This is a genomic window from Bradyrhizobium forestalis (genome assembly GCF_002795245.1).
Lineage (GTDB): Bacteria > Pseudomonadota > Alphaproteobacteria > Rhizobiales > Xanthobacteraceae > Bradyrhizobium > Bradyrhizobium forestalis.
In genome coordinates, this window is the sequence record NZ_PGVG01000035.1 from 1 (window position 1) to 54499 (window position 54499).

Genomic DNA, 54499 nt, shown 5'->3' on the forward strand with positions numbered 1-54499 from the left:
TGTGGTTCGCCGTCGCTCACAACATGATGCGCTTCCTCGCCTTGCACGCCAAGGCACAGGTCGCCGCATGACGAGGAGCCCACGCCAAGCGGCGCCGACAAGCCGCAGCACCGGCCGGAATCGGGAGGTCTAGTCAGATCGCGCTCATTCGGCGCCGACTCACCCGAAAAGCCTCAGGGGCGCCGACTCCAACCCATCGGCTGCAAAATCTCCCGGCAAAAGAATCATTCTCACCCTCTGAGGAGGCGCGTAAGCGCCGTCTCGAAGGACGAGGCGCGCGCAGGCTGCCGCCGCGAGTCATATGCGATCGCCCCCACTCACCAGGCCCGCACGCCTCTTCGCCGCTTGCGCCGCTGGCATTCTCGCCGGAGGATGCTAATCTCGCACGGCATTGTAGGGGACAACGCGAGGACAACATGGAAGCCGGCATGGTCACAGCCGCGCCGGCGCTGGTGCGCTTTTCCAGCATTCAGAAGACCTACGATGGCGAGCACCTCGTGGTGAAGAACCTCGATCTCGACATCAGGAAGGGCGAGTTCGTCACCCTGCTCGGCCCGTCGGGCTCGGGCAAGACCACCACGCTGATGATGCTGGCCGGCTTCGAGGTTCCGACCCATGGCGAGATCTACCTCGCGGACCGGCCGATCAAGAATGTGCCGCCGCACCGGCGCGACATCGGCATGGTGTTCCAGAACTACGCCCTGTTTCCGCACCTGACGATCGCGGAGAACATCGCCTTCCCGCTATCCGTTCGCAAGACGAACAAGGCGGACGTGCAGGAGCGCGTCAGCGCGGCGCTGCGCATGATCAAGATGGAAACTTTGGCGCATCGGCGGCCCGGGCAGCTGTCCGGCGGTCAGCAGCAACGCGTGGCGCTGGCCCGCGCGCTGGTCTTCAATCCGCAACTCGTGCTGATGGACGAGCCCCTGGGCGCCCTGGACAAGCGCCTGCGGGAGCAGATGCAGCTGGAGATCAAGCAGTTGCACCAGACCATGGGCATAACGATCGTCTACGTCACCCACGATCAGAGCGAAGCGCTCACCATGTCCGACCGCATCGCCGTGTTCAACGACGGCATCGTGCAGCAGATCGACCGGCCCGACGCGCTGTATGAGCATCCGGTGAACAGCTTCGTCGCCCACTTCATCGGCGAGAACAATGTGCTCGCCGGTACCGTGGAAACCGTCGAAAGGGAATACTGCCGCGTCGCGCTGGCCGGTGGCGGCACCGTGACCGCACGGGCGGTCAATGTATCGGGCGCGGGCGCATCGACCTCCCTCTCGGTGCGGCCGGAGCGGGTCGCCATTGTCCCGGATGGCACCGTCAGCGAAGGACCTAACCGGCTGCCGGCCAGGGTACAGAACACCATCTATCTCGGCGACCACGCGCTGGCCGTGCTCGACGTCGCCGGCAACGGGGAGTTCATGGTCAAGCTTCAGCCCGGTGCGCATCACAGCCTGGGACATGGCGAAAGCGTGCACATCACCTTCCGCCCCGAGGACTGCCTCGCCCTCGATCCCGTCTGATCCGGACCTGAAACGATCGACTTCAACGTAAGACACATGAAGAAGGAACAAGGACCATGCTGAAGCGCAAGATTGGCAAGATCGCTCTGGGTTTCGCCGCGGCACTGAGCGCCAGCGCCGCGCTGGTTACGGTCGCAGCGGCGCGTGACCTCACCGTCGTGTCGTGGGGCGGCGCGTATCAGGATGCCCAGAAGAAGGTCTATTTCGAGCCGTTCAAGAAAGCGTCCGGCGCTGCGATGAACGACGAGTCCTGGGACGGCGGCGTCGGCGTGTTGCGCGCCAAGGTGCAGGGAGGCGCCGCCACCTGGGACGTCGTCCAGGTCGAGAGCGACGAGCTCGCGGTCGGCTGCGAGGAAGGCCTGTTCGAGAAGCTGGACTATTCGAAGATCGGCGGCGAGGCCGCCTATATCCCGCCGTCGGTCAATCCTTGCGGCGTCGGCGCCATCCTCTACGATTTCGTGCTCGGCTACGACAAGGACAAGCTGAAGCAGGCCCCGAGCGGCTGGGCCGACTTTTTCGATACCAAGAAGATTCCAGGCAAGCGCGCCCTGCGTCAGGGCCCGAAGACCACGCTGGAGATCGCCCTCATGGCCGACGGCGTCGCGCCGAAGGACGTCTACAAGGTGCTGGCGACCGACGAGGGAGTCGATCGCGCGTTCAAGAAGCTCGACACCATCAAGGGCGACATCGTCTGGTGGAAGGCCGGCGCCCAGCCGCCGCAACTGCTCGCCTCCGGCGAGGTCGCGATGACCTCGGTCTATAATGGCCGCATCGACACCGCGAACAAGAACGAGAAGAAGAACTTTGGCATGGTGTGGGACGGCGCGCTGTTCACGCTCGACAGCTGGGTCATCCTGAAGGGCAGCCCGAACAAGGACGCGGCCTACAAGTTCCTGGACTTCGTCGGCAAGGCGGAGAACCAGTCGAAACTGTCGGAGAACATCGCCTATGGCACTTCGAACAAGGACGCAGCCGGCAAGCTCGCGCCCGCCGTTCTGAAGGACCTGCCGACAGCGCCTGACAACATCAAGAACGCGGTCGAGATCAACGTCGGCTTCTGGCTCGAGAACATCGACCGCCTCACCGAGCGCTTCAACAAATGGGCCGCGAAATAGGGGCGTGACCGAAATGGCGGGCGGCGCAAGTAGAGGGAAAAGCGTGGCGGGTAGCTTGCCCGCGGCGCATCCTTCGAGACGCCCGCCTACGGCGGGCCCTCAGGATGAGGTCTGAGTCTGTGGCGACGACTTCACAGACACCGATGTTGATGAGCCTCATCCTGAGGAGACCGCGAAGCGGTCGTCTCGAAGGACGAGGCGCGCGCTCAGACCGCTCCAAAAGGCCACATGCGATTGACCTACCCGCATTGGCGAAGGATATCCGGTCAAGGGGGCTCATGCCATGACAGCAGCGTCCCTGACCGAGGTGCCGCTCAAGCGCCGATTGAGGCGTGCTGAGCGGACACGCCAGGTCAAGGCATTGGCGCTGGTGCTGCCGCTTCTCGTCTTCCTGCTCTTCACTTTCGCCGGGCCCATCGCGGGCATGCTGTGGCGCGCGGTCGATGACAGGGAGGTGCGCCAGGTTCTGCCGCAAACCATCGCCGCTCTCGCCAATTGGGACGGCAAGGACCTGCCGGACGAAAAGGCCTATGCGGCGCTGGCGGGTGACATCCAGGCGGCGCGCGCTGCCGGCACCATTGCGCTTGCGGCCAAGCGGCTCAACTACGCCCTGAACGGCTTTCGCACCATCCTCACCAGCACCGCACGCAATCTGAAGGCTGTGCCGGAAGCAGGCACGGCGAAGGAGACGCTAATCAAGATCAACTCGGCCTGGCGCGAGCGCACCACCTGGACGACGATCAAGGATGCCGGTGGCCCTATCACCGGCTTCTACCTTCTCGCCGCGCTCGACCTGACGCGGAACGCGGACGGCGCGATCGTCGCAGCACCTCCGGATCAGGCCATCTACCGCGACATTTTCGCCCGCACCTTCCTCATCAGCCTCGGTGTCACGGCACTCTGCCTGATCCTCGGCTTTCCGGTCGCCTACCTCTTGGCGACGCTGCCGCCCGGCCGGTCGAACCTCTTGATGATCTTCGTCCTGCTGCCGTTCTGGACCTCGCTGCTGGTCCGCACCTGTGCCTGGATCGTCCTGTTGCAGAGCAAGGGCGTCGTGAACGACAGCCTGCTCTGGCTCGGCATCATCGACGAGCCGCTGCGCCTGATCTACAACCGCTTCGGCGTCTGCGTGGCCATGACCCACGTTCTGCTGCCGTTCATGATCCTGCCGCTGTATAGCAGCATGAAGGCGATCTCGCCCGCTTATATGCGCGCCGCCGCCTCGCTCGGTGCGCCACCCCTCACCGCTTTCCTGCGGATCTACCTGCCGCAGACCCTGCCCGGCATCGGCGCCGGAAGCCTGCTCGTCTTCATCCTGGCGCTCGGCTACTACATCACACCGGCACTGGTCGGCGGGGCCGCCGACCAGATGATCAGCTACTTCATCGCGCTCTACACCACCGAGACCGCCAATTGGGGCCTCGCTTCGGCGTTGGGTGCGGTGCTGCTGCTGGCCACGCTTCTGCTGGCCATCGTCTACGGCAAGCTGGTGCAGGGCCAGCCGGTCACGGGAGGCATGAAGAATTGAGCGACAATTCCTCCCTCCGCACGCCCAGCCAGCGCATCGCGTGGACCGCGACCATCGCCATCTCGACGCTGGTATTCATCTTCCTGATCGCGCCCATCCTTGCGATCATGCCGCTGTCCTTCAGCTCGGGCTCGTACCTGACCTATCCGCTGCCGGGCCTCTCCTTGCGCTGGTACGACGACTTCATCAATTCGCCGCGCTGGATGAATTCGCTGAAGAACAGCATGATCATCGGCGTCGCCTCGACCCTTTTGTCGATGGTGCTTGGCACGCTGGCCGCGTTGGGGCTGGCGCAATGGAAGAGCCGGTTCAAACCGCTCGTGCTGGCCTTCGTGCTGTCGCCGGTCGTCGTGCCCGGGGTCATCACCGCGGTGGGTCTGTATTTCTTCTTTGCGCCGATCGGACTGACCGGCAGCTATCTCGGCCTCATCCTGGCCCACACCGCGCTGGCGACGCCGTTCGTGGTGATCACGGTCGGCGCGACGCTGCAGAGCTTCGACACCAATCTGGCGCGCGCGGCCGCCTCGCTCGGCGCCTCGCCGCTGCAAGCATTCCGCCGTGTGATCCTGCCGCTGATCCTGCCTGGCCTCGCGTCAGGCGCGCTGTTCGCCTTCGCGACCAGCTTCGACGAGGTGGTGATCGTGCTGTTCATGGCAGGTCCCGAGCAGCGCACCCTGCCGCGCGAGATGTTCAGCGGCATCCGCGAGAACATCAGCCCGACCATCACGGCAGCGGCGGTGATTTTGACGACGGTGTCGGTCATCCTCCTCGCCACCCTGGAAGCCTTGCGCCGGCGCAACGAACGGCTCAAGGGCGGCGGCGCCTGAGCGGTGCGCGGAGCAATCTTCAAGAATTGCCTGGACGCCCTGCTTGCGGAGAGAGGTAAGGGAGGCACGACAGCGCGCCCGGGGAAAACCAGGCGCGCTTCGTTTAGGCGTTCAGAGCCTCATTACTCCGAGTACTTGAACTCGGGCATGTTCTTCAGCTCGTCCTTGCTGGCGCTGAACACGGCGTGATCGGGATACCACTTCGACGCGGACGACGTCGTCGCTGTCTTGTCGGTTCCGGTCGCTGCGCCAGTCGTCGTGGTCGAGGCCGGCCGACCGGGCGGGCTGGTGGCCGCTGTGCCGCTGTAGGCGACGGGCTCGTTGACGAACTTCAACTTCTCAAAGGGTACGGCGACCAGGTGCTCGCCCATGCCCAGGAAGCCGCCGACGCCGATCACGGCGATCTTGATGTTACCGCTCTTGTCCATCAAGAGGTCGTTGACCGAGCCGATGTTCTCGTTGGCTTCGTTGTAGATCTTCAGGCCCGACATTTTCGACGCACGCCACTGGTCGGACGCGCTCGTGGTCGTCGTGGCGGTGGCCGCAGGTGCCGCCTTGTCGGTGGCGGCGGGCGGCGCTTGCGCGAACGCTGCGGTCGCAAGCAGTGCTGTGCCGGCAAGGCCGGCAACGATCGATTTCATCATGTTGTCCTCTCCTTCAACGAAAACCTTGTGTGGAGAAAACAGCGCTGATCACGCGCAGTTCCGTGCGCGCCGCAATTTCGTCGCGCAATGCGCGAGCGGAGCATTCGCAAGGCTTGTTCCTGCGTCACTCAGGAACATTTTGCGATGCACGGTTCCCCGCCGACGATCCTGCGCCCTGGGTGAAGCATGACCGCGGCGGGGCCCGCGCCGACCTGACGTCGCCCAGGTCAGCTCTTGGGTCAGCTCTTATAGTCGATCAGAAGCGCGGAGAAGCTCGAATTGCCGGTTGAGCTGCCATTGGCGGCATAGGACGATGCCGACGATTGCGATTGCTGGAGCGCCTGGAGGAATTGCTGGAGGATCTCCGCGGTCGTCGCGTCGGCCGACGTGCTGCCGGTCGAGTCGGTCGTCGACGAATCCGACGAATTGTCGTCCGGCGGCGGACCGGGCGGCGGGCCGCCCGCTCCACCGGCTCCGCCCGCGCCGCCGGGACCGCTCGCGAAGGTGGACTGAAACACGCTTTTCAGCTCCTCGGCCTGGTCGGAGGTCAGCGTCCCGTTCGAGACCTCGTTCGAGATGAGGTCGTCGATCTTCGACTGCATCTCCTCCTTGGAGGGACGCGTGCCGCTCGACTGACCGCCTGCCCGGCTCTGCTGGAGCGCGGTGTCGATGTCGGTCAACGCCGTCGCGAGCGCGGACTGGTCCGACGACGAGATCGTGCCGGCGGAGACTTGCGATTGCAATTCCTGCTGCAGCCGCTGCAGCGGCGACTGGTGGCTGCCGGCGGAGGCCGCCGAAATCGAGGTCATGATGGCTCCGTGGGTCTTGTGGGGTTTCGTGGCGAACGGCGCCACGGTATGGTTAGCGGCCTTAATGAGATCTTGCCGCTCCGCTGCCCGTCATGTCCCGGCGTTGCGACGGGGCTTCCGGAAACACTCTGAAACAAAAATCTTCGCCATTTGGCCTGAATCTCGGACAAACAAAGCGCATGGCCATTCCCAATCCCAACATCCTGGTCGTCGAGGACGACCGCGAAACCCGGACGTTGATTGCGAAGTACCTGCGCAACAACGCCTGCAACGTCACCGCCGTGAGCGACGGCCGCGAGATGTCGCGTGCCATGGCCGACCATCGTGTCGACCTGATCATTCTCGACGTCATGCTGCCGGGCGAGGACGGCCTCAGCCTGTGCCGCAAGGTGCGGGCCGAATCGCAGACGCCGATCATCATGCTGACCGCGCGCGGCGAGGACGTCGATCGCATCGTCGGCCTCGAGATGGGCGCGGACGACTATCTGCCGAAGCCGTTCAATCCGCGCGAGCTGCTCGCCCGCATCAACGCGGTGCTGCGCCGCCAGGCCGTGGCGCAGGCGGCGAGCACGATCGCGGGCGCCTCCACGCTCGCCTTCGAAGGCTGGCGCATCGACCTGCGCCTGCGCGAACTGCGCAATCCCGAAGGCGCGCGCGTCGCGGTGACCAGCGCCGAGTTCGATCTCCTGCGCACGTTCTGCGAACGGCCCGGCCGCGTGCTGTCGCGCGACAGCCTGCTCGACCTCACGCAAGGGCGCAACACCGGCTCGTTCGAGCGCTCCATCGACGTGCTGGTGAGCCGCATCCGCCGCAAGATCGAGCCGAATCCGGCCGACCCCATCCTCATCAAGACGGTGCGCTCCGGCGGCTATCTGTTCACGCCGAGAACGGAAGTTGCGAAAACTGAAGCAGCAAGCACTGAAGCGGTTGCGGTGTCCCTGAGCAGCTGAAGGGGATGCCGACGATGAAGCCGTTCGGGTTCTTCCATCTCAAGGGGATCAGTGGGCAGATCGCCGCGCTGGTGCTGGCGTCGACCGTCGCGCTCCATCTCGTCGTCACCACCGCTTTCCTGATCAGCCGGCCGGACCGCCCGGATGCGCCGCCGGACGGCGCCCGTCAATTGACCGATGCCGCGCTGCTGCTCGGCGCGGCCGAGCCCGGCGAGCGGCCGCGCCTCGTCGCTGATCTTGCGCGCGCCTTCCCCAGCCTCGGCATCGAGATGCTGGCGCCCGGCACCGCGATCGTCGAGAAGGGCGACGGTCCGCACCTGCACGGGATGCGCCGTCATCTCGGCCGGGGCTTCAAGGCGGTGCAGCTTGCCTCGGACGGGAATACGCGGCGCGTCGGCGTGCAATTGCCCGACGGGACCGTGATCGCCGGTCATGTCGATGGTGGCCCGCGGCCGTGGTTCTGGGGCGGGCCCTGGCTGACCGCGTTGATGAGCGCCTTCATCTGCGTCACCGTGCTTGGCCTGTGGGCGGCGCGCGCGCTGACGAGGCCGCTGTCGTCCTTCGCCGAGGCCGCCGAGAACTTCAGCCTCGACGGCACCGCCGAGCCGTTGCCCGAGCGCGGCCCGGAAGAGATCCGCTCGGTGGCGCGTGCGCTCAACCGCATGCACGAGCGGATCGCGCGGCTGATGTCGGACCGCACACGGATGCTGGCCGCGATCAGCCACGATCTGCGCACGCCGATCACGCGGCTGCGCCTGCGTGCCGAGTTCATCGAGGACGAGGGCAACCGCAAGCGCATGCTGATCGATCTCGACCAGATGCGCGCGATGCTGGAATCGGTGCTGTCGCTCCTGCGCGACGACCGCAAGATCGAGGCGATGACGCTGGTCGACATCGCCAGCACGCTCCAGCTGGTCGCCGACCAGTTCGGCGACATGGGCCATGTCGTGCGTTATGACGGGCCGGCGTCCGCGACCGCCGCCGCGCGGCCCGACGATCTGCATCGCGGCGTCACCAACCTGGTCGAGAACGCGGTGCGGTTCGGCGCCGAGGTGACGATCCGCCTCGAGGTCTCGGACACCACGCTCGTCATCGACGTCGAGGACGACGGCCCCGGCATTTCGGATGCACGCAAGCAGGAGATGCTGGAGCCGTTCGTGCGCGGCGACGACGCGCGCACCATGGACGAGTCCATCGGGTTCGGGCTCGGCCTCTCGATCGCGCGCGCGATCGCGCTCGCCCATGGCGGGGAGCTGTCGCTGCACGACCGCAAGCCGCACGGCTTGATCGTACGGATGCAATTGCCGGTCTCGCAGGCGCCGCGGCTCGCCGCGTGAGCGCCCGTTATGCCGCGAGCGGCGGGTGCTCGATGGCGCGCTTATCGAAGATCGCCACCGCTTCGAAGCGATAGCCGCAGGCCTGGCAGGTCCAGAGATAGGAAACGCGTCCCTCACCCGGCTCGATGTAGTCCGGGAACGGGATCGGTGTCCCACATTGTGCACACGGGTTCTGCGTGGGGATGTCGCCGATGTCTGCTCGGGTCATGGACGTCCTCCCGAATGCTGGTTTTGAGTCGTGGTTTTTGGGCGAATGCACGAAGACCTGCTGCCCCGTAAGGCACTCCGCCGGGTCCAAACTTAACCCATGTTTGAGTCGTAAAAACGACGGCCCCGCGAAAATCGCCGATGGCGGCGTTTCGCCACATCATCGCCGTGTTCCCACGGCCTAACGCGCAGCGGCGCAGGTCCGTTCTGCCGAGGAATGTTTCGATGAAAATTTTACGCGTTGTCGCGCTGCTCGCGGCCGGATTGACGCTGCCGCAGGCCGCATTCGCCGGTGAAGCCGAATACGCCGAGATGGTTGCAGCCCATGCCCGCGCCAACGGCGTGCCGGAGGCGCTGGTGCATCGCGTCATCATGCGCGAAAGCCGCTATCAGCCGCACCTTGTCGGCCGTGGCGGCACCATCGGGCTGATGCAGATCAAGCTCGCGACCGCCCGCGGGGTCGGCTACACCGGCGACGCCGCCGGCCTGCGCGATCCCAACACCAACCTCACTTATGCGGTCAAGTACCTCGCCGGCGCCTATCGCGCCGCCAATGGCGACCACGCCCGAGCTGTGCGTTATTTCGCGGGCGGCTATTACTACGCTGCAAAGCGCCAGCGCCAGGAGGCGGTGCAGATCGCCAATGCGGGCGAGAGCATGGGCCAACCGTGGCTGGAGCCGAACGGCAATCCGCAGCCGATGTTCGGAACAGCGCCGCACCGCAAGCTCGCCCAGCGCGTTCGCAACGCGCGGGCGCAGGCCTTGAAGTAACTCGCGTGTCCCGGGCAAGCGGAGGCGCAAAACGCCGCAGCACTGAACCGGGACCCAGCGCTCCCAACAAGATGGGCCCCGGCTCTGCGACGCATCACGCCGTAAGGCGCGGCGCGCTGCATCGCGTCCGGGCCACGTGCGGTTCCCGGCGACACGCGTTGACCACCCGGCCTCACTGGCATACATTACGCCCGTTCCGAGGGGTGCTCCGAGGAGGAGCTGAGATACCGCTAAATGGGCAATTCGGCCCAGGACCGCGGTGACCCTTTGAACCTGATCCGGGTCATGCCGGCGAAGGGACAGGGATGTACCAGACCACCAAGCGACCGGATTCACCGGTTTCCATCATCGGCGCGGGCATCGCAGGGGCTTGGCAGGCCCTGCTGTTCGCGCAGGCCGGCCACGCCGTCACCTTGCACGAGCGCGGTGACGAGGCGATGACGGATGCCACCAGCCATTGGGCCGGCGGCATGCTCGCGCCCTATTGCGAGGCCGAGGTCGCCGAACCCATCATCAGCCGCCTGGGGCTGCGCTCGCTTGATATCTGGCGGCGCGAGCTGCCCGACACGCCTTTCAACGGCTCGCTGGTCGTCGCCCATCCGCGCGAGCGCAACGATTTCGAGCGCTTCGCGCGCATGACCGAGGATCACCGCCGGCTCGATGCCGCCGGCCTCGCCGAGCTCGAGCCGTCGCTGGAGGGCCGCTTCCGCGACGCGCTGTTCTTCCCGGCCGAGGGCCATGTCGAGCCGCGCCGCGTGCTGCCGAAGCTGCACGAGCGCATCCGCGCCGCCGGCGGCACCATCAAGTTCTGCAGCGACGTCACCGCAAACGATCTCGCAAACCTGGATCCTAAAGGCATCGTGATCGACTGCCGGGGCCTCGGTGCCCGCGACGAGCAGCCCGAGCTTCGCGGCGTCAAGGGCGAGATGATCCTGATCGAGAGCCACGAGGTGCAGCTGGCGCGCCCGGTACGGCTGATCCATCCGCGCTGGCCGCTCTACGTGATCCCGCGCGAGAACGGCCTGTTCATGCTGGGCGCGACCTCGATCGAGGCGGAGGACACCGGCGTCAGCGTGCGCTCGGCGCTGGAGCTCCTGGGTGCCGCCTATACGGTGCATCCGGCCTTCGGCGAGGCGCGCATCGTCGAATTCGGCTCGGGGCTTCGTCCCGCCTATCCCGACAACCTGCCGCGCATCGGCATTCGCGGCGGCAAGATCAGCGTCAACGGGCTCTACCGTCACGGCTTTCTGATCGCGCCTGTTCTCGCCGAGCTGACGCTTGCCTATGTCCAGCGCGGCCAGATCGACAACGAGGTGATGCAGTGCTTGTGATCGTCAACGGCGAGCAGCGCGAGGTGGCCTCAGTCAGCGTCGACGCGCTGCTCTCAGAGCTCGACTATGAGGGCACCCATTTCGCCATCGCGCTCAACTACGACGTCGTGCCGAAAAGCCGCTGGGCCGAAACCGCGCTGAAGGCGGGCGACGAGATCGAGATCATCACGCCGCGGCAGGGAGGGTGAGGTGATGCTCTCACCAAACACTCCACTGTCATCGCCCGGCTTGACCGGGCGATCCAGTACGCCGCGGCTCCTCCGTATCGCGGCACGGCCTCTGGAATACTGGATCCCCGCTTTCGCGGGGATGACACTGTCATTCAAGGAGACACCTTCCACATGGTGACCTTCTACGGCAAATCCTTCGCCTCCCGCCTCCTGATCGGCAGCGCGCTCTATCCCTCGCCTGCGATCATGCAAGGCGCGATCCGCGCCTCCGGCGCCAACATCGTCACGGTGTCGCTGCGGCGCGAATCCGCCGGCGGCAAGACCGGCGATGCGTTTTGGAACCTGATCCGCGAGCTCGATGTCACCGTGCTGCCGAACACCGCCGGCTGCCGCACCGTGCGCGAGGCAGTCACCACCGCCAAGCTCGCCCGCGAGCTGTTCGGCACCTCCTGGATCAAGCTGGAAGTCATCGCCGACAACGACACGCTGCAGCCCGATGTCGTCGGCCTCGTCGAGGCCGCGACCATCCTGATCAAGGACGGCTTTGAGGTGTTCCCCTATTGCACCGAGGATCTCTCGGTCGCCAACCGCCTGGTCGACGCCGGCTGCAAGGTGGTGATGCCGTGGGCCGCGCCGATCGGCAGCGCGAAAGGCATCACCAACCGCGACGCGCTCAAGCTTTTGCGCGAGCGGCTGCCCGACATCACGCTGGTGGTCGACGCCGGTCTCGGCGCGCCGAGCCACGCGGCGCAGGCGCTGGAGCTCGGCTACGACGCCGTGCTGCTCAACACCGCCATCGCCAAAGCCGCCGACCCCGTCGCCATGGCGAACGCCTTCCGTCTGGGCTGTGATGCCGGCCGCACCGCCTTTGAAGCCGGGCTGATGAATGCCCGCGACTTCGCTTCCCCGTCCACCCCTGTCGTTGGGACCCCGTTCTGGCATGCCGTATCCTGATCGCAACGCGTATCCTGATCGCTTCTATCCCGTCGTCGACAGCCTCAAATGGGTCGAACGCCTGACCAAGCTCGGCGTCGGCACCATCCAGCTGCGCGCGAAAGAGCTGAACGACGCCGACGCGCTGCAGATCGTCAGCGACGCGCTGGCGATCACGAACGGCACGCAGGCCAAGCTGGTCGTGAACGACTATTGGCGCGCAGCGGTCGTTGCCGGTGCAAAGTATCTGCATCTCGGCCAGGAGGATCTCACTGAGGCCGACCTCAAGGCAATCCGCGAGGCCGGCCTCCTCCTCGGCATCTCCACCCATGACGACGACGAGCTGGCGACCGCGCTCGCGGCAAAGCCCGACTACGTCGCACTCGGCCCGATCTTCTTCACCACCTTGAAGTCGATGCGCTTCGAACCGCAAGGCATTCCAAAGATCACGGAATGGAAAAAGCGCATCGGCAACATCCCGCTGGTCGCCATCGGCGGCATCAAGTTCGAGCACGCCGCGGAGATCTTTGCCGCCGGCGCGGATTCGATCGCCGTGGTCAGCGACGTCACCCAGAACGCCGACCCCGATGCCCGCGTGCGGCAATGGCTCGGCCTGAAGGAGGCTGCGTGATGCATGTCCCGCTCCCACCCCACACTCCGCCGTCATCGCCCGGCTTGACCGGGCGATCCAGTACGCCGCGGCTTCTCCGTATCCCACGAGGGTCTCTGGAATACTGGATCCCCGCTTTCGCGGGGATGACAGCTGTAATCGACGCTCGCGCAGCGAAACTAACGAATTAAGGAGGATCCCATGAACATCCGCTCCAACCCCGAAAAGACCGTCCCCGCCGTCACCACCGGTCCGCTCCCCTCCTCGCGCAAAATCTTCGCGACGCCGGACGCCGCGCCCGATCTGCGCGTGCCGCTGCGCGAGATCATCCTGTCCGAAGGCGCCGGCGAGCCGAACCTGCCGGTCTACGACACCTCGGGCCCCTACACCGACCCGCACCAAACCATCGACGTCAACGCCGGCCTTCCCCGCAACCGCAAGCAATGGGTGCTGGAGCGCGGCGGCGTCGAGGAATATGAGGGCCGCCAGATCAAGCCGGAGGACAATGGTAGCGTCTCCACCGACAAGGCCGCGCGTGCGTTCTCGGCCTATCACAAGCCGCTGCGCGGCCTCGACGGCCACAAGGTGACCCAGCTCGAATTCGCCCGCGCCGGCATCATCACCAAGGAGATGATCTACGTCGCCGCGCGCGAAAATCTTGGCCGAAAGGCACAGCTCGAGCGCGCGGAAGCGGCGCTTGCCGACGGCGAAAGTTTTGGCGCCTCGGTCCCCGCCTTCATCACGCCGGAGTTCGTGCGCGACGAGATCGCGCGCGGCCGCGCCATCATCCCCTCCAACATCAACCACGCCGAGCTCGAGCCGATGATCATCGGCCGCAACTTCCTGACCAAGATCAATGCCAACATCGGCAACTCGGCGGTGACATCGTCGGTCGAGGAAGAGGTCGAGAAGATGGTATGGGCGATCCGCTGGGGCGCCGACACCGTGATGGACCTCTCGACGGGCCGCAACATCCACACCACGCGCGAATGGATCTTGCGCAACTCGCCGGTGCCGATCGGCACCGTGCCGATCTACCAGGCGCTGGAGAAGTGCAACGGCGATCCGGTGCAGCTGACCTGGGAGCTCTACAAGGACACCCTGATCGAGCAGTGCGAGCAGGGCGTCGACTATTTCACCATCCATGCCGGCGTGCGCCTGCAATACATCCACCTCACCGCCAACCGCGTCACCGGCATCGTCTCTCGCGGCGGCTCGATCATGGCGAAGTGGTGCCTGGCGCATCACAAGGAGAGCTTCCTCTATACGCACTTCGACGAGATCTGCGATCTCATGCGCAAGTATGACGTCTCGTTCTCGCTCGGCGACGGCCTGCGCCCCGGCTCGATCGCGGACGCCAACGACCGCGCGCAGTTTGCGGAGCTCGAGACGCTCGGCGAGCTCACCAAGATCGCGTGGGACAAGGGCTGCCAGGTCATGATCGAAGGCCCCGGCCACGTGCCGATGCACAAGATCAAGATCAACATGGACAAGCAGCTCAAGGAATGCGGCGAGGCACCGTTCTACACGCTTGGACCGCTGACCACCGACATCGCGCCGGGCTATGACCACATCACCTCAGGCATCGGTGCGGCCATGATCGGCTGGTTCGGCTGCGCCATGCTCTGCTACGTCACGCCGAAGGAGCATCTTGGGCTACCCGATCGCAACGACGTCAAGACCGGCGTCATCACCTACAAGATCGCCGCCCACGCGAGCGATCTCGCCAAGGGCCACCCCGCCGCGCAGCTGCGCGACGACGCCCTCTCCCGCGCGAGGTTCGACTTCCGCTGGACCGACCAGTTCAACCTCGGCCTCGATCCGGATACCGCAAAGAGCTTCCACGACGAGACCCTGCCGAAGGAAGCCCACAAGGTCGCGCACTTCTGCTCGATGTGCGGACCGAAATTCTGCTCGATGAAGATCACGCAGGACGTGCGGGATTACGCGGCGACGCTGAACGATCCGGCGGCTGTGGGCATGTCGATGGCCGGCACCGTCGAGGACGGCATGGCCAAGATGAGCGCGAAGTTCAAGGAGATGGGGAGCAGCGTTTATCTGGATGCGGAGAAGGTGAAGGAGAGTAATCGGGTGTTGTGAGGGGGGCAGCGCCCCACTCCGAAGCACCTGAGGCAAACCATTACAAGCCATGAGTCGGGCCGTGCAGCGCGACTCGCGCCGTTGACGATTCTTGCGGCATCGATTTGATAACCAAAGAACGCGATTTACTCCAACATGATGCGTGCCCGGAAAGCCTCCATCTCCAAACAGAGTCGCATCGAAGAGCCCAGCTCTTGGGACATTTTCTTGAGCTACAGTTCTGCCGACAGAGCCAAAGCAGAAATGCTTCTGGCGGATTCGCCAGTTTGTTCTCTTCTTCTTAGACCATACGAAGATATCTTTTTCACGCGGTTTTACGGAACCGCAATTTGAAGAATTCTTCAACGGAATAGACCTTTTTCTAATGATGCTCGATGCGCAGAACAAGATTCAAGAGGAGGAAGGTGGCACGATTCTCATGGGCATTAGGGCCGATCGGGAGATCCAATATAGGATAAGCTACCATCCTCGTTGGCTTAGGGGGATCAGGGTTGCCGCGGCCACCGCCTCAAAGAAAGCGACCAAGAAGCCGCGCAAAACGAGAGCTTCAACCTCTTCGCGAAGCACACAGGATGAATAGCCGGTCCGTATTTCGCTGATACTCGCGCGAGCGACGACGTTGAAGAATGGCTATCTTGCCCGGCTCCATCCCCCATCGCCTCCCCGACCAGCTCCGCCCCAACCTCCGCCTCGTTTTCGTCGGCACTGCCGCTTCGACGCGCTCGGCAGAACTCGGGCACTACGATGCCCATCCCAGCAACCGCTTCTGGCGCGCAATCCATGAGGCCGGGATCACGCCGCGGTGCTATCAGCCGGGCGAGTTCGCTTCGCTGATCGAACCTGGGACCGGCTTCACCGATCTCTCCAACTCGAGCGCCTCGACAAAATCCTCCTCCGCGCCTATCCTGATGCCATGAACATCATTCGTCGCACGCTGGAGATCGACGCCGAGACCGACGCGCGTTTGCGCGAGATGGCCGACGAGCGCGGGCAGGATGTCGCAGCCGTGCTCGCGGAGGCCGTGGCGCTGCTCGATTCCGTGGTCGATATCGCCGGCCCCGACATCGCCGAGGATCGCCGGCGGCTGGATGATTTCCGAAAGAGCGGCACCGCCGTGCCGCTCAACGAGGTGAAGGACTGGGTCGCGAGCTGGGGGTCGGCGAAGGAGCTGCCGCGACCGGTGGCGCGCAGGATCGGATGATCCTGCTTTCGCCCGACGCTGTCGAGGACGTCGAGCGATTACGCCTTTTTCTCGATCAACACAGCCCGTCCGCCGCGCAACGCGCGCTCGCGTCGATCTGGCGGGCGATCGAACGGCTGGAGGAGTTTCCCAATCTGGGCATGCAGACCGACGATGCCGAGCTGCGTCAGATCGTGGTGCGCTTTGGCGCGTCCGGCTATATCGTCCGTTATGCCGTCTTGGCGGAAACGCAAGACATCCTGATCACGCGAATATGGCACGGCCGCGAAACCCGCAAGACGGAAGAGTGAGCGTGCCACCGACGATTCACTTGGACGAAACGCACCGCCTCCCCGACCAGCTCCGCGAAAACCTCCGCCTCGTCTTCGTCGGCACCGCCGCCTCGACGCGCTCCGCCGAGCTCGGGCACTACTACGCCCATCCCGGCAACCGCTTCTGGCGCGCGATCCATGAGGCCGGGATCACGCCGCGGCGCTATCAGCCGGGCGAGTTCGCTGCGCTGATCGGGCTCGGGATCGGGTTCACCGATCTCTGCAAGACGGGCGCCGGGATGGATCACCAGATCGCGACGGAGACGATCGACGTGCCGGGGTTCAGGGCCAAGATCGAAAAGTATCGGCCGCGGACGATTGCGTTCACGAGCAAGAAGGCGGCGAGCTTGTTCTACGGTCGGCCGTCGCGCGGGATTGCGCTGGGGCGTCAGCAGCGCGATGGAAGCTGGCCGGAGATATTCGTGCTACCCTCGCCGTCCGGCGCCGCGTCCGGGCATTGGACGCTGGAGCCGTGGCTGGAGCTTGCGGAGTGGATCGCCGCGTTGGACGTTCAACACCCACCGGCCTCATCCTGAGGAGACCGCGAAGCGGTCGTCTCGAAGGATGGCCGCGGGCGAGATGCGGGCCTTTCATGGTTCGAGACGGCGCTTCGCGCCTCCTCACCATGAGGAGTTAACGCCAGCAGCGCGTCGCCCCCTCACCCCGCATACGCCCGATCCAAATCCGCAATCACGATCTTCCGCATCTGCAACATGGCCTGCATGACGCGGTTCGCCTTGGTGCGGTCGGGATCGCCGAGGTAGCGGGGCAGCGCTGACGGGATCACCTGCCAGGACAGGCCGAACTTGTCCTTGAGCCAGCCGCAGCGGGATTCCTCGCCGCCGTCGGCGGTGAGCGCTTCCCAGAAATAGTCGACCTCGCCTTGTGTCTCGACGCTGATGAAGAACGACACCGCCTCGTTGAAGCGGTATTGCGGTCCGCCATTGAGCGCGTTGAAGCGCTGCCCTTCCAGTTCGAACACCGCCATGAAGTCGCTGAGGGTCTCGACTTTCGCGTTGGGAAACACCGATTTGTAGAACGCGACGGCTTCCGGGACGTTGTTGTCGAACCAGAGAAACGGGGTAATGGAGGTCATGCACGGATATCCTTTCGCCGCGGACCGGACGTGCGGCGCACGCCGGGGCCTTCCAAGGACGAGGCTGGGAACGGCATTCCGACATGGGAGGCGGGATTTTTCTGTTGCGTAGCCCGGATGAGCGGAAGCGATATCCGGGACCGGCGGTTGCCCCGCATGTCGCTTTCGCTCATGCGGTCTACGGGCCGGAAAACCGGGATACCCTGTCGGAATCCGCACCCGTCGCTCGTCCTCTGGCTGCAACGCGTGATCACCCCGGAGACCCCTGATGCATCCCACGATCACAGCCTTTGAAAGATCGCCCGACCGCGGCAGGGGCCAGGCCCGCGACATGCGCGTTCGCTGGGCGCTGGAAGAGGTCGGCCAGCCCTACGATGTGCGTCTTGTTTCATTCGAAGCGATGAAGCAGCCCGCGCACCGTGCGCTGCATCCGTTCGGGCAGATCCCGACTTATGAGGACGGGGATCTCGCTTTGTTCGAATCCGGGGCGATCGTGCTGCATCTCGCCGAGCGCCACGATGGTTTGCTGCCGAAGGATTCCAATGGCCGCGCCCGCGCCATCGCGTGGATGTTCGCCGCGCTCAGCACGATGGAGCCGCCGATCGTCGAGCTCACGATGGCCATGCTGGTCGAGCGCGACAAGAGCTGGTACGCGGAGCGGCTGCCCCTGCTGCAGGACCGCGTCCGCATCAGGCTCGGCGAATTGTCCCGCCGCCTCGGCAAAGCCGACTGGCTCGCCGGCGCCTTCAGCGCCGGCGACCTCATGATGGTGACGGTGCTGCGGCGGTTGAACACGTCCGGCCTGCTGGACGAATATCCTGACATCGCCGCCTATGTCGCCCGCGGCGAAGCGCGACCGGCGTTCCGGCGCGCTTTCGACGCGCAGTTGGCGGTGTTCACCGGGGCGGCGCGTTCGTCGCAGTCGTAGCCCGGATGAGCGCCAGCGACATCCGGGGCCGCTGTTCCCGCATGTCGCTTCGCTCATGCGGGCTACGGACCAGGCGAAAGCCGCCCCTACCGCATCGTGATTGCAAGTCCGCTGAGATCCGCATTCGCCATCAGGCCGACCTGGGTGCCGGTCAGCTCCAGCACCGCGCCCTTCTGGTTGGTCAGCACGATGGCGCGGGCGCCCGCGCCGACGGCAAGGCCGGCACCGGCGGCGCCGTAGACGCCGGCGACGTCAGAGGGGCGGTTGATGTTGGAGACGCGGCCGCGCAGCACGGTTTTCGAGCCGCCGAACACGAGGCCGTAGTCGAGACCGCCGGTGGAGAGCCCATAGGTGCGGCCGCGGAAGTTGAGCACGCCCGAGCCGCCCGAGCCGCCGATGATCCAGCCCGCCTTGTAGATCGTCAGCGTCACGAAGCCGCTGTCGGCCTGCGCCGCGGTCGAGAGGCCGGCCAGGGCGGCAATGGCGACAAGCGCGGCGCGGAAGGCGGATGCGAGCTTCATGGGGATCTCCGGGTCTATTTCTCAAGGGTGGAATCGAAGCAGACGCGGTGAATCTATCCGATCGATCGCGGCGGCAACATGATGGGGCAGCGGTGAGGCGCGGAGTGCGGCAGCGCATTCAACTGTCATCGCCCGGTTTAACCGGGCGATCCAGTATTCCAGAAGCGGTTATGATTGACCGCGGGGCCGCGGCGTACTGGATGCCCCGGTCGAGCCGGGGCATGACGACGAAGCTTGGGGCTAGCACCGACCAACTTTCATGATGCCATTTTGCCCCTGTTTTGCCCGACGGAGCAAGCGAATCTTTCGCTCTTCCCGAATTCTAAAAAACCTAATGATCTCTGCATGATCGCTACTGTGCATGGGGTTGTTTTCGCATTTTTTGTTTGGAGCGCGCCTGTCCTGCCGCTACGCTGCTGGGCCTCAGCCCTTCACCTGAGGTGAACCCATGCCGATCCAGCATTTCGCGCCTCCGCCGCACGTCAAGGCGCCGCCGCTGTCCTTTGCCACCCGCGTCGGTGACCTCCTGTTCGTCTCCGGCATTCCCGGCTTCGATGCCAATGGCGCGCTGGCCGACGGCTTCGAGGCGCAGTTCGCCAACGTCGTCATCAACATCAAGCGTGTGCTGGGCGAAGCCGGCGCCGGCATGCACGATCTCGTCAAGGTCAACGTGCTCCTGCCCCGCGCCTCTGACGTCGCCGCCATGAACGCGCTCTATGCCGGCGCCTTCGGCCCGCCGCCCTACCCGGCGCGCACGACTTGCGTGGTGCACGCGCTGCCGGATCCGAAGATGCTGCTCGAGATCGAGGCGATCGCGTCACTCGCGAGGTGAGCGTGTGGCTTGTCGGACACGCGGCCAAACCAAATGCTTGGGGAACAGCTGACATGTCCGTGACCGGCGGCTCCCCGGCTTGCAAAGGACCGGCTTTTACCGCACGAATTTTCAGATCCCACTTCCCCACAAGGAGATACTTCATGCGTCGCGTTCTCGCGCTCTGTGCCGTTGCCGGCATCGCTAGTTCCGTGTTCGCCGTGCCCGCATTCGCGAAGGTCGGCTATTACGTGATCCGCTGGGACAACACCGGCATCTGCCAGGTCTGGAACGAGGACCTGCAGTACAAGCCGTTCCAGATTGGGGTGTCGACCTACAAGGTCGTCAGCAAGCCGCTGCCGACCTTCCAGGCCGCGTCCGATCTCCAGATCAAGATGCGCGCGGAGCGCCACTGCACGCTCTGAGCTCTCGGCGAGAGATCGCATTTGAAGGGCGGGTCGCGCGAGCGATCCGCCCTCGTCTTTTCCCGCCTTGTTTGAACCTGATCAGCACAAGCAGCTACTCACATCTTGTCCGGGGCGCGTCCCCCCAAAGCGTCCCGCACCACCCCCTCCCGTCATTGTCGGGAGGCGCATCACATCATTCATTTTGAGGAGCTGATCATGCGTCGTCTTTCCGTGCTGTGCGCTGCCGCCGGTCTTGCCGTCACCGCGTTCGTCGCCGCGAGCCCTGCCGAAGCCAGCTATCACCTGATCCGCTGGCAGGACACCGGCTTCTGCCAGATCTGGGACGAGAGCATCCCGACCGCGCCGTGGCCGGCCGGCTATCACCGCGCCAGCGCGACCGTGCCGACCTTCCTCGACGCGCTCGTGGTGAAGGATGCCGCGCTGAAGAACGGCCACTGCAGCTGGTAACAATTCGATCGGCGGACGAAGAGCCGGGCAAGGACGCCAGCGTCCTTGCCCGGTTGTTTTTTGTGTTGCGCAAGCGGGAGCTGACGCGCGCTCACGCGTCCTTGTGCGCCCCTGGATGGATCAGGATGTCGCGTGCGGCGGCGAGGTCGATGAAGGCTTGCGCGCTGCCGCCCTGGTCGGGATGCATGCCCTTGGCGGCACGGCGATAGGCCTGGTTGATGTCCTCGCAGGTGAGCTGCACCGCGAGCGGCAGGCCGAGCACCTTGCGGGCGCGATCCTCGCTCGAGAGCTGCTTCGGCATGGCGTTGCGGCGACCGAAGCGCGGCGCTGTGAGATCATGGACGACCTCGAGCACCACGCCGAGACGACGCTGGGCCGCCAGCGTCACGCCGTGATCGTCATTGTCCACGGCCTGGCGCAGCACCGGAAGCGCCTGCTCGGCGGCCTGACGCAGCGTGACGTCGCTGCTCATCCGCACGATCTCCGCCAAGAGCCGGCCCGCCTCGGCCCAATCGGGCGCGTGCGCCGACCGCAGGCGTTCGAGAGCGGGTTTCCAGGAGTCGAGCCGTTCCATCATGCGCGCAACGTTTAGCAATCAAGATCAGTATGCCAAGGCCGCCGTTTCCGACCCCTTAATTTCGAGTTAGCTTTTCGTGAAACTTCGAAACGAAATCGGGAGGAATATGTCATGGCATTGCTCGCAAACCACATCGCCGTCGTCACGGGTGCCGGCTCCGGCATCGGCCGGGCGATCGCCGCCGGTTATGCGCGCGAGGGCGCGCAGGTCGTGCTGCTCGACGTCAACGCCGAGACGGTGGCGGAGGCCGCGCAGGAGATCCGGCAAGCGGGCGGCAAGGCCGAGAGCTTTGCGCTCGACGTGACCCGGCGGGAGGATTGCTTTGCGCTGGCCAAGCAGGTCGCGGGCAAGGTCGGACAGGTCTCGATCCTCGTCAACAACGCCGGCATCACCCGCCGCAACGCCTTCACCGCCGAGACCGAGACGGTGGCGAAGGACTGGAACGACATCATCTCGCTCAACCTCAACGGCGTCTTCAACATGACGCAGGCGTTCCTTAGCCCCTTGCGCGCGAGCAAAGGCCGCATCGTCAATATCGGCTCGATCCAGTCCTTCGTGCATCTGCGCACGCCGAGCTCGGCGGCGTATACGACTTCGAAACACGGCGTGCTCGGCTTCACCAAGGCGCTCGCGGTCGAGCTCGGCAAGGAAGGCGTGCGCGTCAACGCGATCGGCCCCGGCTTCATCGAAACCAACATCAACGCCAATGTGCGCGCGACCAATCCGGCGCTGGTGCAGGCCTTCGTCGATCACACCCCGCTGGCCCGCACCGGCAAGCCCGAGGATATCGTCGGACCTGCGATCTTCCTCGCATCGGACATGTCGGCCTATGTCACCGGAACGATCGTGATGGTGGATGGCGGGTATCGGACGGTGTGAGGCGCCGGGCTCCCGCAACACAGACGGTGTCATCGCCCGCGAAGGCGGGCGATCCAGTATTCCAGAGACGATAGTCAGACACCGAGAGGCCGCGGCGTACTGGATGCCCCGCCGGAGCCTGTCATCGGGCTCGCCGAAGGCGAGACCCGGTGGCGCGGCATGACAACGAGGGGTGCGGAACGAGATAGGTCCGCATCACGATGCATGTCGCACCAATCGCGGCGGCTTCGCGGCATTCCTGAGGTCAATTGGTGCGATCGCCCCCCGGTTAACCCTTCATTAACCAAACCCGGCCACCGTGGATCTACGGCTTGGGGGTCGTTGGTTCTCGATCCGCTTCCAGCGATGGGAGCGGGCGTTGGTCGGGAGGTGTGTCGATGACCACTGTTCATGTCGCTGCGTCCGAGCCGGACGCACAATTTCTTGCTCCGAATCAGATCGTTCCGATGCTGATCGGCGCCACCGTCGACGAGGTCGAGCGCGAGCTCGTGCTCCAGACGCTGGCGCGCTGTGACGGCAACCGCACGCGTGCCTCGCGCGTGCTCGGCCTGTCGGTGCGCACGCTGCGCAACAAGATCAGGCTCTATGCCGCCTCCGGCATCGAGGTGCCTGCCTATCAAGACTAGCGTGTGACATCAGTCCGCCCGCGACGACGTGCTGCGCGACAAGCGGCGCAGCTCGTGCCGCAGATGCACGCCGGCGATGACCGCAAACGCGATCATCGCGACCGAGGCGGCGATCAGCTCGACCGCGCGGAGCAGGAAGGCCGTCATGACGGCCCATATCGGTTGCGGCTCCTCGGCGAATGCGACCGGCACGATGTCAGGCACCAGCAGGTGATCGAGGCCGAGCGCGGCCGCGAGAACGACAGCGAACAGGCAAAAGACTTTCCACGCTTCGCACATCAGTCGTTCTCGCAAGGGGTCTGGCCGTGCGCGATCGATGACACGGCCGGCCGCTCCGTCGATTGACGTTGATCAAGCGTGGCGCGATACGCCGGCGGAATTGCTGCTGTCGTCAAACGCCGCTAAGTAGCTTGCTTCCGTGACAGGGAGCAGTGGCGTGGCAGACGATCAGGGACGACGGCAGGGACCTCAGGGTCCGCGCGGGCGGCAAGGCGAGCCGGGACGGCCGGGGCCGCAGGGTCATCCGGGCCGGCGTGGTCCCGACGGGGCGCGCGGCAAGCCGGGGCCGCAGGGCAAGCCGGGACCGATCGGAAAGGCCGGCCCGCCTGGCAAGCCCGGTCCGCAAGGCAAGCAGGGCGAAGCCGGCCCACGCGGAGCCGCCGGACCACAGGGACCTCTCGGACCGCAGGGGCCAGCGGGGCCGCAAGGCCCGCGCGGCGAGCCGGGGCCGCCCGGCCAATTGCCGTCGATCGAGCAAGTGCTGCCGTGGCTCGACCAGCTCTTCGACGCCTGGGACGAACGCCGCCGCCAGCGCGAACGCGAAGCCGCCGAGCGCGAAGCGCTCGAGGCCGCCGTCCAGGAGACTGACCACGCAAGCGTCGATGACGAGAGCGATGACGGCGACGATCACAAGAAGAAAAAGAAAAAGAAGAGGCACGGCCACTAGCAGACGAACCTATTTCGGCCGATCCTCGCGTTGCGACAACATGCCCATGCGCTCGAACTGCCAGCGCATGGCGCGATACCAGAGATAGCCGACCGCCGTGCCGCACAGGGCGAGGATGATCACGTTTGCGCTCGAGAACGAGCCGCTCCACCACATCATCCACGCGGTCCATAGCAGCGTGAAGACGATGGCACCTGCTTTCAACGGAAGAAGGGGGCGGCTCATGGTCGTGCTCCGGGCGATCAAAACCCCGGCCACCACCATCGCAAGCTGAGACAGCAGATACCGTGAGCCAGATCACTGAGCGCGTCGTTCACGAGCCGAAACGCAGCCGCGAGCGCTCTTTCGCCTTTTCCGCCTCGACCTCACGGTCGCGCGCCGGGGCATGCGTATGCAGCGACGTCAGGAGTCTTCGTGCGGCCTCAGAGACCTCGGCCACCGCACGCTCGAACGCCGCCTCGTTGAGCTGCGACGGCTTGTTGAAACCCGACAGCTTTCGCACGAACTGCAGCGCGCTGGCGTGAATCTCGTCCTCCGTCGCCGGCGGCTCGAAGTTGAACAGCGTCTTGATGTTGCGGCACATGCAGGATCTCCGGATGTTTCCCTCAAGGACGATCGACGACGACGAAATCCTACATCTTCCCCTGCACTTCTGTTAAGTTCCGCCGCAACGCGGCCGCCGACCATGAGCCGCAACGGGGGAGATGAACATGAGAGCCTGTCGCGCGGCACTGTCTGCCATCCTGCTGTCCCTCTCGACACTGGCTATCTCCACACCGGTCTTGTCCGCCGATTACCCGCCCCCAAAGCAGGGCGACTGGATCGCGAGGGATTTCAAGTTCCACACCGGCGAAACCATGCCGGAGCTGAAGCTGCACTACACCACCGTCGGCGAGCCGACCGGCCAGCCCGTGCTGGTGCTGCACGGAACGGGCGGCTCGGGCGCGAGCATGCTGACGCCGTCCTTTGCCGGCGAGCTGTTCGGCGCGGGGCAGCCGCTCGATGCGTCCAAATACTACATCATCATTCCCGACAGTATCGGCCACGGCAAATCGTCAAAACCGTCCGACGGCATGAAGACGAGCTTTCCGAAATACGATTACGAGGACATGGTCGAGGCGCAATATCGCCTGGTGACGGAAGGGCTCGGCGTCAAGCATCTGCGGCTCGTCATCGGCAATTCGATGGGCGGCATGCACACCTGGCTGTGGGGCGAGAAATATCCGAAGGCGATGGACGCGCTGATCCCGATGGCCTCGCAGCCGACCGAGATGGCATCGCGCAACTGGATGCTGCGGCGGATCATGCTCGACACCATCCGCAACGATCCCGACTACAACGGCGGCAATTACACCGCCCAGCCGCGCATGATGAAATATGCCATCACCGCCTACGGCATCGCGAGCATCGGCGGGACGCTCGCCTATCAATCGCAGGCGCCGACCGCGGCCAAGGCTGACAAGATGGTCGACGACCGGCTGGCGACGCCGATCACGGCGGATGCCAACGACTTCCTCTATCAGTGGGAGTCATCGCGCGACTACAATGCTGGCGAGAAGCTGGAGGCGATCGAGGCCGCGCTGCTGCTGATCAATTCCGCCGACGACGAGCGCAACCCACCCGAGACCGGCATCACGGATGCCGCGATGAAGCGGGTCAAGAACGGCCGCCTGTACCTGATCCCCGCGAGCACCGAGACGCGCGGCCACGGCACCACGGGCAACGCCAAATTCTACAGCGAGCCTATCAGGCAGTTTCTTCAAACCGCGCCGCAGCGCGCGATGTAGGGATCACCAAGAACGCGCTCATATCGCAATGCATCACGTGCGGCGCTCCGCCGCCGCATATTATTTGAGCATGCATTGCGCCGCCAGCTCGGGCTTAATCGCATGAACGATACGAATCGACGCGCGACGAGGAGGATCGCATGCACAGGCTCGCACTGTGCGTCTGGCTAACCGCAACGACGGCGCTGACGAGCGCCGCGTTCGCGTTCGACAACGGGCAATATGATCACGTCCCGCCCGATATCCGCGCCTGGTTCAAGAGCGTGATCGCGCCGAACGGCGTGCCCTGCTGCGACATCTCCGACGGCCATCGCACCGACTACGACGTGCGCGGCGGCGCCTATTGGGTGCCGATCGAGGGACAATGGATGGCGGTGCCTGAGCGCGCCATCATTCGTGATCGTGGCAATCCGGTCGGCCAGGCCGTGGTGTGGTACGTTCACCACCGCGGTGCCATCATCATCAGCTGTTTCGTGCCGGCGGATGCAGTCTAGCGCGATGGATTTCGTTGGCTGGAGACGCCCGATCGGGTAGTTTTGAGCCGAGTTGAAGCGGAGGCATGCCGTTGACCGATCTTAGCGCCGAAGACCTCGCCACCATCTATGCCAAGCCGAGCCCGCGCGTGATCGCGAAGGCACGGCCCGCGATCGATGCGCATGCGAGGAAGTTCATCGAGATGTCGCCGTTCTGCGTGCTCGCGACGTCGGGCGCGGACGGCAGCGTCGACGCTTCGCCGCGCGGCGGCGGCATCGGCTTCGTCCACGTCGCCGGTCCCAACCAGCTGTTGATGCCCGACCGGTCCGGCAACAACCGCATCGATAGTTTTCGGAACGTCGTCGAAGGTTCGGGCTTCGTGCACCTGTTGTTCTTCGTGCCGGGGATCGACGAGACACTGCGCGTCGGCGGACGCGGCACGCTGTCGGCCGATCCGGATCTGCTCGCCTCGATGGTCGAATTCGGCAAGCCGCCGCGCGCGGTGCTGAACGTCGCCGTCAGCGAGGTCTATTTCCATTGCGGCAAGGCGCTGATGCGCTCGAAGCTGTGGTCGTCGGAGAAGGTGCCGCGCTCGGTGATGCCGAGCATCGTTACGGTCATTCACGAGCAAACGGGCTTGGGCGAACCACAGAGTCAGGAGATCGTGGAAGAGCTCTACAAGACGCAGCTGTAGCTGGGGCGACAACCACGATGTCGTCCCGGACAAGCGAAGCGCAATCCGGGACCCATCACCACAGGACGTCGTTTGACGAAGACTCGTCGTTCGGTACTGCTACCGGCGACGATCGATAGATTCCGCAGTATGGGTCCCTGCTTGCGCAGGGACGACACTGGGTGTGTGGCTAAGGCCGGAGCTTAATGCCCCTCGCCCTCGAGCCCGCCGACATGCTTCTGGGTGTAGAGCTCGAGGCCGATGCGGCCGATCAGGTCGAGCTGGGTTTCGAGGAAGTCGATGTGGTGCTCCTCGTCGCTCATCAGCTTCTCGAACAGGTCACGCGTAACGTAATCCTTGGCGCCGTGGCAGTAGGTCGCCGCTTCCTGGTACAGCGCCCGCGCGCTCATCTCGGCGGCGAGGTCGCATTCGATGATCTCCTTGACGTTCTGGCCGATGCGCAGGGGATCGAGCACCTGCATGTTCGGGAAGCCGTCGAGGAACAGGATGCGCGCCGTGAGCTTGTCGGCATGCTCCATCTCCTCGATGGACTCCTTGCGCCAGACCTTGGCCATGTCGAGGAGGCCCCAATTGTCGAGAAAGCGGTAGTGCAGCCAGTACTGATTGATCGCAGTCAGCTCGTGACGCAGCGCCTTGTTGAGATAGTCGATGACTTTTGGGTCGCCCTGCATGGTTCACTCCAGCTCTTGCAGTCCAAATCGGCCCTAGCCGAATTTAGAATGCTTCTAAATGAGTTTGCGGACAAGGGCAATCAGCCGCGCGGACGCAGCCGGGGAAAAACTCAGCCGACGTTGCGGAAGCTTTTAGCAGGCCGCGAGGGCGAACTGCGCGCGTTCAGCCGTTTCGTCATTGGCGGCCACGGTATGGCTGTGGGGACAGCCGGCGCAGCAGGACTGGGCGCAGGGGCCGAGCGCTTCGTCGATGATGGTCTTGATGGTCCGGGCGCAGCGACCGCATTCGGCACTACAGCCAAGACATCCATAGACCTGCTTGGCGTGGCGCACGGCATCGTCGGACTCGGCGACGGCGGCGCGGATGTCATCATCGCTCAGCACGTTACAGGAACAAACGATCATGGAAGCGGCAGGCCCTTCGGTGATGCGCCATCATCGATATTTAACAGGCCGGCCGGATGCAAAAGGAAAAACCGGTATTTGAAGCTATTCCAAACTGGCCCGGTCAACAGCCTAGAACGGCTCTAAAACAGCCGTTGCGCTGGATCAAGATTTGCGGGGCTCTAGTCGCCACCACCGCCTCCACCACCATCGCCGCCACCTCCGCAATCCCCACCGCTGCTTCCGCCATCGCTGCTGGAACAGCTGCCGCCGTCAGTCGAGCTCCCCGAGCTGTCACTGGAAAACCAGCTTCCCAGCGAGAAGCCGTCGCTCGGTCCGGAATAGCTGTCGCCTCCGCTGCTCCCTCCGTCGTTGCCGGCGGCGGCGCGGGAGCGCCGTGCGCGGTTCTGGAGGTGTGCGATCCAGCCGTAGCCGATCGCGAAAACGATTCCGGCGGCAATCAATGCATTGACCATTGCGTTGCCCATCATTGTCTCCCGGTGAGGCTGGGGGCCATATCCATTGGTCGTCGCCGGCAAAGGTGCCGTTCATTGATCATTCAAGCGAAGTATGGAACCCTACGCCCCAAAGAGTTCCCGCGTGTTCGTCTGAAAGGTCAAGCCAATGAAGAAGTCGCTCCTGGCGGTCGCTGCCGTCGCCACCCTGGCCCTGGCGGCCGGAACACCGGCCCATGCCCAGCGCGGCGTCGCCGCGGGCGTGGCGGCCGGGATCATCGGCGGCGCCATTGTCGGTGGCGCGCTGGCTTCTCCGTATTATTACGGACCCGGCTATGGCTACTATGAGCCGGGCTACTACCCGCCGCGCTACTACGCCCCCGGTCCAGGCTATGTTGCCGACGACTATTACGGCGGCTGCGTCTGGCAGAAGCAGCGCTTCTGGGACGGCTATGCCTGGCGCGTCCGCCGCGTCAGAGTCTGTGGCTAAGTCGCCAGGACCGGTTCACTACGGATGGGCCGTTCATCTCGGAGCCTGAAAAAGACCGCTTTTTCTCGTCACAGCTCCGCGTGCGTTTACCGTGGGTTGACCATTTGCGCGCTTCCTAGCTGCAAGGCCAATTCCATCAGAGTGTGCGTGAACCTTTGAAACCCGGGCGCCTCTAACAGGAGGAACCCATCTCCCAGGAGAGCCAAGAGCATGAACAAGACTTTAGTTGCCGCCCTTACGGTTGCGACGGTCGCCGGTTCGCTGGTGACCGCCACCCCGTCCGCCAAAGCCGGTGACGGCGTCGGCGCCGGCATTGCGGCCGGCCTGATCGGCGGCGCGATCGTCGGCGGCGCCATTGCGTCGAGCCGTCCCGCCTATGGCGGCCCCGTCTATGTCGCCGAGCCCGGCCCGCCGCCCCCGCCCTGCTACTGGCGTCGTGAGCGGTATTGGGACGGTTACGGCTGGGTCGTCCGTCCGGTTCGCGTTTGCTACTGATCTGATCGCTACGCGCGTATCCGCGCCACGATCGAAGCCCGGCCAAGCACCTTGGCCGGGCTTTTTCTTTTGCTGCCGCGCTATCGCGCCGCCTCGATCGAGCGCAACACCTCTTCGCTCGGCCAGCAATCGACCTTTAGACCCGCCGACTTCTGATAGGCGCCGAGCGCCGCGCGTGTCTGCATGCCGGCCTTGCCGTCGATCTTGTCCTTGTAGAGCCCGATACGCGTCAACCCGCGCTGCATGGTCTCGACGTCCTTGGTGCGCAACTGCTTGCTGGCCGACCAGGGCGTCGCGAACGGCAGCGGGCTGGTCATGCGATCGCTGAGATGGCCGACGAACAGCACGTAGAGGTCGGAGAAATTGTATTCCTTGATGACGAAGTAATTCTTCGTGGTCAGGAACGACGGGCCGTAAATTCCCTCCGGCTGGAGCAGCGAGGCCGGCTGCGCCTGCTCGGCCGAGCTGAGCTTTTGCCCACGCACCGGCACAAAACCTTCGCGCAGCCACTGGCCGATCGGCTTCGTCACCTCCGGCACGCCAACCGTGCAATCGACCTTCGCCGGCGCCTGCACCTCGTAGGCCCAGCGCACCCCGCTCTGCCAGCCCTTGTTGACGAGTTGCTGTGCGGCGGAGGCGAGCGCATCCGGCACCGAGTGCCAGATGTCGATGCGGCCGTCGCCGTCGAAATCGACGCCATGCTTGTAATATTCCGAGGGCAGAAACTGCGTCAGCCCGGTGGCGCCGGCCCAGGACGAACGCATGTCCTTGCGCGTTACCACGCTTTCGCCCAGGATCTTCAGCGCGAGGACGAACTCGTTGCGATACTGATCCTTGCGGCGGCCGACATAGGCCTGCGTCGCCAGCACGCGGACGAGATCGTAGGGCAGCGTGTAGCGGCCATAATCGGTCTCGCGCCCCCAGATCGCGAGCATGACAGTGGCAGGCACGCCCGAGCTTTTCTCGATCTCGGTCAGCGCCGTGCGATATTTCTGCAGCAGCCGCTGCCCCTCGCCGGCAAGGCGCGCGATCGACGCTTCCTTGACGTAGTCGGCCGGCACCTGCACGAACTCGGCCTGCGACGGCGCACCGGTCGCCGGTCGGCCCGGCAGGATCAGATCAGGCAGCTTGTAGTCCGGCTCGAGCCCGCGCGTCTGCTCGTCGAACGTCGCGCGCGAGACGCCGGCCGCCTGCGCTTCCGGCCAGAGCGAGGCGATGAACTGGGTGAAGGCGGCGTCGGCGGCGCGGGCGGACGACCAGCCGCAGGTGACGACGATCACCGCAGCGATGAGCGCCCGCCGCATCATGCCGAGATCACCGCGTCAGCTTCTTGTACTTCACGCGATGCGGAATGATGCTGTCCTGGCCGAGCCGGCGCATCTTGTCCTTCTCGTAATCCTGGAAGTTGCCCTCGAACCATTCGACGTGGCTGTCGCCTTCGAAGGACAGGATATGGGTCGCGATGCGGTCGAGGAACCAGCGATCGTGGCTAATGATGACAGCGCAACCGGCAAAGTCCTCCAGCGCCTCTTCGAGCGCGCGCAGCGTGTCGACGTCGAGGTCGTTGGTGGGCTCGTCGAGCAGCAGCACGTTGGCGCCAGACTTCAGCATCTTGGCAAGATGCACGCGGTTGCGTTCACCGCCGGAGAGTGCGCCGACCTTCTTCTGCTGGTCCGCGCCCTTGAAGTTGAACGACGAGCAATAGCCGCGCGAGTTGACTTCCTTCTTGCCGAGCAGGATCAGCTCGTTGCCGCCGGAGATCTCCTCCCATACGGTCTTCTTGCCGTCGAGCGCGTCGCGCGACTGGTCGACGTAACCGAGATGCACGGTCTCGCCGACCGTGATCGTGCCGGAGTCCGGCTTCTCCTGGCCGGTGATCATCCTGAACAACGTGGTCTTGCCGGCACCGTTGGGGCCGATCACGCCGACGATGCCACCGGGCGGCAGCTTGAAGGTGAGATTGTCGATCAGGAGGCGATCGCCGAAACCTTTGCTGAGACCCTCGAAATCGACCACGTTGGCGCCGAGCCGCTCGGCGACCGGAATGATGATCTGCGCGGTCTGAGTCTGTTTCTCGCTCGCCTTCTTGAGCAGCTCCTCATAGCGCTGGTAGCGCGCTTTCGACTTGGCCTGGCGTGCCTTCGGCGACGACGCGACCCATTCCTGCTCGCGAGCGAGCGTTTTCTGGTGCGCCGCGTCCTCGCGTCCCTCCTGCTCCAGACGCTTCTGCTTCTGCACCAGCCAGGACGAGTAGTTGCCCTCGTACGGGATTCCGCGGCCGCGATCGAGCTCGAGGATCCAGCCCGTGACGTTGTCGAGGAAGTAGCGGTCGTGGGTGACGATCAGGATCGCACCGGGATAGTTGCGCAGGTGCCCTTCCAGCCACGACACCGACTCGGCGTCGAGATGGTTGGTCGGCTCGTCCAGCAGCAACAGTTCGGGCTGGTCGAGCAGCAGCCGGCACAGCGCGACGCGGCGGCGCTCACCGCCGGAGAGTTTCGTCACGTCGGCATCGTCGGGCGGACAGCGCAGCGCGTCCATGGCCTGGTCGACCTTGCTGTCGAGATCCCACAGGCCCTGGGCCTCGATTTCGTCCTGCAGCTTGGTCATCTCATCGGCGGTCTCGTCCGAATAGTTGACGGCGAGCTCGTTGTAACGATCGAGGATCGCCTTCTGCTTGGCGACGCCCCGCATGACGTTCTCGCGCACGGTCAGCGCAGGATCGAGGTGGGGCTCCTGCTCGAGATAGCCGACGCGGGCGCCCTCGGCGACCCAGGCCTCGCCGGTGTATTCCTTGTCGAGGCCGGCCATGATCTTGAGCAGCGTCGACTTGCCCGAGCCGTTGACGCCGAGCACGCCGATCTTGGCGTCCGGGTAGAACGACAAATGGATGTTATCGAGCACCTTCCGGGTCGGGTAGCTCTTGGTCAGGCCCTGCATGAAATAGATGAACTGGCGCGCCATCGGTCCCGTGAAACCTTCGATTTGAGGGAATTTGCTTGCCGCCGATGTAACGATCCCGCCCCCAAAGGGCAACGTTTTCCGTCCGTTCACCACGGATGAATACGGTCCGGACACCATCCGGACCCAGATCCGGACAATTGAAACCATCTTTTAATAAATCAGGCCAAAGCTCGGTTTCGCGCGGAAACAGCGCCACCCGCTCGGAATGAACGGGAGCACAGCGAGACAGCGTCATGGCACTGATCGAGACCCACTCACTTCCTGTTCCGGCAGAAGCCGGCCACGTCTCCGGGTTCGTCTCGGAGGTCAAGGGTTTCTGGAAGCGCTTCTTCGCCACCGCCTTCAATCCCTACCGGCCCGAGCTGCACTACATGCGTGGGCCTGGTCCCGCTTGGCGCGCCAAGCACGGCATGGATGCGCCGTTCCGTCTCAAGCCCCGCGACCTCTGAGCCCGCTTTTCTATCGGACTTTTGAAGACGCGAGCGGCTTGCGCGCGGGACTGATTGCGCGCAACCATGGCCAGGTTCCGACGATGGCGCCCGCTTGCGCCGCCACCTCTCGCCATGGATGAACGCCGATGAGCCGGCTGCGCTATGCAATTCTCGACGACTATTTCAACCTCGCCCTCGACGTCGCGGACTGGCCGAAGCTGTCGGACCGTGTTGACGTCACCGTGTTCAGCCATCCCTTCGCCTCCGAGCAGGCCGCGGCGAGCGCACTGGCGGATTTCGACGTCATCTGCGCGATGCGCGAGCGCACCGCTTTCCCCAAGAGCCTGTTCGATAAGCTGCCCAAGCTGAAGCTGCTGCTGACCTCAGGCATGCGCAACGCTTCCATCGATATGGAGGCTGCGAAGGCGCGCGGCATCGCCATCGGCGGCACCCAATATTCCCGCGATCCGACCGCGCCGCTCACCATGGGCCTGATCCTGGAGCTGACCCGCGGCATCGGCCGCGAGAATGCACGCATGCATGCGGGCGAGCCCTGGCAGAGTTTTGCCGGCGTCGAGATCGAAGGGATGACGCTCGGCGTCGTCGGGCTCGGCAAGCTCGGCAGCAAGATGGCGGGGATCGCGAAAGCGTTCGGCATGAACGTGATCGCCTGGAGCCCGAACCTCACGCCGGAGAAGTGCAAGGAAGCCGGCGTCGGCTATGCCAGCAAGGAGGAGCTGTTCGCCAAGGCCGACATCGTCACCATCCACGTGGTGCTGAGTGAGCGCTCGCGTGGCCTCGTCGGCCGCGCCGATCTCGCGCGGATGAAGCCGACCGCCTTCCTCGTCAACACCGCGCGCGGGCCGATCGTGGACGAGCAAGCGCTGCTCGAAGCGTTGCAGCAGCGGAAGATCGCGGGCGCCGGGCTCGACGTGTTCTCGGTCGAGCCGCTGCCGGTCGACCATCCCTTCCGCAAGCTCGACAACCTCGTGCTGACGCCGCATCTCGGCTACGCGACCGCGGACGGGTTGCGCATCCACTACAGCCAGATGGTCGAGGCGATCGACGCCTTCACCAGGGGCGGCGAGCTGCCGCGGAAGCTGGCCTGAAACGACAATGGGCGTGCCGAGGCACGCCCATTGCAATTCGAGTTCTGGCGGAGCGCTCAGCGCACGGTGACCGGCGCGGGCAGCGGGGGCACCACGGTCGGCTGCGTACCCGGAACGGGGCCAGCCTGAGCGGACATCGGGGCCGGCCCGGCGGCGCTCGGCGTCGGCGCAGCGGAGGCCGTCGCCGTTCCCGGCGGCGGGCCGCCCGGCATCACCACCACGCGGGTGCCGACCTTGACGCGATCGAACAGGTCGGAGACGTCCTCGTTCAGCATGCCGATACAGCCGGACGAGACGAACTTGCCGATGGTCGAGGGCTGGTTGGTGCCGTGGATGCGGTACACGGTCGAGCCGAGATACATCGCGCGGGCGCCAAGCGGATTGCCCGGGCCGCCGGCCATGAAGCGCGGCAGATAGGGCTGACGCTCGATCATCTCGGTCGGCGGATGCCAGTCCGGCCACTCCGCCTTGCGGGTGATCTTCTGCACGCCGGTCCAGGTGAAGCCGTCGCGGCCGACGCGGACCCCGTAGCGGATCGCGCGGCCGCCTCCGAGGACGTAATAGAGGTAGGTGTTGGGCGTATCGACCACGAGCGTGCCGGCCGGCTCCTTGGTCTGGAACGCGACCTCCTGGCGGCGCAGGTTCGGCGGCAGCTGCACCGGCGCAGCATCGGGCTGCTCCTCGGGAGGCAGCGAGGCCAATGTCATCGGCCGGCCATCGGCGCCGGCGGGCGGCTGCGCGGCCTGGACCGCCCCGGTTGCGGCGGGGCCCCCCACGGCCTCGGGCGGACGCAGGCCATCATTGGCGGGCGCCTGCTTGCCCGGACGATTGGCGTAGATCACCGGCGGCGGACCGGCGGGCCGGCCGTAACGGGGATCATCGGGCGACATCACGGGGCCCTGGGGCGGCGCCGCCGAATAGACCGGCGGAGCGCCAGCCGGACGGCCATAACGGGGATCGTCCGGCGACATCACCGGCCCCTGCGGGGCGGCGGAATAGACCGGAGGCGCGCCGGCCGGGCGGCCGTAGCGCGGATCGTCGGCCGGACCGGGCGACGGCAGCGAAGCCTGCGGCATCGCGTCGTCGTCTTCGTCCATCGCATCGAAATTCGGCGTGCGGTCACCGGGCCGATATTCGGCTGGGGCGCCATAGCTCGGCGCCTGCTGGACCGGATAGCTCTGAGCCTGAGCGAGCGAGGTTCCCGCCGCAGCGACTGTTGCGGCAGCGCATATCGTCAGAAAGTGTTTGATCATCATCGCTCTTGTATAGTCCCCAAGCCCGATCGGACCGTTAACGGCCAGATGACGGAAGATAGCGGCACATTCAAGACATATCAGGCTTATTTGCGCAGGATTTGCCGATTTGTGATCCGCAAGACTACCGTTGCCCCGATGCATCACGGGGCCGAAATCGTATCGCGCCATCAATTGCCGCGATGTTCGGCCGCGATTTTAACGGAACGATGCGGAAGCGTTGCGATATGGTCGAATCAGCCTGATTCGCCACCTTTTTTAAGCTCCAGTCCCGCGTGGCGAACGCGGCAAGCAGTACCGTCACCGCGTTCAGATGGCTCTTGGGCCCTGGCCACCTCGCCGCCGGGGCGGAAATTCGCAATCGCTCGATGCTTCCCGGCTTTCGCTTCCTGTTTGCCGCGATCCTGCTGTCAACCTCCATCCTGGTGTTCGGCCTAGGGGCCGCCGCGCTGCTGCGGACGACCCATCAGCAGTATGTCAGCAACCCCGCCTGGCGGAACGGCCCGCAGGAGCAGGTGTTTGCGCAAGTGCCCGAGCCGGCCCAGCCGGTGCTCGCGGTGTTGCGGGCCGAGCCGGAGGTGCCCGCCGAGACCACGCCATCGCTGCGTGACCAGGTGCCGACCATTGGACTGCCGGCGAGCGAGCCGGAGCAGGTTGCCGCGCTGGCGACCGAGACCGACGTTCAGCCGCAGGTCGCCGCGCCCCCGGCAGAAGCGCCGGCTGTCGAACCGGCCAAGCCCGAAGCAACCGCGGAGGCTGCAGTGACGGCCTCCACCGACACGCTTACCCCGGCCGACACCACGGCCTCGATCCCCGAGGCCAAGCCTGCCGCAACCGCCAGCGAGCCGGCGCCTGTTGACCCCACTGCCGCCCTCGCCTCCTCGGCGATCGATGTCGCCGCGCTTAAGGCGGCAGCGCTGAACGATCCCGCGACCACGGCGGTGAAGGACGCGCCGGCGAAGGCCAAGGCCGGGAGCAACAAGGCGGACGGCAGCGCATCCGACAGCAAGGCGACGAAGCGCAAGGCGAAGACCAAGAAGCGGCCCCGCGGGGTGCGGCGCCCGCCGCCTCAGCAGCTACAGCAGCAGCTCGACCCGTTCGGTCAGCCGCAGGCGTTTGCGACGACCGCGCGCACGCGGTGATCTTTCTTCACCTCTCCCCGCTTGCGGGGAGAGGTCGGATCGCTCTTGCGATCCGGGTGAGGGGGTACAGGTCCCTCGATAATCTCATCGTGTGGAGAGAGGCCCCTCACCCCAACCCTCTCCCCGTAAGAACGGGGCGAGGGAGCGCACCGTCGTTGTAGCTCACGCCGGCCCGGTTGCGATCGGCGGGCCGCCGGCCTGGCCCCATTCCGACCACGAGCCGTCATAGAGCGCGGTGTCGGTGATGCCGAGGCGATACAGCGCGAGCGTCAGCACGCCCGCCGACACACCGGAGCCGCAGCTCGTCACGATCGGCTGGTCCAACTTGACGCCGGCGCCCGTGAAGGCGGCGCGCAAATCCTCGAGCGGCTTCATGGTGCCGGTCGCGGCATCGAACAGCAGATTGTAGGGCACGTTGCGGGCGCCCGGGATATGACCGGAGCGAATGCCCGGCCGCGGCTCGGGCACGCGGCCTTCGAAGCGGTCGGCGGCGCGCGCGTCGATCACCTGCTCGGCGCGGCTTGCGACGTTGCCAATGAGCTGCTGCATGCTGCGCACGCGCCTTGAATCGTAGCTCGCCTTGAACGTCGCCGGCTTCGGCTTCACCTCGCCGCTTTCGGTCGCGCGCCCTTCGGCGCGCCACTTCTTCAGGCCGCCATTGAGGATGCGCACATTGCCGTGGCCGTAGGACAGGAACATCCACCATGCGCGCGGCGCAGCCACCCAGCCGCCGGCATCGTAGAGCACGACGGTGTCGCCATTTCCGATGCCGAGATTGCCGACGTCACGGCCGAACTGCTCGGCGCTCGGATACATGTGCGGCAGCGGGTTGGAATGATCCGACACCGCATCGACGTCGAAGAACGCAGCGCCCGGCAGATGCGCGGCGAGGTAGTCGTCCTTCGGCAGCGGCAGCACGCCCGGTAGCTTGAAGCTGGCGTCGAGGATCTTGACGTTGGCGTCGTTGATATGGGCGGCGAGCCATTCGGTGGAGACGAGGGGGTCGGTGGGGCTCATTGGTCTTTCCTTGCAGTCATTCGGGGCCATGCGCGGTGCAAGCGAGATTGAAGCAGTGCGCGTCAAACTCAGCTGTCATCGCCCGGCTCGATCGGGCGATCCAGTACTCCGAGGCGGTTGTGATTCAACCGATGGGGCGCGGCGTACTGGATTCCCCGCCTACGCGGGGAATGACGAGTGGAGAGAGTGAGGCCTCCCCCCTTCTTCTTCGGCTCCCACGCTTCCGTGGGTCCGCCGGCGTCGCGCCAGGCGGCGTAGCCGCCGGCGATGTGGGCGACGGGCTTGAGACCCATGTCCTGCGCGGTCTTGGCCGCGAGCGCGGAGCGCAGGCCGCCGGCGCAGTGGAAGACGAACTTCTTGTCCTCCTGGAAGATCGGCTTGGCGTACGGGCTCTGCGGGTCGATCCAGAATTCCAGCATGCCGCGCGTGCAGGCGAAGGCGCCGGGGATGCGGCCGTCGCGCTCGATCTCGCGGGGATCGCGGATGTCGACGATGATGACGTCGCCGTTCTTGGAGATCTCGATGGCGTCCTTGGCCGAGAGCGTCTCGATCTCGGCATTGGCCTCGTCGATCAGCGCCTTGATGCCGCGGGTGATGTTTTGGGGCATGGGTTTCTCCCTCTTGTTGTCATTCCGGGGCGCGCATAGCGCGAGCCCGGAATCCATTTCGCTGCTAACTCTGCCTCCCGATGGATTCCGGGTTCGCGCTTCGCGCGCCCCGGAATGACAAGGAGCTAATGCGTCAATTCCTTCATCGCATTTTCCAGACCTTCGATCGTGATCGGATACATCCGGTTCGCGAAGATGCGTTTGATGATGGTGGTGGATTCCGAATAGTCCCAGTGCTTCTGCTGCACCGGGTTCAGCCACACCGCATGCGGATAGGTGCGGATGATGCGGTCGAGCCAGACCGAGCCGGGCTCCTCGTTGACGTGCTCGACCGAGCCGCCGGGCACCATGATCTCGTATGGGCTCATCGAGGCGTCGCCGACGAACACGACCTTGTAGTCGTGCGGGTATTTGTGCAGCACGTCCCAGGTCGGCGTGCGGTCGGTGAAGCGGCGCTTGTTCTGCTTCCACACGCCTTCATAGAGGCAGTTGTGGAAGTAGAAATACTCCATATGCTTGAACTCGCTCTTCGCCGCCGAGAACAGCTCCTCGACCTGCTCGATATGCGCGTCCATCGAGCCGCCGATATCGAAGAACACCAGGAGCTTCACCGCATTGCGCCGCTCGGGGCGCATGTGCACGTCGAGATAGCCGTGATTGGCGGTCTCGCGAATGGTGGTGTCGAGATCGAGCTCGTCAGGCGCGCCGGTGCGCGCGAACTTGCGCAGGCGGCGCAGCGCCACCTTGATGTTGCGGATGCCGAGCTCGACATTGCCGTCCAAATCCTTGAACTCGCGCTTGTCCCACACCTTCACGGCGCGGTTGTTGCGGTTCTTCTCCTGGCCGATGCGCACGCCTTCGGGATTGTAGCCGTGGGCGCCGAACGGCGAGGTACCCGCCGTGCCGATCCATTTGCTGCCGCCCTGGTGCCGGCCCTTTTGTTCCTCGAGGCGCTTCTTCAAGGTCTCCATGAGCTTGTCCCAGCCCATGGCCTCAATCTGCTTCTTCTCTTCTTCCGTCAGGTACTTCTCGGCGAGCTTCTTCAGCCACTCCTCGGGGATCTCGGCCTTCTGCATGGCGTCGAGCAGGTTTTCCAGCCCCTTGAACACCGTGCCGAAAACGCGGTCGAACTTGTCGAGATTGCGCTCGTCCTTCACCAGCGAAGCGCGCGACAGGTAATAGAAGTTCTCGACCGTGTAGTCCGCGAGGTCAGCGTCGAGCGCCTCCATCAGCGTGAGGTATTCGCGCAGCGTCACGGGGACCTGCGCGTCGCGCAGAGAGGTGAAGAATTGCAGGAACATGAGTGACAGATTGCCCGTCGGGTGGCTGGCGTCAAGGGGCGCCGCTTCACCTCTCCCGTAGGGAGAGGTCGGCACGCAGTGCCGGGTGAGGGGTTTCGCTCCCTCGTGAGGCCCGAGCCCCCTCACCCGATTTGCTGCGCAAATCGACCTCTCCCCGCTGGGGAGAGGTGAACCACGCGCGTCGGCGAACCAATTCAGCGTGGACCCATGAGCTTTTTGCTCTAGAATTGACTGCCTCAAGGGGTTGTTTTGGGGACGTTTGCAATGGGAATTCTCGCCGCGCTCATCATCGGCGCGATCGCAGGCTGGCTCGCGGGCAAGATTGTCCATGGGGCGGGATTTGGGCTGGTCGGCAACATCGTCGTCGGCATCATCGGCGCGCTGGTCGCGAGCTGGGTGCTGCCCCAGCTGCACATCGCGCTCGCCACCGGCACGTTGGGCGCCATCGTCGACGCCACGATCGGCGCGGTGATTGTGCTCGTCATCCTTTCGCTGATAAGACGGGTCTGAAAGCCTGACCGAACCAGGAACGGCCGCCCTGTGCGGCCGTTCCCATGTCGCGACCGGGGCCATGAAATTGGCAATGTCCCGGCCGACGACCCACAAGGACGCGCAATGAAATTTACAGGCACCAAGGACTACGTTGCCACCGACGATCTCAAGGTCGCCGTCAATGCCTCGATCGTGCTGGAGCGCCCGCTCCTGGTGAAGGGCGAGCCCGGCACCGGCAAGACGGTGCTGGCGGAGGAAGTGGCGAAGGCGCTGAACGCGCCGCTTTTGACCTGGCACATCAAGTCCACCACCAAGGCGCAGCAGGGCCTCTACGAATACGACGCGGTGTCGCGCCTGCGCGACAGCCAGCTCGGCGATGCCCGCGTGTCAGACATCAAGAACTACATCAAGCGCGGCAAGCTCTGGGAAGCGTTCACCGCCGAGCAGCGCCCGGTGCTCCTGATCGACGAGATCGACAAGGCCGACATCGAATTCCCCAACGACCTCCTGCTCGAGCTCGACCGCATGGAATTCCATGTCTACGAGACCGGCGAGACGATCAAGGCCAAGCAGCGCCCGATCATGATGATCACCTCCAACAACGAGAAGGAGCTGCCGGACGCCTTCCTGCGCCGCTGCTTCTTCCACTACATCAAGTTCCCCGACGCCGACACGATGGGCCGCATCGTCGACGTCCACTTCCCCGGCATCAAGAAGCGCCTGGTCGAGGAGGCCTTGCGCATCTTCTTCGAGGTGCGCGAAGTGCCCGGCCTGAAGAAGAAGCCGTCGACCTCGGAGCTGCTCGACTGGCTCAAGCTGCTGCTCAACGAGGACATGAGCGTCGAGCAGCTGCGCGAGCGCGCCCCGCGCAAGCTGATCCCGCCGCTGCACGGCGCACTGCTCAAGAACGAGCAGGACGTGCATCTGTTCGAGCGGCTGGCGTTCCTGAGCCGACGGGAAGTTTGAGGGCGCGCGCTCTCTTGCGATAGCGCTGAGCTGTCGCCTCACCATCGGTGTCATGCCCCGGCTTGACCGGGGCATCCAGTACGCCGCGGCCCCTCGGTTCAATCATATCCGCCTCTGGAATACTGGATCGCCCGGTCAAGCCGGGCGATGACAGCGAGTCCGTGGGAGCAGACACGCCTTCGCGTCCTCGCGGCGCATTTCGCCCGAGCTTTGCGTCAATCCTCACCCTCTTCAAACAGAGGGCGCAGGGAAGGCCGGGTGCTGACCTCGCACCCGCGGTCTGCTGCGCAAAAGGCACACGCAGAAAGCCGCACAGCAGCATACAGGTGGTGCCGAACACACGGCCCTCCCTGCGCAGTGGTCGGACGGCTTATGCCGCGCTCTCCTGGGAGCCGAATTCCTTCTGGCCTCCCTCACCCCGACGAAAGTCGCCGACACCGCGCCGGTTGACGCAACTGCCGCATCCGCCAAGGCTTGACCGTAGCAACGACGGCCAGGACCACACGGTTTTGCCGTACGCTTTCAGCGCCGCTCGTCCGTACGAAGTCTCGGGTTCACGGAGAGCAATCCGCCCTGCCCTTGACATCTCGCACACGACGCTGCCGCGTCCACCGCAACCCGGCCCGCGTTTCGAACGACTCGCGAACCGCCCCCCATCAACGGGCCGGGCTGTTTCGGCTTATGCCGCATTTCCGAATTTCGGTAAAGTGGAATATTTTTGTGGGAAGGGGTTGACGGGGGCGACACAGCAGATCTCGCAGGGTGGGTTAGCGTCAGCGTAACCCACCTCTTTCCGCGTCGACAGACGTGGTGGGTTACGCCGCGCGACCTGCGCTTCGCGCAGTCGCGCGGCTAACCCCCCCTACGAAGACGTCACGCCACCGCCGCGTCCGGAATCCGTGCGGCTTCCATCGGCGCCTTGCCGCGGATCAGGTCCGAGGCGCGGTCGGCGATCATCATCGTTGACGCGTTGAGGTTCGCCGAGATCATGCGGGGCATCACCGAGGCGTCGATGACGCGCAGGCCCTCCAGGCCGTGGACGCGGAGCTGGTCGTCGACCACCGCCCAGGTCGAATCCGCCGGACCCATGCGGCAGGTGCAGCCGGGGTGGAAGGTGGTGGTGCCGCGCTCGGTGGCGGCGTGCAGGAATTCGTCGTCGGTGTTGACGTTGGGGCCGGGGAAATCCTCGTAGGCGTAATAGGGCGACAACGGCGCACTCTTCAAAAGCCGCCGCGCGAGCTTCATGCCGCCGACGATGACGCGGCGGTCGAGCTCGGCGTCGAGATAATTGGTCTGGATGATCGGCGGCGCGAACGGATCGTTGGAGCGGATGCGGACATAGCCGCGGCTCTCCGGGCGCTGCTGCCAGGAGGCCACCGTCATGCCGGGCTCGTCCTCGAGCTGGCCCTGCACGCCTTCCTTGTAGGAGGCGGGCGTGAAGGTGAGCTGCAAGTCTGAGCTCTCGGCGCTCTCGCCCGAATGCCAGAAGCAATAGACCATGGTCGGCGACAGCGACAGCAGGCCTTTGCGCGCGGTCGCCCATTTCAGCGCCTCGATCCACAACGAGAAGCCGCGGCGGAGCTCGTTGATGGTCTTGATGTCTTTTACGCGCGCCACCGTACGTGGGGCGTAATGGTCCTGCAGGCCTTCGCCGACTGGCAGCGCGTGACGCACGGCGATGCCGTGCTGCTGCAACAGATCGGGCGAACCGACGCCGGAGAGCTGCAGCAGCTGCGGCGAATTATAGGTGCCGCCGGAGAGGATCACTTCCTTGTTCGCGCGCACCTCCACCGGCGTGCCGCCGCGGCCGCCCTTGGTGTAGCGCACGCCGACGGCGCGCTTGCCTTCGAAGATGATCTCGGTCGCGTGCGCGTGGGTGTGCACATGCACGTTGGGCCGCTTCATCGCGGGCTTGAGGAACGCGGTCGAGCCGGAGACGCGCAGGCCGTTGTTGATGGTGCGCTGGCAGTAGGAGACGCCTTCCTGGGTCTTGCCGTTGTAATCGGGGTTGCGGGGGATGCCGAGCGAGACCGCGCCTTCCATGAAGGCTTCGCAGAGCGGATCGCGCCAGTCCATCGTGGTGACGATGAGATTGCCGTCGCGCCCGCGGAACGTGTTATCGCCCTCGCCGACCCGCTTCTCCAGCCGCTTGAAGTAAGGCAACACGTCGGCATAGCCCCAGCCGCGATTGCCCATCTGCGCCCAGGTGTCGAAATCCATGCGCTGGCCGCGGTTGTAGATGTGGCCGTTGATCGAGGAGGAGCCGCCGAGCGTCTTGCCGCGCGGCGCGTAGATGCTGCGCCCGCCTGTGTAGGGACCAGGCTCCTGCTGGTAGGCCCAGTTGATACTCTTCATGTGGAAGGTCTTGATGAAGCCCGCCGGCAGATGAATGTAGGGATGCCAATCGCTCGGGCCCGCCTCGAGCACGCAGACGCTGACATTCGGATCTTCGCTGAGCCGGCTGGTGAGGATGCAACCGGCAGAGCCCGCGCCGACGATCACATAATCAAATCTATCCATGGTACCTCGGCCGCCCCTAGCGTGTCGTGAGATTGAGTGAATTGCAGCCGCGGAGTCCGACACCTCTCCCGGAGGGAGAGGTCGATTTGCTCCCGGCGATGCGCAGCATCGTCCGGTGCAAATCGGAGGGATTCAGGTCCCACGAGAGACCGGTCCCCTCACCCGCGCCTTCGGCGCGACCTCTCCCCATGGGAGAGGTGATCGAGCCCGCGGCGACATCGTTACGAAAAACAGACATGAACCCTAGCGCGGCTTGTCGTTGAGTTGATAGTTCAAATGCGCCTGCACCGTCGGCCATTCGGCGGCGGTGATGCTGTAAACAACAGTATCACGCAGCGTGCCGTTCGGCGCGACCTGATGGCTGCGCAGGATGCCGTCCTGCTTGGCCCCTAGGCGCTCGATGGCGCGGCGGCTCTGGTGGTTGAAGAAATGCGTGCGGAACTCGACCGCGATGCAGTTCAGCGTCTCGAAGGCATGCCGGAGCAGCAGCAGCTTGCACTGCGTGTTGAGCGGGCCGCGCTGCGCGCTCTTGCCGTACCAGGTCGAGCCGATCTCGACGCGGCGGTTGGCGGCGTCGATGTTCATGTAGGTCGTCATGCCGACGATCCTGCCGCCGGCGTCGAACACGGTGAACGGCAGCATCGAGCCCGTGGCCTGCAAACCCAGGCGGCGGTCGATCTCCTTGCCCATGTTCTCCGGCAGCGGAATCGCGGTGTACCAGAGTTTTGACAGCTCGCCGTCCTTGACGGCCTCGACCAGCCCCTCGCGATGATCATGCGACAACGGCTCGATACGGGCGTGCTGTCCGCGCAGGGTGATGGGGTCGGGCCAGGGCATTTCTCACTCCATAGTAGGTGCCGTCATTCCGGGGCGCGACGAAGTCGCGAGCCCGGAATCCATTTCAACCACAAATTTCGAGGCCCGATGGATTCCGGGCCTGCGTGCTGGCGCACGCATCCCGGAATGACGACGGATGTATCGGCACAGATACATTCACTTATTCAAAAAATTCAACGGCAAACCGCCGCGCGGCCAGTCCATGGCGATCAGCTCGCCCTTGCCGGACAGTGTGATGTAGGCGGTCTTCAGCTCGGGGCCGCCGAAGGCGATGTTGGTGGTGACGCGGTCGCCGGTCGGAACCTGTTCCACCAGTGCACCGTCGGGCGCGATCACCGAGATGCAGCCGGAGACGAGGGTGGCAACGCAGACATTGCCGCTCGCTTCCACCGCGAGCGAGTCGAACATCTGGTAGCCGCCGAGGCCGCAGATCGGCTTGCCCCGCTCGCCGCGATAGATCGCATCGCGCGGCTTGAGCGTGCCCGGCGCGGAGAGCTCGTAGGCCCACAGTCGCCCGGTCGGCGTCTCCGCGATGTAGACGGTGTTCTCGTCCGGCGACAGCCCGATGCCGTTGGCCGGCAGCACGCCATGCACGACTTCCACGATCTCGGTCATGCCGGGCTTGAGGTAATACATGCCGCCGACGTCCATCTCGCGGGCGCGGCGCTTGCCGAGATCGGAGAACCAGAGGCCGCCCTGCCTGTCGAAGACGAGGTCGTTCGGCCCGCGCAGATCGTGCGCGCCGCACTTCGTCACGACGGTCTCGACCTTGCCCGATTGCAGGTCGACCCTCTGGATCGAGCCGCCGAGATAATCGTCCGGCTGCGGGCCGGGCATGATCATGTTGCGGGTCGGGATCCAGGAGAAGCCGCCATTGTTGCAAATGTAGATCTTGCCGTCGGGCCCGAGCGCGGCGCCATTCGGGCCGCCCGGAATCTTGGCGACGATCTCCTTGCGGCCATCAGGGTAGACCCGGGTCAGACGCTGGCCGCGAATCTCCACCAGCACCACCGAGCCGTCCGGCATCGCAACCGGCCCTTCGGGAAATTCGAGGTCGGTGGCGAGAACGCGGACGTTGGGCGTGGCAGTGGACATTGGAGACCCTCCCGGCTGCTTGTTATGGCTTGCATGGGATGTCCGGCGCGGGCCCCGCAGGCAAGATTTGCCAGCGGTTATGACAAAGTCGCCCGGGCTTGCCAAGCAAGCGGGACGGTATGCCAGCGTTGCGCGCTACTCCCTCACCGGCAGCCAGATCTCGAAACCGCCATTGCCGGTTGCTGGATCGAACGTCTCATCGTAGCGCTCGAAGTTCGGCGCGTCCGCGGCTCTGAGGCCGGATGCCGGCAGCCACTGATTCCAGATCGTGTTCACCGTGCGTCGGATCGAAGCGACGTGATCCGAGTGCCTAAAGACGGCGTAGCGCTGCTCGGGAATGCGGATGCGACCAAAGCGGCGCGGCAGGTCGGAGAAATCGGCGACCTCGACGCCGGCGATGTAGTCGAAATTGCCGGCATCATCGCCGTTGCAGCAGACGCCGTAGGCGACGTGACCGACGCGGGCGGGAATGTCGGCGACCTCCTGGTGGAAGCGTTGCCACAGACCGGGGATCATGGCGCCGTTGTCGCAGGAGATGCGCTCGGCGAGACCGGCGACGAGGAAGGCCTTTGCGGTCTCGAAACGCGGCGGGGCGAGAGTATCGAGCATCGTGGAATCCATGAGGATCGGCTCCTGAAGCTTGAGCTGGCTGACACAAGTCGCGGCCCTGACCGCTTCGGGCGTGGTGCCGAAATGGTCGCGGAACGCGCGGGTGAAGGCTTCGTGCGAGCCGTAATCCGCCTCCAGCGCCAGCGACAGAATGTCGGGGGCGCCCTTAGCCAGACTGCGCGCCGCCTCCGTCAGCCGCCGCGCACGCACGTAGCGCATCACCGGAAGACCGACTGCTGCGGCAAACGCACGCACGATGTGGAACCGCGACACGCCGGCGACCGCCGCGATCTCGTCGAGCGTCATCGGCTCGGCCAGATGGCTCTCGATGTACCAGAGCGCGCGCTGGGCTGGATTCATGACGGTTCAGGCCCTCGTTCGAAGCACGGCGATGATGCGCCGGTCAGCAGCACTTTGCTTGATCGGCATTGCTGTCCTTCGCATGAGGATAGTCCGGCAATGGCCACTGGCAACGCCCTGTCGTTCGTGGCTACACTCCTCGAAACCGCTCACGAGAAAGAGGAACCGGGTCATGGAAATCACCGATGTGCGGGCGCACCATATCCGCATTCCCTATGAGGCCGGCGTCGCGAGCTTCCGCCAGGGCGCTTCCGCCATCACGGCCCTCGACATGGTCCTCGTCGAGGTCACGACCGATGCCGGGCTGACCGGCTGGGGCGATGCCTTCGCCTATGTCTGCCCGCACACCACGCGCAGCGCCGTCGAGGAGATGATCGCGCCGCAAGCCCGCGGGCTCAAGGTGCCCGATGCCGCCGGCATTGCCGCGGTGATGGAGCAGATCCAGCGCAATCTGCACCTGTTCGGCCGCTACGGCATCACCATGTTCGCGATCTCCGGGCTCGATATCGCGTTGTGGGATTTGGTCGCGAAGGTCGAGGGCGTGCCGGTGCATCACCTGCTGGGCGAGATCAGGCGCACGGCGATTCCGGCTTACGCGAGCCTGTTGCGGATCGGCTCGCCCGACAACATCGCCGCCGAATGCAGGAAGGCGCTCGCGCTCGGCTATGGCGCGATCAAGCTGCACGAGACCACGGCGCCTGCGGTGTTCGCCGCGCGCGAGGCGATCGGCCCCGACATTCCGCTGATGGTCGACATGAACTGCCCGTTGACCGGCGAGCAGGCGATCGCATTCGCGCAGACATGCCGGGACGCGCAGCCGATGTTCCTGGAGGAGCCGGTCTGGCCGCCGGAAGACTTTGCCGCGCTTGCCGAAGTCCGCAGCCAAGGCGGGCTGAATGTTGCCGCCGGCGAGAATGCCTGCACCGAATATCAGTTCCGCCAGATGATGGAGGCGGGCGCGGTGAGCCACGCCCAGCCCTCGGTCATCAAGGTCGGCGGCATCACGGAATTCCTGAAGGTCGCAGGCCTGGCCGATCGGTCCGGCGTCAAGATCGTGCCGCACTCTCCTTACTTTGGCCCGGGCCTGCTGGCGACGCTGCATCTGCTCGCGACGCGCGACGACGGGCTGGTCGAGATGTTCTATTTGAAGCGCGAGGCCTGCCTCTGGCGCGGCCGCGCCGATGTCGATGCCACCGGCCATGTCGCGGTGCCGGCAGGACCCGGGCTCGGCTATGAGCCCGATCGTGGTGTGATGGAGCGATATCGCGTCGCGTGATCGGCAGTTATTTCGCCGCGTCCTTGGCCGGCGGCGCGTCCTGCTTCTTCTTCAGATCCTCGGCCGTCTTCGCCTGCGCGGCCTGGAGATCGCCGAGCGTCTTCTGCAAGCCGGCGATGCCTGTCTTCAACGCGTCGATCTGGCGATTGGCGGCATCCAGCTTCTGCTGATGATCGAGGGTGAGCTTGGTGATCGTCTTCTGCAGGAAGTCGACATTGCTCTGGAGACAGCTGGTGCGGCGCTCCATGGTCTTCTCGACCGTGCAGATCTCGATGCCGGGCACGTCCTGCGCGAGCACCGGCAGGGCTGCCTGCGTGGCGAGCAGCAACATCGCGAAACAAATGCCGGCGTTTCGAAGCAGCATGAAAGTTCCTCGACCAGTCGATCACATCAATGTGCGCTGTTTGCGCGCAGCCGCGTGAGGCTACCACACTCGCACCGCATTCTCGCGTTGAGCTTGGGCTCGTTCCCCTGGGACGGGGAGCAATGAACCGCACGCGGACGAAGTGGGCGCTCTCCGCGGCTTTGTTTAGGGGAGATTTTTGGAATGGCAACGCGCGATAGACGTTTGGCGGAATTCGATGGCGCCGGAGAACCACCGCCGGGCCTGCCACTCGAAGTGCTATGCGAGGATCACAGCGGAACATATCAACTGCCGTTCGCCTGCCGCTATGTCGAGGGACGCTGGCAGAACCACGAGGCCGGCATTGCGGTCGAAGCAACCGTGATCGGCTGGCGCCTGCCGCGCGTGAAGCAGCGCGGGGCCGCCTGAAGGCGGTCTTGTTTCAAAATGCGACGGGGCCGCGCTTCCGCTTTAACCTTCGGAACGCGGCCCGAACGAATCACGTCCGAATCAGCCGAAACGCCGTGTACGCATCTGTTCACGGCTAGATGTCGACACGCCGCTGCGGGCGCGTACAATATCTCGGCAGCGCGGCGGACGGGCCGGGCCTGGCACCGGCGCCAAAGGTTAATCGTGACAAAGGCATAGCTGGGAGGGCCGCCGCGCCAGGACCCTCGCCGCCGAAACAGGCAGCGCCGCGCAACATCTGCCTAATATTCGACCTCGAGCTCCTCGATCTCGGCGGGCTCCTCCTTCGCCGCCGCGATCCATTCCTGCATCTCCGGCATCGCCATGATGGTGTCGGCATAGGCCTTCAGCGGCGGCGCGAGCTTGACGTCGTAGGTCACAAAGCGCGTCACCACCGGGGCGTACATTGCATCCGCCATGGTGCGCTGCGCGCCGAACAGGAACGGGCCGCCCGATTTCTCCAGACAGTCGCGCCAGATGAACCAGACGCGGTCGATGTCGGCCTGCGCCCGCGACCAGATCTTGAAGCCGGGAAAGTGCCCCTTCAGGTTGACCGGCAGCGAGGCGCGCAGCGTGGTGAAGCCGGAATGGATTTCGCCTGAGATCGAGCGGCAATGGGCGCGCTGGATGCGGTCGGCCGGCAACAGCCCGGCCTCCGGCATCACCTCGTTGAGATATTCGGCGATTGCCAGCGTGTCCCAGACCACGGCGCCCTCGTGCCGCAGGCACGGCACCAGGATCGATGATGACAGCAGCAGGATTTCGGCGCGCGCCGACGGATCGTCCGGCGCGGTGACGATTTCCTCGAAATCGAGCCCGGAGAACTTCGTCAGCAGCCATCCGCGCAGCGACCAGGACGAGTAGTTCTTGCTGCTGATGGTCAGTGTCGCCTTCGCCATGGAGCCCTTCCCTCACGTCTGGGCAACGCACCGCCGCGCGTGCGGGCCCGTGACCTGTGCTTCACACCCGGAGAGCAGCAAGCGACGTGCCAATTTTCCGGGCGATCCCGCTCCCGTCTGGCTTCGATATTGCATCACGACAGGAGACAGGTGGGCATTTCAGTATGATGTCGATGTATTATCAGGCCTTTCAGAACCACATGGACCTGACGGCGCCGTGGCGCGCCGGGGCTTCGTCCGCGCTCAAATTCCTCAATCTGGTGCCTCAGGGCCTATCGGACCAGGTCGTCGGCCGGCTGTCGGCCGCGCTGGAGCTGATCTCGCGCTCCACCCTGACCTATGACCGACCGGCCTACGGCATCGACAGCGTCATGGTGGGCAACCGCGAAATCGCCGTCACCGAGGAGATCGCCTACGCGACGCCATTCGGCTCGCTGCTGCATTTTCGCAAGGACGGCGCGGGCGAGCAGCCGCGCATGCTGCTGGTGGCGCCGATGTCCGGACACTTCGCCACGCTGCTGCGCGGCACCGTGAAGACGCTGCTCCAGGACCACGACGTCTACATCACCGACTGGCACAATCCGCGCGACATTCCGCGCAGCGAAGGCCGCTTCGGGCTCGACGACTACACCGAGCACCTGATCGATTTCCTCGGGCAATTGGGTCCGCGTCCGCACATGGTCGCGATCTGCCAGCCCTCGGTGTCGGCGCTCGCGGCCGCGGCGATCATGTGCGAGGACAACCATCCCTCGCGCCCGGCGACGCTGACGCTGATGGCGGGCCCGATCGACACGCGGATTCAGCCGACCAGGGTCAACGACTTCGCCAAGAGCAAGCCGATCGAATGGTTCGAGCGCAATTTGATCAATTACGTGCCGATGCAGTGTCGCGGCGCGCTGCGGAAAGTCTATCCCGGCTTCGTGCAGCTCACCGCCTTCGTCTCGATGAATCTCGAGCGCCACATCAAGCAGCATCTCGACCTCGCCAGCCACATCGCCAAGGGCGAGAAGGAGAAGGCCGCGACCATCAAGACGTTCTACGACGAATATTTCGCCGTGATGGATCTGCCTGCGGAATTCTACATTGAGACCGTGCGCGACGTGTTCCAGGAGCATCTCCTGCCGCAAGGCAAGCTGATGCATCGCGGCCGTCCCGTAAACACCAGGGCGGTCAGCCGCATGGGCCTGATGACGGTCGAGGGCGAGAAGGACGACATCTGCTCGATCGGCCAGACGCTCGCCGCCCAGGACCTCTGCACCGGCGTGCGCGCCTATCGCCGCGTCCACCACATGCAGGCCGGCGTCGGCCATTACGGCGTGTTCTCCGGCAAGCGCTGGAACAACGAGATCTATCCGCTGCTGCGGGATTTCGTGCACGTCAATTCGTGACCGCCACCCCCTGAAGCGCAGACATCCCGCCAGGGAAGAGGCACGTCGTCAATGCTCTTGCCCGAGCAGCTGCTTCGCTTCCTCGACCTCAGAGAGATTTCGCTCCGCATCGAATTCAACGAGGACGGGAGCGAGCAGCTCGGATACCCTGCCCGCTCGGCCAGCTGTCTTGTACAGGCGCGCGAGCCCGAGGGCGCTGCGCAACTCGAAAGTCTTCGTCTGCTGGCCTCGTGCGATTTCCAGCGCTTGCTTGAGGGCATCTTCGGCACTGGATTCGTTCGAAGGATGACGCGACAAGAGCTCTCCCCGGACGCGGTGCAGCTCGGCATCAAGCCAACGCTGACCGGATTGTCCCGTCCAGGCGATCAATTCACTCAAGATTTCGAGTCCGGTTTCGACCTGGCCCACCTCTGCGTCCGCCATGGCGACATGCATTCCCCAAAAGGGTTCGCAGAGGTAGCAGTCATTCTCGTGCAACAAGGTCCAGCCGTGACGCATGTCCGCCAGACCGGCCATTCGGTCGCCGGCACGCCACTTGGCGAGGCCATTCAGGTAGGTGCCGGCGGCCACGTACAGCGGCATCGTATGGTCGCGCGCGAGACCGAGCGCCAGGATCGTCTCGGTCTGCTGCAACATGCCCCCGCATAGTCCGTCGAACACGGCGCGATGAACAAGCGCGTTGGCCTGGGAAAGTGCCCGCTTTTCTCCTGAAGCATTCACCGCTTCTGCGGCGAGCCTGCGTGCGCGAGCGATGGTGCCGAGCGGCCAGAGCACCAGGGCGAGAAATCGCATGATCACGAACGGGAGATCCAGCGCTGAAGCCCTGAAGGTCGCGGGATCCGGTTCGGCCCGATAGATCGCCAGCGCCCGCTCAAGATGCGCTCGCGCGTTCAAATAGTCGCCGGCGAACCAGCAGGTCACTCCGCCAGTCCAATGAGCAACGACGGCGGCAACGGGCGAGTCTGGCCGTCGGTCAGCGGCGCTCCTGATGGCATCCGCCAGCTCCCGCATCGGAGCAAGTTCGCCATGCGTCAGGCAGGCATTGAAGAGGCCCGAATGGACCGGCGCAAGTTCAACGGGGTCATCGATACCAGCCGCGAATTGTCGCGCGCGCGTCCATGCCGCCACCGTTTCGGGAGCGTTATGCCCAAGGCCACCCCGCAATGCGCGGCCATATGCGATCTGAAGATGAAGCCTGCTCATCATCCGGCCGGGATCATCGGGCAACTCATCGGCGGCGGCAATTGCCTTGCCGAGGTGTGCAATCGCCTCGGAATAGGCCGAGCGTTTCAGCGCCTGATGTCCCGCCTTGCGCCACCATTCGAGGGCGACTTCGCTCAACCCCGCCTCAGTGAAGTGGTGCGCCAGTACTTCCGGCTCAGTCTCGGCCACGGCTGGAAACTTCTCACGCAGGACATCGCCGATCCGCTTGTGAAGCACCTGCCGTTTGCTCCTAAGCAGGCCCTCATAGGCTGCCTCCTGAACGAGAGCGTGCCTGAAGCTATAATTTGCTTCGGGCGGAGTTCCGCGACGCACCAGCAGTTCGGCCTCTTCGAGTTGTCCCAGCGCAGCGCTCAGCGTCAGATCTTCGCGTCCCGTCACATATCTCAGCAGAGCATATGAAAAGTCGCGTCCGATGGCGGCGCCTATCTGCGCCACCTCCTTGACCGGCGCCAGCCGGTCGAGCCGCGCCATCAGCGAATCCTGCAGCGTCGCGGGAATGGCGAGCGGCGGGAGCGGACTGTCGAGGCGGTAGCGTCCGGACTCTTCGACGAGCAATCCGGACTCCAGCACCATCTTGGTCAGCTCCTCGACGAACAGCGGAATGCCATCCGTCTTGTCGATGATTTGCTCCATCATCTCGCGCGGCAGCTGGCGGCCAACCGCCACCTGCTCGATCAGCGCGCGCGTGTCCTGCCGGTCGAGACGGTCGAGCCGCAGCAGACTGACGTTGGCAAGGCCCGACCAGGAGGGCTCGAACTCCGGCCGGGATGTCATGAGCACGAGGATCGGCAGCCCCCTGATCCGATCGACGGCAAGATCGAACAGCTCGAGTGACGTGGCATCGGCCCAGTGCATATCCTCGCAGACAATCAGCAGAGGCTGCTCTCGCGCCAAGCCCTCGAGCTGATCGAGAAGCGCGGCAAATGTCTGTCGGCGTTGCTGCGCCGGGCTCAACCCGAGCGGCGGACAACGGTCGCCGATGGGAATGGAGAGGAGAGCCGCAATGAGCGGTGTCGCTTGAACGACCTGCTGTGTTCCGAGCGCCAGCATTGCCTCGAGCTTGTCGAGCTTTTGCCCGGGCGTGTCGTGCGAGCGAATTCCGGCGGCGCGCTCGAGCTGGGCGACAAAGGGATGAAGCGCACTATTGGTGTGGTAAGGCGAGCACTGATATCGCACCCGGCGGTGCGCCCCCAACGAGGGGCTTTCGGACAGCATTGCGACAATGCGCGACTTGCCGATGCCCGCTTCGCCCGAAATCAATACGATCCGGCCCTGGCCCTGCCAAGCCTCTCGCTGCCGCGCGAGGATGAATTCGATCTCGTTCTTGCGGCCGACAAAGCCGATCGAGCGCGCGGCACGGACTGCCTCGAAGCGGCTCTCGGATGCGGTCGCTCCTTCCACCGCCCAGACTGCGATGGGTTCTGCTATCCCCTTGACCTCCCGGCGGCCAAGATTGCGAAGGGAGAAGAGATCGCCAAGCAGCCGGCGCGTGGACGAGGCAACGACGACCACCCCCGGCTCCGCCAGGCTCTGGAGCCGGGCGGCGAGGTTTGGTGTATCGCCGATGGTCGCGTGCTCCTCCGACGCATCTCCGCTGATGAGGTCGCCGACCACCACGAGTCCGGTCGCAATTGCGATCCGCAGCTCAACCCGTTCGCCGGCGCCCGTTTTGAGGAGGCGTATCGCGGAGATCATGTCGAGGCCCGCGCGCACCGCGCGCTCCGCATCATCTTCGTGGGCGCGCGGATAGCCGAAATAGACGAGTATTCCGTCGCCGACGAATCTGGCTATCCTGCCATCATAAGCAGCAACAGCGCTCGCGCAGGCAGCGCGGTAGGCCCGGATCACCTCCCACATATCCTCGGGATCGAGACGCGCCGAGAGCGCAGTCGAGCCGACCAGATCGCAAAACATGACGGTGAGGTGACGCCGCTCGGCGTCCTGAGGAGGAACCGGCGATGCGATCAACGCGGCTGGATCGAGGTCGGCGATAGCACGCAGCATTCTGCGGCGATGGCCGAGCAGGACTCCGAGCTTATCGAAATCCTCGTCCATCAGTTCGGGAAGGACACCTATGTCGATCCCATTCTGGGCAAAACGCTCCGCGTATTGCCCAAGCCTCAGCTTCTCGAGCCACTCCGCGATCTGCATTGGCTCCACCGATCGTGTGGTTGGCGGTTAGCAGAATTTTGGACCACGGCGCGGGGACAATATACCAACGCCACCATGATGGCACGTCTTGTTTGTTGCGCGATGACTTAGGTCTCTCAATACCGATATCGCTTTGAAGCATTGACGCTGCTCGATGCGAACGGCTTTGCTACTAAACATCGTTGGCACGCAGCGTTGGACGGCAGAGGTTGCGATGAGTCGTCGCGATCGTTCCAAGCCAGAACCGAACCAACACTGCGGCTTGTGCTCACGTATGGTGCCAAGCGGATGCTTCCCGCGCCGCAATTCCTTCATTGCTCGCTGATCGGCGCTTCATAGCTGCGAGCCATCGTGCCCGCCGCAACTTGGAGCGAAGAACCAACCGCCCAACAGCCGGCAACAAAACCTATCAAGCCATTAGGCAGGTTTTGGTCAAGGACAAGGATGCTGACGGACAGAGTTGCAGCGATTGCCGCGCCGAACGTTCCGGCCGCACTCATGATCTCGACCGGCTCGGAACCGTTCCATTCTTCCGAGATGCTCGATGTCGGCCGCTGTGCGGCGACATTGCCGGACAAATCAATTCCGACATAGAAGCCGAGAGCTCCGTAGAGCATCGTTACCAGGACGATCCAGCCGCTTTCAAACAGTCCGGCTTTCTGACGTAACAGGGTCGCACCAACATAGAGGCCGCCAGAGGCTCCAACGGCTGCCAGCCCGATTCTTTCGAGCAGATGGGCTGATCTGATCAGACTGGAACGAGCGATCCGAAGATTGCTGACGCGCCTCGTTAAAGAGAAGGCGCTGGAAATTGCGCTGCTTATCTTCATGGGGAGCTCCTTCTGAGTAAGTAGCAGCCTACCGGCCGACCCCCGAACAGAAGCTGCGTGAGTTGCGCGATGCCCTTTCATTCCAATTTCTGAAGGATCTTTGCTGAGTGATGGGATTGGCTTGCTCGTGAGCAAGA

General features: G+C 64.7%; 60 protein-coding genes, 2 pseudogenes and 1 riboswitch. Of the genes and pseudogenes, 36 read left to right on the top strand and 26 right to left on the bottom strand.

Features of this window, described 5'->3' with window-relative positions:
* Positions 1-416: 416 nt before the first annotated feature.
* The 4 genes from CVM73_RS30105 to CVM73_RS30120 all read left to right on the top strand — a co-directional run bounded on the left by CVM73_RS30105 (position 417) and on the right by CVM73_RS30120 (position 4996).
* On the top strand, positions 417-1526 hold the full coding sequence (locus CVM73_RS30105; protein ID WP_100235418.1) for an ABC transporter ATP-binding protein: 1110 nt from the start codon (positions 417-419) through the stop codon (positions 1524-1526).
* A gap of 56 nt (positions 1527-1582) precedes the next feature.
* Entirely contained in the window at positions 1583-2641 is a 1059-nt protein-coding gene (locus CVM73_RS30110; RefSeq protein ID WP_100235419.1) for an ABC transporter substrate-binding protein, read from the top strand.
* Between the two features lie 283 nt (positions 2642-2924).
* The gene (locus tag CVM73_RS30115) at positions 2925-4169 is read left to right on the top strand and encodes an ABC transporter permease (protein WP_100235420.1); all 1245 of its coding nucleotides are present in this window, start codon (positions 2925-2927) and stop codon (positions 4167-4169) included.
* On the top strand, positions 4166-4996 hold the full coding sequence (locus tag CVM73_RS30120; RefSeq protein WP_167407142.1) for an ABC transporter permease: 831 nt from the start codon (positions 4166-4168) through the stop codon (positions 4994-4996). The genes CVM73_RS30115 and CVM73_RS30120 overlap by 4 nt, the downstream gene beginning before the upstream one ends.
* 122 nt (positions 4997-5118) lie before the next feature.
* On the opposite strand, the gene CVM73_RS30125 is transcribed toward CVM73_RS30120, so the two are convergent.
* Positions 5119-5640 carry a PRC-barrel domain-containing protein gene (locus CVM73_RS30125; protein ID WP_100235421.1) on the bottom strand — a complete coding sequence of 174 codons (522 nt, stop codon included), beginning with the start codon at positions 5638-5640 and terminating at the stop codon, positions 5119-5121.
* 239 nt (positions 5641-5879) lie between these two features.
* Positions 5880-6449, bottom strand: a complete 570-nt coding sequence (locus CVM73_RS30130; RefSeq protein WP_167407143.1) for a hypothetical protein — start codon at positions 6447-6449, stop codon at positions 5880-5882.
* A gap of 179 nt (positions 6450-6628) precedes the next feature.
* Here CVM73_RS30130 and CVM73_RS30135 point away from each other — a divergent pair, with 179 nt between their 5' ends.
* Entirely contained in the window at positions 6629-7399 is a 771-nt protein-coding gene (locus tag CVM73_RS30135) for a response regulator (protein ID WP_100235423.1), read from the top strand.
* A 14-nt stretch (positions 7400-7413) separates the two neighbouring features.
* Positions 7414-8736, top strand: coding sequence for an ATP-binding protein (locus CVM73_RS30140; RefSeq protein ID WP_100235486.1), 1323 nt, complete (start codon positions 7414-7416; stop codon positions 8734-8736).
* 7 nt (positions 8737-8743) lie between these two features.
* On the opposite strand, the gene CVM73_RS30145 is transcribed toward CVM73_RS30140, so the two are convergent.
* Positions 8744-8944 carry a hypothetical protein gene (locus CVM73_RS30145; RefSeq protein WP_100235424.1) on the bottom strand — a complete coding sequence of 67 codons (201 nt, stop codon included), beginning with the start codon at positions 8942-8944 and terminating at the stop codon, positions 8744-8746.
* A 224-nt stretch (positions 8945-9168) separates the two neighbouring features.
* On the opposite strand from CVM73_RS30145, the gene CVM73_RS30150 reads away from it, so the two are divergent.
* The 10 genes and pseudogenes from CVM73_RS30150 to CVM73_RS30205 all read left to right on the top strand — a co-directional run bounded on the left by CVM73_RS30150 (position 9169) and on the right by CVM73_RS30205 (position 16906).
* Positions 9169-9714 carry a lytic transglycosylase domain-containing protein gene (locus tag CVM73_RS30150; RefSeq protein ID WP_100235425.1) on the top strand — a complete coding sequence of 182 codons (546 nt, stop codon included), beginning with the start codon at positions 9169-9171 and terminating at the stop codon, positions 9712-9714.
* Positions 9715-9903: 189 nt separating this feature from the next.
* Positions 9904-10032, top strand: a riboswitch (TPP riboswitch).
* Positions 10020-11045 (top strand): FAD-dependent oxidoreductase, encoded by a 1026-nt coding sequence (locus CVM73_RS30155; protein ID WP_100235426.1) that lies wholly within the window; start codon positions 10020-10022, stop codon positions 11043-11045. Its footprint overlaps the riboswitch before it by 13 nt.
* The gene (gene thiS / locus CVM73_RS30160) at positions 11036-11233 is read left to right on the top strand and encodes a sulfur carrier protein ThiS (RefSeq protein ID WP_100235427.1); all 198 of its coding nucleotides are present in this window, start codon (positions 11036-11038) and stop codon (positions 11231-11233) included. Before CVM73_RS30155 ends, thiS begins: the two co-directional genes overlap by 10 nt.
* Before the next feature lie 153 nt (positions 11234-11386).
* Positions 11387-12169 carry a thiazole synthase gene (locus tag CVM73_RS30165; RefSeq protein WP_100235428.1) on the top strand — a complete coding sequence of 261 codons (783 nt, stop codon included), beginning with the start codon at positions 11387-11389 and terminating at the stop codon, positions 12167-12169.
* Complete coding sequence (locus CVM73_RS30170; protein ID WP_100235429.1) at positions 12156-12779, top strand: thiamine phosphate synthase; 624 nt, start codon at positions 12156-12158, stop codon at positions 12777-12779. Before CVM73_RS30165 ends, CVM73_RS30170 begins: the two co-directional genes overlap by 14 nt.
* A gap of 180 nt (positions 12780-12959) precedes the next feature.
* Positions 12960-14858, top strand: a complete 1899-nt coding sequence (thiC, locus tag CVM73_RS30180) for a phosphomethylpyrimidine synthase ThiC (RefSeq protein WP_100235430.1) — start codon at positions 12960-12962, stop codon at positions 14856-14858.
* A gap of 626 nt (positions 14859-15484) precedes the next feature.
* A pseudogene (locus CVM73_RS30190) lies at positions 15485-15736 on the top strand (uracil-DNA glycosylase family protein); the annotation flags it as partial.
* A 35-nt stretch (positions 15737-15771) separates the two neighbouring features.
* Positions 15772-16059 (top strand): hypothetical protein, encoded by a 288-nt coding sequence (locus CVM73_RS30195; RefSeq protein ID WP_100235432.1) that lies wholly within the window; start codon positions 15772-15774, stop codon positions 16057-16059.
* Positions 16056-16349, top strand: a complete 294-nt coding sequence (locus tag CVM73_RS30200; RefSeq protein ID WP_100235433.1) for a type II toxin-antitoxin system RelE/ParE family toxin — start codon at positions 16056-16058, stop codon at positions 16347-16349. Before CVM73_RS30195 ends, CVM73_RS30200 begins: the two co-directional genes overlap by 4 nt.
* A 20-nt stretch (positions 16350-16369) precedes the next feature.
* The gene (locus CVM73_RS30205) at positions 16370-16906 is read left to right on the top strand and encodes a mismatch-specific DNA-glycosylase (RefSeq protein WP_100235434.1); all 537 of its coding nucleotides are present in this window, start codon (positions 16370-16372) and stop codon (positions 16904-16906) included.
* A 122-nt stretch (positions 16907-17028) separates the two neighbouring features.
* On the opposite strand, the gene CVM73_RS30210 is transcribed toward CVM73_RS30205, so the two are convergent.
* Positions 17029-17466: a VOC family protein gene (locus tag CVM73_RS30210; RefSeq protein WP_100235435.1), complete on the bottom strand. Its 438-nt coding sequence runs from the start codon at positions 17464-17466 to the stop codon at positions 17029-17031.
* Between the two features lie 268 nt (positions 17467-17734).
* On the opposite strand from CVM73_RS30210, the gene CVM73_RS30215 reads away from it, so the two are divergent.
* Complete coding sequence (locus tag CVM73_RS30215; protein WP_100235436.1) at positions 17735-18394, top strand: glutathione S-transferase family protein; 660 nt, start codon at positions 17735-17737, stop codon at positions 18392-18394.
* Positions 18395-18480: 86 nt separating this feature from the next.
* Here CVM73_RS30215 and CVM73_RS30220 read toward each other — a convergent pair whose 3' ends face one another.
* The gene (locus CVM73_RS30220; protein ID WP_100235437.1) at positions 18481-18915 is read right to left on the bottom strand and encodes a hypothetical protein; all 435 of its coding nucleotides are present in this window, start codon (positions 18913-18915) and stop codon (positions 18481-18483) included.
* Positions 18916-19363: 448 nt separating this feature from the next.
* Here CVM73_RS30220 and CVM73_RS30225 point away from each other — a divergent pair, with 448 nt between their 5' ends.
* From CVM73_RS30225 to CVM73_RS30235, 3 genes are all read left to right on the top strand, one after another.
* Positions 19364-19747 carry a RidA family protein gene (locus tag CVM73_RS30225; RefSeq protein WP_100235438.1) on the top strand — a complete coding sequence of 128 codons (384 nt, stop codon included), beginning with the start codon at positions 19364-19366 and terminating at the stop codon, positions 19745-19747.
* 143 nt (positions 19748-19890) lie between these two features.
* Positions 19891-20151: a hypothetical protein gene (locus CVM73_RS30230; protein WP_100235439.1), complete on the top strand. Its 261-nt coding sequence runs from the start codon at positions 19891-19893 to the stop codon at positions 20149-20151.
* Between the two features lie 198 nt (positions 20152-20349).
* Complete coding sequence (locus CVM73_RS30235) at positions 20350-20601, top strand: hypothetical protein (RefSeq protein WP_100235440.1); 252 nt, start codon at positions 20350-20352, stop codon at positions 20599-20601.
* Between the two features lie 91 nt (positions 20602-20692).
* Here the strand turns inward: CVM73_RS30235 and CVM73_RS30240 are convergent, their stop codons facing one another.
* The gene (locus CVM73_RS30240; RefSeq protein ID WP_100235441.1) at positions 20693-21178 is read right to left on the bottom strand and encodes a molecular chaperone DnaJ; all 486 of its coding nucleotides are present in this window, start codon (positions 21176-21178) and stop codon (positions 20693-20695) included.
* A 111-nt stretch (positions 21179-21289) separates the two neighbouring features.
* On the opposite strand from CVM73_RS30240, the gene CVM73_RS30245 reads away from it, so the two are divergent.
* Together CVM73_RS30245 and CVM73_RS30250 are read left to right on the top strand one after the other, a co-directional pair.
* Complete coding sequence (locus CVM73_RS30245; protein ID WP_100235442.1) at positions 21290-22057, top strand: SDR family NAD(P)-dependent oxidoreductase; 768 nt, start codon at positions 21290-21292, stop codon at positions 22055-22057.
* Between the two features lie 377 nt (positions 22058-22434).
* Entirely contained in the window at positions 22435-22683 is a 249-nt protein-coding gene (locus CVM73_RS30250) for a helix-turn-helix domain-containing protein (protein ID WP_100235488.1), read from the top strand.
* Between the two features lie 9 nt (positions 22684-22692).
* Here the strand turns inward: CVM73_RS30250 and CVM73_RS30255 are convergent, their stop codons facing one another.
* Positions 22693-22962 (bottom strand): hypothetical protein, encoded by a 270-nt coding sequence (locus tag CVM73_RS30255; protein ID WP_100235443.1) that lies wholly within the window; start codon positions 22960-22962, stop codon positions 22693-22695.
* A 157-nt stretch (positions 22963-23119) separates the two neighbouring features.
* Between CVM73_RS30255 and CVM73_RS30260 the strand changes: the two genes are divergently transcribed.
* Entirely contained in the window at positions 23120-23629 is a 510-nt protein-coding gene (locus CVM73_RS30260) for a collagen-like domain-containing protein (protein ID WP_100235444.1), read from the top strand.
* A 9-nt stretch (positions 23630-23638) separates the two neighbouring features.
* On the opposite strand, the gene CVM73_RS30265 is transcribed toward CVM73_RS30260, so the two are convergent.
* Together CVM73_RS30265 and CVM73_RS30270 are read right to left on the bottom strand one after the other, a co-directional pair.
* Positions 23639-23854: a hypothetical protein gene (locus CVM73_RS30265; protein WP_100235489.1), complete on the bottom strand. Its 216-nt coding sequence runs from the start codon at positions 23852-23854 to the stop codon at positions 23639-23641.
* Positions 23855-23942: 88 nt separating this feature from the next.
* The gene (locus tag CVM73_RS30270) at positions 23943-24212 is read right to left on the bottom strand and encodes a DUF2277 domain-containing protein (RefSeq protein ID WP_100235445.1); all 270 of its coding nucleotides are present in this window, start codon (positions 24210-24212) and stop codon (positions 23943-23945) included.
* 127 nt (positions 24213-24339) lie between these two features.
* On the opposite strand from CVM73_RS30270, the gene CVM73_RS30275 reads away from it, so the two are divergent.
* From CVM73_RS30275 to CVM73_RS30285, 3 genes are all read left to right on the top strand, one after another.
* On the top strand, positions 24340-25416 hold the full coding sequence (locus CVM73_RS30275) for an alpha/beta fold hydrolase (protein WP_100235490.1): 1077 nt from the start codon (positions 24340-24342) through the stop codon (positions 25414-25416).
* Between the two features lie 140 nt (positions 25417-25556).
* Positions 25557-25910: a hypothetical protein gene (locus CVM73_RS30280; protein WP_100235446.1), complete on the top strand. Its 354-nt coding sequence runs from the start codon at positions 25557-25559 to the stop codon at positions 25908-25910.
* Between the two features lie 71 nt (positions 25911-25981).
* Positions 25982-26584 carry an MSMEG_1061 family FMN-dependent PPOX-type flavoprotein gene (locus tag CVM73_RS30285; protein ID WP_100235491.1) on the top strand — a complete coding sequence of 201 codons (603 nt, stop codon included), beginning with the start codon at positions 25982-25984 and terminating at the stop codon, positions 26582-26584.
* Between the two features lie 182 nt (positions 26585-26766).
* Here the strand turns inward: CVM73_RS30285 and bfr are convergent, their stop codons facing one another.
* The 3 genes from bfr to CVM73_RS30300 form a co-directional block, all read right to left on the bottom strand.
* The gene (bfr, locus tag CVM73_RS30290; protein WP_100235447.1) at positions 26767-27255 is read right to left on the bottom strand and encodes a bacterioferritin; all 489 of its coding nucleotides are present in this window, start codon (positions 27253-27255) and stop codon (positions 26767-26769) included.
* 132 nt (positions 27256-27387) lie between these two features.
* Positions 27388-27660, bottom strand: a complete 273-nt coding sequence (locus CVM73_RS30295; RefSeq protein ID WP_100235448.1) for a (2Fe-2S)-binding protein — start codon at positions 27658-27660, stop codon at positions 27388-27390.
* A 161-nt stretch (positions 27661-27821) separates the two neighbouring features.
* The gene (locus tag CVM73_RS30300) at positions 27822-28130 is read right to left on the bottom strand and encodes a hypothetical protein (protein ID WP_100235449.1); all 309 of its coding nucleotides are present in this window, start codon (positions 28128-28130) and stop codon (positions 27822-27824) included.
* 133 nt (positions 28131-28263) lie between these two features.
* Here CVM73_RS30300 and CVM73_RS30305 point away from each other — a divergent pair, with 133 nt between their 5' ends.
* Both CVM73_RS30305 and CVM73_RS30310 read left to right on the top strand, forming a co-directional pair.
* On the top strand, positions 28264-28584 hold the full coding sequence (locus tag CVM73_RS30305; RefSeq protein ID WP_100235450.1) for a hypothetical protein: 321 nt from the start codon (positions 28264-28266) through the stop codon (positions 28582-28584).
* Between the two features lie 210 nt (positions 28585-28794).
* Complete coding sequence (locus tag CVM73_RS30310) at positions 28795-29079, top strand: hypothetical protein (RefSeq protein WP_100235451.1); 285 nt, start codon at positions 28795-28797, stop codon at positions 29077-29079.
* A gap of 80 nt (positions 29080-29159) precedes the next feature.
* On the opposite strand, the gene CVM73_RS30315 is transcribed toward CVM73_RS30310, so the two are convergent.
* Positions 29160-30386 carry a lytic murein transglycosylase gene (locus CVM73_RS30315; protein WP_100235452.1) on the bottom strand — a complete coding sequence of 409 codons (1227 nt, stop codon included), beginning with the start codon at positions 30384-30386 and terminating at the stop codon, positions 29160-29162.
* A 7-nt stretch (positions 30387-30393) separates the two neighbouring features.
* Positions 30394-32043: an energy-dependent translational throttle protein EttA gene (ettA, locus tag CVM73_RS30320; protein WP_100235453.1), complete on the bottom strand. Its 1650-nt coding sequence runs from the start codon at positions 32041-32043 to the stop codon at positions 30394-30396.
* Between the two features lie 233 nt (positions 32044-32276).
* On the opposite strand from ettA, the gene CVM73_RS30325 reads away from it, so the two are divergent.
* Positions 32277-32492 (top strand): hypothetical protein, encoded by a 216-nt coding sequence (locus CVM73_RS30325; RefSeq protein ID WP_100235454.1) that lies wholly within the window; start codon positions 32277-32279, stop codon positions 32490-32492.
* A 128-nt stretch (positions 32493-32620) separates the two neighbouring features.
* Positions 32621-33583 (top strand): D-2-hydroxyacid dehydrogenase family protein, encoded by a 963-nt coding sequence (locus CVM73_RS30330; protein ID WP_100235455.1) that lies wholly within the window; start codon positions 32621-32623, stop codon positions 33581-33583.
* A 56-nt stretch (positions 33584-33639) separates the two neighbouring features.
* Here CVM73_RS30330 and CVM73_RS30335 read toward each other — a convergent pair whose 3' ends face one another.
* Positions 33640-34836, bottom strand: coding sequence for a L,D-transpeptidase family protein (locus CVM73_RS30335; protein WP_167407148.1), 1197 nt, complete (start codon positions 34834-34836; stop codon positions 33640-33642).
* Positions 34837-35204: 368 nt separating this feature from the next.
* Between CVM73_RS30335 and CVM73_RS30340 the strand changes: the two genes are divergently transcribed.
* Positions 35205-35978 (top strand): hypothetical protein, encoded by a 774-nt coding sequence (locus CVM73_RS30340; RefSeq protein WP_208639260.1) that lies wholly within the window; start codon positions 35205-35207, stop codon positions 35976-35978.
* Between the two features lie 162 nt (positions 35979-36140).
* Here CVM73_RS30340 and sseA read toward each other — a convergent pair whose 3' ends face one another.
* From sseA to CVM73_RS30355, 3 genes and pseudogenes are all read right to left on the bottom strand, one after another.
* On the bottom strand, positions 36141-36995 hold the full coding sequence (sseA, locus tag CVM73_RS30345; protein WP_100235458.1) for a 3-mercaptopyruvate sulfurtransferase: 855 nt from the start codon (positions 36993-36995) through the stop codon (positions 36141-36143).
* Between the two features lie 197 nt (positions 36996-37192).
* Positions 37193-37603 (bottom strand): annotated as a pseudogene (locus CVM73_RS30350) (rhodanese-like domain-containing protein); the annotation flags it as partial.
* Positions 37604-37728: 125 nt separating this feature from the next.
* Entirely contained in the window at positions 37729-38904 is a 1176-nt protein-coding gene (locus CVM73_RS30355) for a vWA domain-containing protein (protein WP_100235459.1), read from the bottom strand.
* Between the two features lie 264 nt (positions 38905-39168).
* On the opposite strand from CVM73_RS30355, the gene CVM73_RS30360 reads away from it, so the two are divergent.
* Together CVM73_RS30360 and CVM73_RS30365 are read left to right on the top strand one after the other, a co-directional pair.
* Positions 39169-39414, top strand: coding sequence for a GlsB/YeaQ/YmgE family stress response membrane protein (locus CVM73_RS30360; RefSeq protein WP_100235460.1), 246 nt, complete (start codon positions 39169-39171; stop codon positions 39412-39414).
* A 105-nt stretch (positions 39415-39519) separates the two neighbouring features.
* Positions 39520-40362 carry an AAA family ATPase gene (locus CVM73_RS30365; protein ID WP_100235461.1) on the top strand — a complete coding sequence of 281 codons (843 nt, stop codon included), beginning with the start codon at positions 39520-39522 and terminating at the stop codon, positions 40360-40362.
* 873 nt (positions 40363-41235) lie between these two features.
* Here CVM73_RS30365 and CVM73_RS30375 read toward each other — a convergent pair.
* From CVM73_RS30375 to CVM73_RS30390, 4 genes are all read right to left on the bottom strand, one after another.
* The gene (locus tag CVM73_RS30375) at positions 41236-42882 is read right to left on the bottom strand and encodes a GMC family oxidoreductase (protein ID WP_100235462.1); all 1647 of its coding nucleotides are present in this window, start codon (positions 42880-42882) and stop codon (positions 41236-41238) included.
* A 243-nt stretch (positions 42883-43125) separates the two neighbouring features.
* On the bottom strand, positions 43126-43719 hold the full coding sequence (locus CVM73_RS30380; RefSeq protein WP_100235463.1) for a GNAT family N-acetyltransferase: 594 nt from the start codon (positions 43717-43719) through the stop codon (positions 43126-43128).
* A 156-nt stretch (positions 43720-43875) separates the two neighbouring features.
* Positions 43876-44814 (bottom strand): SMP-30/gluconolactonase/LRE family protein, encoded by a 939-nt coding sequence (locus tag CVM73_RS30385; RefSeq protein ID WP_100235464.1) that lies wholly within the window; start codon positions 44812-44814, stop codon positions 43876-43878.
* Between the two features lie 135 nt (positions 44815-44949).
* Positions 44950-45783, bottom strand: a complete 834-nt coding sequence (locus CVM73_RS30390) for an AraC family transcriptional regulator (protein ID WP_100235465.1) — start codon at positions 45781-45783, stop codon at positions 44950-44952.
* A gap of 172 nt (positions 45784-45955) precedes the next feature.
* Here CVM73_RS30390 and CVM73_RS30395 point away from each other — a divergent pair, with 172 nt between their 5' ends.
* Entirely contained in the window at positions 45956-47059 is a 1104-nt protein-coding gene (locus CVM73_RS30395; protein ID WP_100235466.1) for a mandelate racemase/muconate lactonizing enzyme family protein, read from the top strand.
* A 7-nt stretch (positions 47060-47066) separates the two neighbouring features.
* On the opposite strand, the gene CVM73_RS30400 is transcribed toward CVM73_RS30395, so the two are convergent.
* Positions 47067-47423, bottom strand: a complete 357-nt coding sequence (locus CVM73_RS30400) for a hypothetical protein (RefSeq protein ID WP_100235467.1) — start codon at positions 47421-47423, stop codon at positions 47067-47069.
* A gap of 183 nt (positions 47424-47606) precedes the next feature.
* On the opposite strand from CVM73_RS30400, the gene CVM73_RS30405 reads away from it, so the two are divergent.
* On the top strand, positions 47607-47831 hold the full coding sequence (locus CVM73_RS30405; protein ID WP_024339451.1) for a hypothetical protein: 225 nt from the start codon (positions 47607-47609) through the stop codon (positions 47829-47831).
* A gap of 281 nt (positions 47832-48112) precedes the next feature.
* On the opposite strand, the gene CVM73_RS30410 is transcribed toward CVM73_RS30405, so the two are convergent.
* Positions 48113-48769: a glutathione S-transferase family protein gene (locus CVM73_RS30410; protein ID WP_100235468.1), complete on the bottom strand. Its 657-nt coding sequence runs from the start codon at positions 48767-48769 to the stop codon at positions 48113-48115.
* Between the two features lie 164 nt (positions 48770-48933).
* On the opposite strand from CVM73_RS30410, the gene CVM73_RS30415 reads away from it, so the two are divergent.
* Positions 48934-50157: a polyhydroxyalkanoate depolymerase gene (locus tag CVM73_RS30415; RefSeq protein WP_100235469.1), complete on the top strand. Its 1224-nt coding sequence runs from the start codon at positions 48934-48936 to the stop codon at positions 50155-50157.
* 48 nt (positions 50158-50205) lie between these two features.
* Here CVM73_RS30415 and CVM73_RS30420 read toward each other — a convergent pair whose 3' ends face one another.
* Positions 50206-53532, bottom strand: coding sequence for an AAA family ATPase (locus CVM73_RS30420; protein ID WP_167407145.1), 3327 nt, complete (start codon positions 53530-53532; stop codon positions 50206-50208).
* A 311-nt stretch (positions 53533-53843) separates the two neighbouring features.
* The gene (locus CVM73_RS30425; RefSeq protein ID WP_100235492.1) at positions 53844-54362 is read right to left on the bottom strand and encodes a hypothetical protein; all 519 of its coding nucleotides are present in this window, start codon (positions 54360-54362) and stop codon (positions 53844-53846) included.
* Positions 54363-54499 lie beyond the last annotated feature (137 nt).

Bases quoted from the DNA above. Each gene is read 5' to 3' on its own strand.
- CVM73_RS30105 (WP_100235418.1), top strand. From the start codon at position 417: ATGGAAGCCGGCATGGTCACAGCCGCGCCGGCGCTGGTGCGCTTTTCC.
- CVM73_RS30110 (WP_100235419.1), top strand. From the start codon at position 1,583: ATGCTGAAGCGCAAGATTGGCAAGATCGCTCTGGGTTTCGCCGCGGCA.
- CVM73_RS30115 (WP_100235420.1), top strand. From the start codon at position 2,925: ATGACAGCAGCGTCCCTGACCGAGGTGCCGCTCAAGCGCCGATTGAGG.
- CVM73_RS30125 (WP_100235421.1), bottom strand. From the start codon at position 5,640: ATGATGAAATCGATCGTTGCCGGCCTTGCCGGCACAGCACTGCTTGCG.
- CVM73_RS30130 (WP_167407143.1), bottom strand. From the start codon at position 6,449: ATGACCTCGATTTCGGCGGCCTCCGCCGGCAGCCACCAGTCGCCGCTG.
- CVM73_RS30135 (WP_100235423.1), top strand. From the start codon at position 6,629: ATGGCCATTCCCAATCCCAACATCCTGGTCGTCGAGGACGACCGCGAA.
- CVM73_RS30140 (WP_100235486.1), top strand. From the start codon at position 7,414: ATGAAGCCGTTCGGGTTCTTCCATCTCAAGGGGATCAGTGGGCAGATC.
- CVM73_RS30145 (WP_100235424.1), bottom strand. From the start codon at position 8,944: ATGACCCGAGCAGACATCGGCGACATCCCCACGCAGAACCCGTGTGCA.
- CVM73_RS30150 (WP_100235425.1), top strand. From the start codon at position 9,169: ATGAAAATTTTACGCGTTGTCGCGCTGCTCGCGGCCGGATTGACGCTG.
- CVM73_RS30155 (WP_100235426.1), top strand. From the start codon at position 10,020: ATGTACCAGACCACCAAGCGACCGGATTCACCGGTTTCCATCATCGGC.
- CVM73_RS30165 (WP_100235428.1), top strand. From the start codon at position 11,387: ATGGTGACCTTCTACGGCAAATCCTTCGCCTCCCGCCTCCTGATCGGC.
- CVM73_RS30170 (WP_100235429.1), top strand. From the start codon at position 12,156: ATGCCGTATCCTGATCGCAACGCGTATCCTGATCGCTTCTATCCCGTC.
- thiC (WP_100235430.1), top strand. From the start codon at position 12,960: ATGAACATCCGCTCCAACCCCGAAAAGACCGTCCCCGCCGTCACCACC.
- CVM73_RS30195 (WP_100235432.1), top strand. From the start codon at position 15,772: ATGAACATCATTCGTCGCACGCTGGAGATCGACGCCGAGACCGACGCG.
- CVM73_RS30200 (WP_100235433.1), top strand. From the start codon at position 16,056: ATGATCCTGCTTTCGCCCGACGCTGTCGAGGACGTCGAGCGATTACGC.
- CVM73_RS30210 (WP_100235435.1), bottom strand. From the start codon at position 17,466: ATGACCTCCATTACCCCGTTTCTCTGGTTCGACAACAACGTCCCGGAA.
- CVM73_RS30215 (WP_100235436.1), top strand. From the start codon at position 17,735: ATGCATCCCACGATCACAGCCTTTGAAAGATCGCCCGACCGCGGCAGG.
- CVM73_RS30220 (WP_100235437.1), bottom strand. From the start codon at position 18,915: ATGAAGCTCGCATCCGCCTTCCGCGCCGCGCTTGTCGCCATTGCCGCC.
- CVM73_RS30225 (WP_100235438.1), top strand. From the start codon at position 19,364: ATGCCGATCCAGCATTTCGCGCCTCCGCCGCACGTCAAGGCGCCGCCG.
- CVM73_RS30230 (WP_100235439.1), top strand. From the start codon at position 19,891: ATGCGTCGCGTTCTCGCGCTCTGTGCCGTTGCCGGCATCGCTAGTTCC.
- CVM73_RS30235 (WP_100235440.1), top strand. From the start codon at position 20,350: ATGCGTCGTCTTTCCGTGCTGTGCGCTGCCGCCGGTCTTGCCGTCACC.
- CVM73_RS30240 (WP_100235441.1), bottom strand. From the start codon at position 21,178: ATGATGGAACGGCTCGACTCCTGGAAACCCGCTCTCGAACGCCTGCGG.
- CVM73_RS30245 (WP_100235442.1), top strand. From the start codon at position 21,290: ATGGCATTGCTCGCAAACCACATCGCCGTCGTCACGGGTGCCGGCTCC.
- CVM73_RS30250 (WP_100235488.1), top strand. From the start codon at position 22,435: ATGACCACTGTTCATGTCGCTGCGTCCGAGCCGGACGCACAATTTCTT.
- CVM73_RS30255 (WP_100235443.1), bottom strand. From the start codon at position 22,962: ATGTGCGAAGCGTGGAAAGTCTTTTGCCTGTTCGCTGTCGTTCTCGCG.
- CVM73_RS30265 (WP_100235489.1), bottom strand. From the start codon at position 23,854: ATGAGCCGCCCCCTTCTTCCGTTGAAAGCAGGTGCCATCGTCTTCACG.
- CVM73_RS30270 (WP_100235445.1), bottom strand. From the start codon at position 24,212: ATGTGCCGCAACATCAAGACGCTGTTCAACTTCGAGCCGCCGGCGACG.
- CVM73_RS30275 (WP_100235490.1), top strand. From the start codon at position 24,340: ATGAGAGCCTGTCGCGCGGCACTGTCTGCCATCCTGCTGTCCCTCTCG.
- CVM73_RS30280 (WP_100235446.1), top strand. From the start codon at position 25,557: ATGCACAGGCTCGCACTGTGCGTCTGGCTAACCGCAACGACGGCGCTG.
- bfr (WP_100235447.1), bottom strand. From the start codon at position 27,255: ATGCAGGGCGACCCAAAAGTCATCGACTATCTCAACAAGGCGCTGCGT.
- CVM73_RS30295 (WP_100235448.1), bottom strand. From the start codon at position 27,660: ATGATCGTTTGTTCCTGTAACGTGCTGAGCGATGATGACATCCGCGCC.
- CVM73_RS30300 (WP_100235449.1), bottom strand. From the start codon at position 28,130: ATGATGGGCAACGCAATGGTCAATGCATTGATTGCCGCCGGAATCGTT.
- CVM73_RS30305 (WP_100235450.1), top strand. From the start codon at position 28,264: ATGAAGAAGTCGCTCCTGGCGGTCGCTGCCGTCGCCACCCTGGCCCTG.
- CVM73_RS30310 (WP_100235451.1), top strand. From the start codon at position 28,795: ATGAACAAGACTTTAGTTGCCGCCCTTACGGTTGCGACGGTCGCCGGT.
- CVM73_RS30315 (WP_100235452.1), bottom strand. From the start codon at position 30,386: ATGATGCGGCGGGCGCTCATCGCTGCGGTGATCGTCGTCACCTGCGGC.
- ettA (WP_100235453.1), bottom strand. From the start codon at position 32,043: ATGGCGCGCCAGTTCATCTATTTCATGCAGGGCCTGACCAAGAGCTAC.
- CVM73_RS30325 (WP_100235454.1), top strand. From the start codon at position 32,277: ATGGCACTGATCGAGACCCACTCACTTCCTGTTCCGGCAGAAGCCGGC.
- CVM73_RS30330 (WP_100235455.1), top strand. From the start codon at position 32,621: ATGAGCCGGCTGCGCTATGCAATTCTCGACGACTATTTCAACCTCGCC.
- CVM73_RS30335 (WP_167407148.1), bottom strand. From the start codon at position 34,836: ATGATCAAACACTTTCTGACGATATGCGCTGCCGCAACAGTCGCTGCG.
- CVM73_RS30340 (WP_208639260.1), top strand. From the start codon at position 35,205: ATGCTTCCCGGCTTTCGCTTCCTGTTTGCCGCGATCCTGCTGTCAACC.
- sseA (WP_100235458.1), bottom strand. From the start codon at position 36,995: ATGAGCCCCACCGACCCCCTCGTCTCCACCGAATGGCTCGCCGCCCAT.
- CVM73_RS30355 (WP_100235459.1), bottom strand. From the start codon at position 38,904: ATGTTCCTGCAATTCTTCACCTCTCTGCGCGACGCGCAGGTCCCCGTG.
- CVM73_RS30360 (WP_100235460.1), top strand. From the start codon at position 39,169: ATGGGAATTCTCGCCGCGCTCATCATCGGCGCGATCGCAGGCTGGCTC.
- CVM73_RS30365 (WP_100235461.1), top strand. From the start codon at position 39,520: ATGAAATTTACAGGCACCAAGGACTACGTTGCCACCGACGATCTCAAG.
- CVM73_RS30375 (WP_100235462.1), bottom strand. From the start codon at position 42,882: ATGGATAGATTTGATTATGTGATCGTCGGCGCGGGCTCTGCCGGTTGC.
- CVM73_RS30380 (WP_100235463.1), bottom strand. From the start codon at position 43,719: ATGCCCTGGCCCGACCCCATCACCCTGCGCGGACAGCACGCCCGTATC.
- CVM73_RS30385 (WP_100235464.1), bottom strand. From the start codon at position 44,814: ATGTCCACTGCCACGCCCAACGTCCGCGTTCTCGCCACCGACCTCGAA.
- CVM73_RS30390 (WP_100235465.1), bottom strand. From the start codon at position 45,783: ATGAATCCAGCCCAGCGCGCGCTCTGGTACATCGAGAGCCATCTGGCC.
- CVM73_RS30395 (WP_100235466.1), top strand. From the start codon at position 45,956: ATGGAAATCACCGATGTGCGGGCGCACCATATCCGCATTCCCTATGAG.
- CVM73_RS30400 (WP_100235467.1), bottom strand. From the start codon at position 47,423: ATGCTGCTTCGAAACGCCGGCATTTGTTTCGCGATGTTGCTGCTCGCC.
- CVM73_RS30405 (WP_024339451.1), top strand. From the start codon at position 47,607: ATGGCAACGCGCGATAGACGTTTGGCGGAATTCGATGGCGCCGGAGAA.
- CVM73_RS30410 (WP_100235468.1), bottom strand. From the start codon at position 48,769: ATGGCGAAGGCGACACTGACCATCAGCAGCAAGAACTACTCGTCCTGG.
- CVM73_RS30415 (WP_100235469.1), top strand. From the start codon at position 48,934: ATGATGTCGATGTATTATCAGGCCTTTCAGAACCACATGGACCTGACG.
- CVM73_RS30420 (WP_167407145.1), bottom strand. From the start codon at position 53,532: ATGCAGATCGCGGAGTGGCTCGAGAAGCTGAGGCTTGGGCAATACGCG.
- CVM73_RS30425 (WP_100235492.1), bottom strand. From the start codon at position 54,362: ATGAAGATAAGCAGCGCAATTTCCAGCGCCTTCTCTTTAACGAGGCGC.